The organism is Streptomyces sp. NPDC058240 (genome assembly GCF_042882135.1).
Classification (GTDB): domain Bacteria; phylum Actinomycetota; class Actinomycetes; order Streptomycetales; family Streptomycetaceae; genus Streptomyces.
On sequence record NZ_JBHVWT010000021.1, the window covers coordinates 1 to 54,931 of the forward strand.

The 54,931-nt window shown below is 69.6% G+C and carries 58 protein-coding genes and 2 pseudogenes; 38 read left to right on the plus strand and 22 right to left on the minus strand.

Annotated features, from left to right (window positions below):
* The first annotated feature begins 110 nt into the window (after positions 1–110).
* The 7 genes from ACFVX4_RS27050 (at position 111) to ACFVX4_RS27080 (ending at position 5,423) form a co-directional block, all read left to right on the plus strand.
* Positions 111–548, plus strand: a complete 438-nt coding sequence (locus ACFVX4_RS27050; protein WP_389981661.1) for a hypothetical protein — start codon at positions 111–113, stop codon at positions 546–548.
* A gap of 78 nt (positions 549–626) precedes the next feature.
* Positions 627–1,904: a hypothetical protein gene (locus ACFVX4_RS27055; RefSeq protein ID WP_389981663.1), complete on the plus strand. Its 1,278-nt coding sequence runs from the start codon at positions 627–629 to the stop codon at positions 1,902–1,904.
* The gene (locus ACFVX4_RS27060; protein ID WP_389981665.1) at positions 1,901–2,488 is read left to right on the plus strand and encodes a hypothetical protein; all 588 of its coding nucleotides are present in this window, start codon (positions 1,901–1,903) and stop codon (positions 2,486–2,488) included. The genes ACFVX4_RS27055 and ACFVX4_RS27060 overlap by 4 nt, the downstream gene beginning before the upstream one ends.
* The gene (locus ACFVX4_RS27065; protein ID WP_389981667.1) at positions 2,485–3,216 is read left to right on the plus strand and encodes an ATP-binding cassette domain-containing protein; all 732 of its coding nucleotides are present in this window, start codon (positions 2,485–2,487) and stop codon (positions 3,214–3,216) included. Before ACFVX4_RS27060 ends, ACFVX4_RS27065 begins: the two co-directional genes overlap by 4 nt.
* Positions 3,217–3,809: 593 nt before the next feature.
* Entirely contained in the window at positions 3,810–4,283 is a 474-nt protein-coding gene (locus ACFVX4_RS27070) for a YncE family protein (protein WP_389981669.1), read from the plus strand.
* 126 nt (positions 4,284–4,409) lie between these two features.
* A complete protein-coding gene (locus ACFVX4_RS27075; protein WP_389981671.1) occupies positions 4,410–5,003 on the plus strand; it encodes a hypothetical protein in 594 nt (197 codons plus the stop codon).
* A 24-nt stretch (positions 5,004–5,027) separates the two neighbouring features.
* A complete protein-coding gene (locus ACFVX4_RS27080; RefSeq protein WP_389981673.1) occupies positions 5,028–5,423 on the plus strand; it encodes a hypothetical protein in 396 nt (131 codons plus the stop codon).
* 52 nt (positions 5,424–5,475) lie between these two features.
* Here the strand turns inward: ACFVX4_RS27080 and ACFVX4_RS27085 are convergent, their stop codons facing one another.
* The 6 genes from ACFVX4_RS27085 to ACFVX4_RS27110 form a co-directional block, all read right to left on the minus strand.
* A complete protein-coding gene (locus tag ACFVX4_RS27085) occupies positions 5,476–6,066 on the minus strand; it encodes a hypothetical protein (protein WP_389981828.1) in 591 nt (196 codons plus the stop codon).
* A gap of 40 nt (positions 6,067–6,106) precedes the next feature.
* Positions 6,107–7,750, minus strand: a complete 1,644-nt coding sequence (locus tag ACFVX4_RS27090) for a substrate-binding domain-containing protein (RefSeq protein ID WP_389981675.1) — start codon at positions 7,748–7,750, stop codon at positions 6,107–6,109.
* Entirely contained in the window at positions 7,747–8,970 is a 1,224-nt protein-coding gene (locus ACFVX4_RS27095; RefSeq protein WP_389981677.1) for a toxic anion resistance protein, read from the minus strand. Before ACFVX4_RS27095 ends, ACFVX4_RS27090 begins: the two co-directional genes overlap by 4 nt.
* A gap of 28 nt (positions 8,971–8,998) precedes the next feature.
* Positions 8,999–10,102, minus strand: coding sequence for a hypothetical protein (locus ACFVX4_RS27100; RefSeq protein WP_389981679.1), 1,104 nt, complete (start codon positions 10,100–10,102; stop codon positions 8,999–9,001).
* 147 nt (positions 10,103–10,249) lie between these two features.
* Positions 10,250–10,654, minus strand: coding sequence for a hypothetical protein (locus ACFVX4_RS27105; RefSeq protein WP_389981681.1), 405 nt, complete (start codon positions 10,652–10,654; stop codon positions 10,250–10,252).
* A gap of 100 nt (positions 10,655–10,754) precedes the next feature.
* Positions 10,755–11,966 (minus strand): pyridoxal phosphate-dependent aminotransferase, encoded by a 1,212-nt coding sequence (locus tag ACFVX4_RS27110; RefSeq protein ID WP_266415026.1) that lies wholly within the window; start codon positions 11,964–11,966, stop codon positions 10,755–10,757.
* A 341-nt stretch (positions 11,967–12,307) separates the two neighbouring features.
* Here ACFVX4_RS27110 and ACFVX4_RS27115 point away from each other — a divergent pair, with 341 nt between their 5' ends.
* The 6 genes from ACFVX4_RS27115 to ACFVX4_RS27140 all read left to right on the plus strand — a co-directional run bounded on the left by ACFVX4_RS27115 (position 12,308) and on the right by ACFVX4_RS27140 (position 16,696).
* Positions 12,308–12,616: a helix-turn-helix domain-containing protein gene (locus ACFVX4_RS27115; protein WP_389981683.1), complete on the plus strand. Its 309-nt coding sequence runs from the start codon at positions 12,308–12,310 to the stop codon at positions 12,614–12,616.
* A gap of 123 nt (positions 12,617–12,739) precedes the next feature.
* Positions 12,740–13,069 carry a hypothetical protein gene (locus ACFVX4_RS27120; protein ID WP_389981685.1) on the plus strand — a complete coding sequence of 110 codons (330 nt, stop codon included), beginning with the start codon at positions 12,740–12,742 and terminating at the stop codon, positions 13,067–13,069.
* Between the two features lie 90 nt (positions 13,070–13,159).
* Positions 13,160–13,831 carry a class I SAM-dependent methyltransferase gene (locus ACFVX4_RS27125; protein WP_389981687.1) on the plus strand — a complete coding sequence of 224 codons (672 nt, stop codon included), beginning with the start codon at positions 13,160–13,162 and terminating at the stop codon, positions 13,829–13,831.
* A complete protein-coding gene (locus ACFVX4_RS27130) occupies positions 13,831–14,757 on the plus strand; it encodes a DUF3626 domain-containing protein (RefSeq protein ID WP_389981689.1) in 927 nt (308 codons plus the stop codon). Before ACFVX4_RS27125 ends, ACFVX4_RS27130 begins: the two co-directional genes overlap by 1 nt.
* 71 nt (positions 14,758–14,828) lie before the next feature.
* The gene (locus tag ACFVX4_RS27135; protein WP_389981691.1) at positions 14,829–15,695 is read left to right on the plus strand and encodes a GyrI-like domain-containing protein; all 867 of its coding nucleotides are present in this window, start codon (positions 14,829–14,831) and stop codon (positions 15,693–15,695) included.
* Positions 15,696–15,835: 140 nt separating this feature from the next.
* Positions 15,836–16,696: a serine protease gene (locus ACFVX4_RS27140; protein WP_389981693.1), complete on the plus strand. Its 861-nt coding sequence runs from the start codon at positions 15,836–15,838 to the stop codon at positions 16,694–16,696.
* Between the two features lie 117 nt (positions 16,697–16,813).
* Here ACFVX4_RS27140 and ACFVX4_RS27145 read toward each other — a convergent pair whose 3' ends face one another.
* Complete coding sequence (locus tag ACFVX4_RS27145; RefSeq protein WP_389981696.1) at positions 16,814–17,641, minus strand: TetR/AcrR family transcriptional regulator; 828 nt, start codon at positions 17,639–17,641, stop codon at positions 16,814–16,816.
* 84 nt (positions 17,642–17,725) lie between these two features.
* On the opposite strand from ACFVX4_RS27145, the gene ACFVX4_RS27150 reads away from it, so the two are divergent.
* A complete protein-coding gene (locus ACFVX4_RS27150; RefSeq protein WP_389981698.1) occupies positions 17,726–18,586 on the plus strand; it encodes a siderophore-interacting protein in 861 nt (286 codons plus the stop codon).
* A gap of 12 nt (positions 18,587–18,598) precedes the next feature.
* Here ACFVX4_RS27150 and ACFVX4_RS27155 read toward each other — a convergent pair whose 3' ends face one another.
* On the minus strand, positions 18,599–20,242 hold the full coding sequence (locus tag ACFVX4_RS27155; protein WP_389981700.1) for an amidohydrolase family protein: 1,644 nt from the start codon (positions 20,240–20,242) through the stop codon (positions 18,599–18,601).
* Between the two features lie 118 nt (positions 20,243–20,360).
* Positions 20,361–21,668 (minus strand): alanine racemase, encoded by a 1,308-nt coding sequence (locus ACFVX4_RS27160; protein WP_389981702.1) that lies wholly within the window; start codon positions 21,666–21,668, stop codon positions 20,361–20,363.
* Between the two features lie 156 nt (positions 21,669–21,824).
* On the opposite strand from ACFVX4_RS27160, the gene ACFVX4_RS27165 reads away from it, so the two are divergent.
* The 4 genes and pseudogenes from ACFVX4_RS27165 to ACFVX4_RS27180 form a co-directional block, all read left to right on the plus strand.
* Complete coding sequence (locus tag ACFVX4_RS27165) at positions 21,825–22,868, plus strand: sugar kinase (RefSeq protein ID WP_389981704.1); 1,044 nt, start codon at positions 21,825–21,827, stop codon at positions 22,866–22,868.
* Entirely contained in the window at positions 22,865–23,623 is a 759-nt protein-coding gene (locus tag ACFVX4_RS27170) for an IclR family transcriptional regulator (protein WP_266730054.1), read from the plus strand. The genes ACFVX4_RS27165 and ACFVX4_RS27170 overlap by 4 nt, the downstream gene beginning before the upstream one ends.
* Positions 23,624–23,629: 6 nt before the next feature.
* Positions 23,630–24,040, plus strand: a complete 411-nt coding sequence (locus ACFVX4_RS27175) for a RidA family protein (RefSeq protein WP_385335071.1) — start codon at positions 23,630–23,632, stop codon at positions 24,038–24,040.
* 72 nt (positions 24,041–24,112) lie between these two features.
* Positions 24,113–24,364: pseudogene (locus ACFVX4_RS27180) on the plus strand (GntP family permease); the annotation flags it as partial.
* Between the two features lie 44 nt (positions 24,365–24,408).
* On the opposite strand, the gene ACFVX4_RS27185 reads toward ACFVX4_RS27180, so the two are convergent.
* Together ACFVX4_RS27185 and ACFVX4_RS27190 are read right to left on the minus strand one after the other, a co-directional pair.
* Entirely contained in the window at positions 24,409–26,655 is a 2,247-nt protein-coding gene (locus tag ACFVX4_RS27185) for a serine/threonine-protein kinase (protein ID WP_389981707.1), read from the minus strand.
* Between the two features lie 227 nt (positions 26,656–26,882).
* On the minus strand, positions 26,883–28,619 hold the full coding sequence (locus ACFVX4_RS27190) for a chitinase (protein WP_389981709.1): 1,737 nt from the start codon (positions 28,617–28,619) through the stop codon (positions 26,883–26,885).
* A gap of 697 nt (positions 28,620–29,316) precedes the next feature.
* Here ACFVX4_RS27190 and ACFVX4_RS27195 point away from each other — a divergent pair.
* The 14 genes from ACFVX4_RS27195 (at position 29,317) to ACFVX4_RS27260 (ending at position 41,334) form a co-directional block, all read left to right on the plus strand.
* Positions 29,317–30,183 carry a hypothetical protein gene (locus tag ACFVX4_RS27195; protein ID WP_385335077.1) on the plus strand — a complete coding sequence of 289 codons (867 nt, stop codon included), beginning with the start codon at positions 29,317–29,319 and terminating at the stop codon, positions 30,181–30,183.
* Positions 30,184–30,258: 75 nt separating this feature from the next.
* Positions 30,259–30,966 (plus strand): Flp pilus assembly protein CpaB, encoded by a 708-nt coding sequence (cpaB, locus tag ACFVX4_RS27200; protein ID WP_389981711.1) that lies wholly within the window; start codon positions 30,259–30,261, stop codon positions 30,964–30,966.
* Positions 30,967–30,973: 7 nt separating this feature from the next.
* Entirely contained in the window at positions 30,974–32,251 is a 1,278-nt protein-coding gene (locus ACFVX4_RS27205; RefSeq protein ID WP_266414996.1) for an AAA family ATPase, read from the plus strand.
* Between the two features lie 122 nt (positions 32,252–32,373).
* Positions 32,374–32,766 carry a TadE family protein gene (locus tag ACFVX4_RS27210; RefSeq protein WP_389981713.1) on the plus strand — a complete coding sequence of 131 codons (393 nt, stop codon included), beginning with the start codon at positions 32,374–32,376 and terminating at the stop codon, positions 32,764–32,766.
* Positions 32,763–33,161 (plus strand): TadE family protein, encoded by a 399-nt coding sequence (locus ACFVX4_RS27215; protein ID WP_389981715.1) that lies wholly within the window; start codon positions 32,763–32,765, stop codon positions 33,159–33,161. The genes ACFVX4_RS27210 and ACFVX4_RS27215 overlap by 4 nt, the downstream gene beginning before the upstream one ends.
* A gap of 59 nt (positions 33,162–33,220) precedes the next feature.
* Positions 33,221–34,558 carry a CpaF family protein gene (locus ACFVX4_RS27220; RefSeq protein ID WP_266414990.1) on the plus strand — a complete coding sequence of 446 codons (1,338 nt, stop codon included), beginning with the start codon at positions 33,221–33,223 and terminating at the stop codon, positions 34,556–34,558.
* 9 nt (positions 34,559–34,567) lie between these two features.
* A complete protein-coding gene (locus tag ACFVX4_RS27225; protein WP_389981717.1) occupies positions 34,568–35,506 on the plus strand; it encodes a type II secretion system F family protein in 939 nt (312 codons plus the stop codon).
* Positions 35,507–35,520: 14 nt separating this feature from the next.
* Positions 35,521–36,405 (plus strand): DUF5936 domain-containing protein, encoded by an 885-nt coding sequence (locus ACFVX4_RS27230; protein WP_389981719.1) that lies wholly within the window; start codon positions 35,521–35,523, stop codon positions 36,403–36,405.
* 54 nt (positions 36,406–36,459) lie between these two features.
* On the plus strand, positions 36,460–37,764 hold the full coding sequence (locus tag ACFVX4_RS27235) for a sensor histidine kinase (protein ID WP_389981721.1): 1,305 nt from the start codon (positions 36,460–36,462) through the stop codon (positions 37,762–37,764).
* A gap of 80 nt (positions 37,765–37,844) precedes the next feature.
* Positions 37,845–38,945 carry a response regulator gene (locus tag ACFVX4_RS27240; protein ID WP_389981723.1) on the plus strand — a complete coding sequence of 367 codons (1,101 nt, stop codon included), beginning with the start codon at positions 37,845–37,847 and terminating at the stop codon, positions 38,943–38,945.
* A 245-nt stretch (positions 38,946–39,190) separates the two neighbouring features.
* Complete coding sequence (locus tag ACFVX4_RS27245) at positions 39,191–39,421, plus strand: hypothetical protein (RefSeq protein ID WP_389981725.1); 231 nt, start codon at positions 39,191–39,193, stop codon at positions 39,419–39,421.
* The gene (locus tag ACFVX4_RS27250) at positions 39,421–40,029 is read left to right on the plus strand and encodes a pilus assembly protein TadG-related protein (RefSeq protein ID WP_389981727.1); all 609 of its coding nucleotides are present in this window, start codon (positions 39,421–39,423) and stop codon (positions 40,027–40,029) included. The genes ACFVX4_RS27245 and ACFVX4_RS27250 overlap by 1 nt, the downstream gene beginning before the upstream one ends.
* Positions 40,030–40,060: 31 nt before the next feature.
* A complete protein-coding gene (locus ACFVX4_RS27255; protein WP_389981729.1) occupies positions 40,061–40,675 on the plus strand; it encodes a hypothetical protein in 615 nt (204 codons plus the stop codon).
* 8 nt (positions 40,676–40,683) lie between these two features.
* Complete coding sequence (locus tag ACFVX4_RS27260) at positions 40,684–41,334, plus strand: OmpA family protein (protein WP_389981830.1); 651 nt, start codon at positions 40,684–40,686, stop codon at positions 41,332–41,334.
* Between the two features lie 62 nt (positions 41,335–41,396).
* Here ACFVX4_RS27260 and ACFVX4_RS27265 read toward each other — a convergent pair whose 3' ends face one another.
* Together ACFVX4_RS27265 and ACFVX4_RS27270 are read right to left on the minus strand one after the other, a co-directional pair.
* Positions 41,397–41,588, minus strand: a complete 192-nt coding sequence (locus ACFVX4_RS27265; RefSeq protein WP_266414961.1) for a hypothetical protein — start codon at positions 41,586–41,588, stop codon at positions 41,397–41,399.
* A gap of 11 nt (positions 41,589–41,599) precedes the next feature.
* Positions 41,600–42,451, minus strand: a complete 852-nt coding sequence (locus ACFVX4_RS27270; protein WP_389981731.1) for a helix-turn-helix domain-containing protein — start codon at positions 42,449–42,451, stop codon at positions 41,600–41,602.
* Between the two features lie 318 nt (positions 42,452–42,769).
* On the opposite strand from ACFVX4_RS27270, the gene ACFVX4_RS27275 reads away from it, so the two are divergent.
* From ACFVX4_RS27275 to ACFVX4_RS27295, 5 genes are all read left to right on the plus strand, one after another.
* The gene (locus ACFVX4_RS27275; RefSeq protein ID WP_389981733.1) at positions 42,770–43,321 is read left to right on the plus strand and encodes an ATP-binding protein; all 552 of its coding nucleotides are present in this window, start codon (positions 42,770–42,772) and stop codon (positions 43,319–43,321) included.
* 509 nt (positions 43,322–43,830) lie between these two features.
* Complete coding sequence (locus ACFVX4_RS27280) at positions 43,831–44,163, plus strand: response regulator transcription factor (protein ID WP_389981735.1); 333 nt, start codon at positions 43,831–43,833, stop codon at positions 44,161–44,163.
* Positions 44,164–44,283: 120 nt separating this feature from the next.
* Complete coding sequence (locus tag ACFVX4_RS27285; RefSeq protein WP_385335111.1) at positions 44,284–44,727, plus strand: hypothetical protein; 444 nt, start codon at positions 44,284–44,286, stop codon at positions 44,725–44,727.
* A gap of 74 nt (positions 44,728–44,801) precedes the next feature.
* Positions 44,802–45,065, plus strand: coding sequence for a hypothetical protein (locus ACFVX4_RS27290; RefSeq protein WP_389981737.1), 264 nt, complete (start codon positions 44,802–44,804; stop codon positions 45,063–45,065).
* On the plus strand, positions 45,058–45,771 hold the full coding sequence (locus ACFVX4_RS27295; RefSeq protein WP_389981739.1) for an ATP-binding cassette domain-containing protein: 714 nt from the start codon (positions 45,058–45,060) through the stop codon (positions 45,769–45,771). The genes ACFVX4_RS27290 and ACFVX4_RS27295 overlap by 8 nt, the downstream gene beginning before the upstream one ends.
* Here ACFVX4_RS27295 and ACFVX4_RS27300 read toward each other — a convergent pair.
* The 8 genes and pseudogenes from ACFVX4_RS27300 to ACFVX4_RS27335 all read right to left on the minus strand — a co-directional run bounded on the left by ACFVX4_RS27300 (position 45,752) and on the right by ACFVX4_RS27335 (position 52,884).
* A complete protein-coding gene (locus ACFVX4_RS27300) occupies positions 45,752–46,162 on the minus strand; it encodes a VOC family protein (protein ID WP_389981741.1) in 411 nt (136 codons plus the stop codon). The two genes, ACFVX4_RS27295 and ACFVX4_RS27300, sit on opposite strands and share 20 nt — an antisense overlap.
* Positions 46,163–46,210: 48 nt before the next feature.
* Positions 46,211–46,603, minus strand: coding sequence for a helix-turn-helix domain-containing protein (locus ACFVX4_RS27305; RefSeq protein WP_389981743.1), 393 nt, complete (start codon positions 46,601–46,603; stop codon positions 46,211–46,213).
* A 29-nt stretch (positions 46,604–46,632) separates the two neighbouring features.
* The gene (locus tag ACFVX4_RS27310; RefSeq protein WP_389981745.1) at positions 46,633–47,181 is read right to left on the minus strand and encodes a hypothetical protein; all 549 of its coding nucleotides are present in this window, start codon (positions 47,179–47,181) and stop codon (positions 46,633–46,635) included.
* A 65-nt stretch (positions 47,182–47,246) separates the two neighbouring features.
* Positions 47,247–47,819 carry a dihydrofolate reductase family protein gene (locus ACFVX4_RS27315; RefSeq protein ID WP_266414945.1) on the minus strand — a complete coding sequence of 191 codons (573 nt, stop codon included), beginning with the start codon at positions 47,817–47,819 and terminating at the stop codon, positions 47,247–47,249.
* Positions 47,820–48,155: 336 nt separating this feature from the next.
* The gene (locus ACFVX4_RS27320; protein ID WP_389981747.1) at positions 48,156–49,394 is read right to left on the minus strand and encodes a serine hydrolase domain-containing protein; all 1,239 of its coding nucleotides are present in this window, start codon (positions 49,392–49,394) and stop codon (positions 48,156–48,158) included.
* Positions 49,395–49,496: 102 nt separating this feature from the next.
* The gene (locus tag ACFVX4_RS27325; protein WP_389981749.1) at positions 49,497–52,094 is read right to left on the minus strand and encodes an MFS transporter; all 2,598 of its coding nucleotides are present in this window, start codon (positions 52,092–52,094) and stop codon (positions 49,497–49,499) included.
* A gap of 98 nt (positions 52,095–52,192) precedes the next feature.
* Positions 52,193–52,391, minus strand: a pseudogene (locus ACFVX4_RS27330) (IS630 family transposase); the annotation flags it as partial.
* 160 nt (positions 52,392–52,551) lie between these two features.
* Positions 52,552–52,884 (minus strand): ArsR/SmtB family transcription factor, encoded by a 333-nt coding sequence (locus tag ACFVX4_RS27335; protein WP_389981751.1) that lies wholly within the window; start codon positions 52,882–52,884, stop codon positions 52,552–52,554.
* A gap of 121 nt (positions 52,885–53,005) precedes the next feature.
* Between ACFVX4_RS27335 and ACFVX4_RS27340 the strand changes: the two genes are divergently transcribed.
* Positions 53,006–54,208 carry an MFS transporter gene (locus tag ACFVX4_RS27340; RefSeq protein ID WP_389981753.1) on the plus strand — a complete coding sequence of 401 codons (1,203 nt, stop codon included), beginning with the start codon at positions 53,006–53,008 and terminating at the stop codon, positions 54,206–54,208.
* Between the two features lie 48 nt (positions 54,209–54,256).
* On the opposite strand, the gene ACFVX4_RS27345 is transcribed toward ACFVX4_RS27340, so the two are convergent.
* On the minus strand, positions 54,257–54,895 hold the full coding sequence (locus ACFVX4_RS27345; protein ID WP_389981832.1) for an HAD family hydrolase: 639 nt from the start codon (positions 54,893–54,895) through the stop codon (positions 54,257–54,259).
* Between the last annotated feature and the right edge of the window lie 36 nt (positions 54,896–54,931).

A 54,931-nucleotide genomic window follows, 5' to 3' on the forward strand; every position in this document is an offset into this window, starting at 1 on the left:
CCACCCCCCAGGTCATCCGTTCGACAGGGGGACACAGTCATGCCGGGCCCGGAGGCCAGCGGCCCTCTTGCAGGACCGCGAAAAACATAACGGGGATGTGGATGATTTGAATGTCGGGTAGATCTGTCCAGCGTGTTTCCGCGGTGCTCGGCGTCACGGCCGCTGCGCTACTCGCGATGGCTCCTGGTGCCTGGGCGAATTGGCAGAGCAGCATAACTTCTTGGACGGATGGTGGGACGTCCCGCAAGTGGGCCGACGAGAGCTACTCCGAAATCCGTTTCAAGGGGTGCACGGACCAGTACGCCACGACCCACAAGGTGGACGTCAAGCTCTGGGACTACGACGCCCTCTCGGCGAACGACTTCTACGGCGCCAAGACTTACACCAACTGTTTCAACGGCAGCACTTCGGTGAGCGCCGGTGAGTGGACGGGCCTGCCCGTGGAACAGGACTTCTTCTTCGAGACAGACAACATAGGCCAGGGCGGCAGTTGTTGTCTGCTGAACGTGAGCGTGGTCTACGTCGACACCACCAAGGCCGACGGCTGACCTTCGTGCTGAAGCGTGGTGCTCCCCATCGGGGGGCGCCACGCTTCGTCCGGTCCCGAACCTTCGACGAGGAACCTGTTGAAACCGCTCACCCGAATCCGGTCCAGCAGCGCGATGCGCGTCGCGCCAGTCGTGTTGCTGCTCATGTTCGCTTACTACTTCACCGACATCCGTGACGATCTGCGGCTCGATCCACTCGGGTACGCGCCCACTGTCGTCGACGCGGTGCAGCGTAATCTGCTGCCCGTGTCCTATGCGGTCGCCGCGGCGCTGGGCGCCTGGGAGGCGCGCAGGCTGGGCAGGGCGGACATCTGGCAGTGGGGGGCCGTGCGCTCCCGCTACACCATTGCCGCGCACAGCCTTGCCCCCGTGGTTGTGCTGGCCTGGCTGGCGACGCTCATGCCTACGGTATGGGCGCTGGTTCAGACAGGAACTCCCTTGAATCTATGGGGATTTGGGATCGTGGTGTTCGGCATGGTGCTCTGTGTGGCCCATGCCGTGATCGGGTTTGCCATGGGGGTCCGGGTGCGGCACATCGCCGTGGTCCCGGTGGTCGCCGTCGTCGACTTTCTGGCCGTCGGCTGGTCTGTGGCCCTGGAGTTGCCATGGCCTCGGCATCTCTCTGGCCTCTACACGGGCAAGCTGATGTTCGGTGAACTACCCACGGCGACCTCGATCGTAGCGCCCCTTCTGCTTGCCCTCGGGGTTGCCGCAGGGGTGGCTCTGCTCTGGTCGGGCACGCGTTGGCGCTGGCTGAGGACCTCGGTTGCGGGTGTGCTGGCGCTGGCAAGCGTCGGTGGCGCGTACTCCATGGTGAAGGACTGGAGCTATATCGCGCCCCGGAGCGTCGGCCACGGGGAAATGTCCTGTGCCGGCGAGGCCCCTAGTATCTGCACGCCGACGTTCTACGCCCAGGCGCTTCCCTCCCTGCGCAAGGACGTGGGCGGCGCCTTGCGCGCTCTCCGGGAGGCAGGGGTCGACGCCCGCCCCGTGTCGATGACCGACACTCTTGCCGCTATTCGATACCAGAAGCGGTCCACTGCCACCGCCTGGCAGCTCCCCCTGGCGGCCAGCCATGCCACCGGCACGACGCGCTATCACGTCGCCCGCGCGGCGGTCCGTTTCGACTGTGCGGAGCCTGCGACCGGTCGCGCCCGTCTCGTGTACTACTGGGTGTCCATGAGGGTGGGCCAGGGAGACGCATACCTCCAGCGTCTCGCCACCGAGCCGGACTTCACCGCGAAGCCCCGCAACCGACTGCAGTCGCGGGTAGGTGACGTTCTCGCCATGAGTCCCGAGCGGCAGACGAGCTGGTACCGGCAGACCCTGGCTTCGGCGTGCGAGAAGGCGACATGATGTGGTGGCTGAAGGCCCGCAGGGTCCATACCCACCTCCCGGTCGGATTTCTGCTGTTCGTCCTGCTTGCGGCAGTCATTCAGGATGGCCCGGTAGCCCTGCCCTCCCTCACTCTGAGCGGTTCGGAGGCGGTGCAGGGCATGATCTTCGTGCCGCTAATCCTGGCGGCGGTACTCTTCAACTGCCTGCAGTCCAGGCTTGGTGCGGCCGAGGATTCGGGCATCCGGGCGGTCCGTCTCTACGATGCTCTGCTCGCACTCGGCGTGGTTGCGCTCACAGTTGCGGCCGGCTCAGCCCTGGCCTCAGTGACCGGCTCCCACGCCGCTCGGAACCTGGACCGCAACACAGCCTTCCTGGTCGGGCTCACCCTGCTGTGCGGTGCACTGTTCGGAAGCTCCGCCGTCCTCATGCCCACCGTGTGGCCGCTGGTGGTCATCATGTTCGGGCTGCGCGGACCAGGCGATCCGTACCCGTGGACCGTGCTGCTCGAACCGCCTCACACCTGGTACGCCACCACCGGGGCCGCGCTGATGCTCGCCGTCGGCATCGCCGCCCATGTCTTCTTCCCGCGGAGGCCCGCATGACCGTCGTACTGGAATCCTGCACCTATGGCTACGGGCGTCGTCGGCGTCCCGTGCTCACCGATTTCGACTACCGGCTTCCGGACGGGCTGACGATTCTCCTCGGGCCCAATGGCGCAGGGAAGTCAACCTTGTTGAGACTCGCTGCCGCAGTCACCTCTCCCCGCAATGGGACGGTGACCTTCGGCAGCGTTTCCGCACGGTCGAAGGAGTACCGCCGCGCGGTGGCGTGGATGCCCCAGACCATCACCCCACTTCCCTCCCTCACGGCGCGGGAGTACGTCGCCTATGTGGGGTGGCTGAAGGGGATGGACCGGCACAGTGCGTGGAGTCAGGCTCCGCAGGCGCTGGCCCGGGTGGAGATGACCGAACTGTCGAAAGAGAGGACGGACAGGCTCTCCGGAGGTCAGTTGCGCAGGGTGGGGGTGGCCTGCGCTCTCGTCCATGAGGCGAAGGTGCTCCTGCTGGACGAGCCGACGGCGGGCATGGATCCGCGCCAGCGGCGCGTCTTCCGGGACTTGCTGGCGAGTCTCAGAGGGGACGTCAGGGTCCTGATGTCCACCCACGACGTGGCCGATCTTGCCGAGGAGGCGGACCACGTGTCGGTTCTGGCAGCTGGGCGACTTGTGCTCAGCGGGACGGCTGCGGAGTTCCTCGCCCACACCCCTCATGGGACCGCGGAAGGCAGGAGTGCCGAAGGCGCCTACACGGCGCTGCTGGAGTCGGTCTGACAACGGGATCCGCCGTGACGGAATGGCGCTGCGTGCCGTTGGTCGCAGCGCCATTCCGTGTGCCAGGGTGGGGACGCCCGCTGCCAAACCCCGCCCGGCCGAGGCGCGGCTGGTCGGAAACCGCGAGGAGCGCGACCAGGGGTCTGGTGCCCGGCGCGCGGATGCCCCTGTCAGGGCTGGCCATACCCGCTGACCGGCCGCTTTCAGCGGCATCGCCTCCTCTTGCACGGGGCCCCGGACATCCACCCTGACCTGTGGGGTCAACAGCCCGCCGCGGTACGGCCCCCGGAATCCCCTCACGATTCCGGGGGCCGCCTCTCTCCCGCCCCTTTCCCGTCCTTTCGCGGCGAACATCCGAAGATCACCCGAGGCTTGCGCACAGGACCTCCACAACGCTTCGATGTTTCTTCACGCCACCTCCGGCTCGGTCGGACGGAGGCCGACAGAGCCTGTGGGGGACTCAGCTGAGGAAGAACCGGCACCATCGACGTATCGCGGCGACACTGACCGCGCTGACACTCGGCACCGCGGGGCTCACCGCCCTCGCGCCACCCGCCGCCCTCGCGGCCGACGGCCCGGTGGTCGGTGACACCGTGGCCAAGCTGCCTATCCCGTCGTACTCGGCGATGGTCGTCGACTCGGTGCATGAGAGGGTCTGCATCACGGACGACCGCCGGAACCAGTACGGGAACCAGGTCCACGTCTACAACTTTCAGGGCCAGAAGGTGGGTTCGCTGCCCACCGGCTCCGCGCCGTCCGGGATGGCCCTGAGCGCGGACAACGGCACGCTCCACGTCTCGCAGTCCTCGGGCATCCTCGCGTTCGACACCGCGACGCAGGAGCGTACCGGTTTCACGTACACCGCGTACGACGTGCCCTGCCCGCGCGGCATCGCCTTCGCGGGCGGCAAGGAGTGGCACACCGAGACGCCGTACCTCACGACCGAATGCGACAATCGCCAGACCTGGCTGTACGGCACGGCGGGTGACCGGTCCACCAACGCCGGATGGAACGCGGCGGGCCGGCTGCGGCTGACGAGCGGCTCCGAAACCCCGACCGCATCGTGATGGCGCAGAGCCGCAGCACCGGCGAGGCCGACCCCTTCCATCACCACGCTCGACGCGAGCGGCGACACGCTCGTACGCGGGCCGGAGCGCCGCTTCGCGGACGCCGAGGGCCGGGGCGCGCTCGACATGAAGGACGTGGCGCAGTCCCCCGACGGCCGGCGGATCGCCGTCGCCGACGCCGCGTACGGCACCCGGCTGCTGGAGGCCGCCGACCTGTCCGACGCACCGGCCGGGTACCAGCCGCTCCCCGAGGGGGCCGCGGCGTCCACCGTCGCCTTCAACGGCGACGGCACCTACATAGCGCGGGGCGCCGCCGCGACCGGGAGCACGGCCGACCTGCTCGTGCAGCCGGCCGACCCGGCGGCCGGTACGGCCCCGCTGGAGTTCGCCTTCGAGGGCGCGCTCGACGGGGACCGGATCGCACCGCGCGGGCTCGGCTGGTCGAAGGACGGCTCGCGGCTGTTCGCCGTCACCGCCAACACCTCCGGCAACGAGTACTGGATGCATGTCATCCAGCCCCCGGCCGCCCAGTACGACTCCCGCTTCACCGGCGCGCTCTCCACTGCCCCGGGCCGGCCCGTCGTCGGCGAACCGGTCGGGATCAGGGGCCGGCTGGAGCTGGACGGGCCCGCGCCCGCCGAACCGGTCGGGGTGACGGTGGTACGGCACGACGCGAACGGCGACCGCAGGCTCGCCCCCGTCGAGGTCGACGCCGACTGATCGTTCACCGTCCTCGACGTCCCGTTGCTGATCGGCGACGCCACCTACACCGTCTCGTTCACCGGTGACCTCACCCACCGCCCGGCCGAGGACACCTCGCTCACCGTCGCGGTCGACAAGGCCCCGACCATCATCGCCCTCACCGCCCCGGCGGAGACGACGAAGAGCGCCGGGCTGACGATCACCGGCACCCTGACCGGCCAGGGGCGGGTGCTGCCCGCCGGGATCACCCTGTCCGTGGTGCGCACCGACCGGAAGGGCACCGGCACGCTGACCTCGGCCGCCGTCGCCGCCGACGGCACGTTCACCATCGACGACCTGCCCCGCGCCACCGGCCAGGTGACGTACCAGGTCGGCTGCGCCGGTGACGCCCTGCACAGCGGATCGACGGCGTCGGCGACGGTACGGGTACGCAGCTGACGGGAGTCGCCCGTAAACCCCTGGAACCGCGGCCCGCGGGCCGGAACGGGCACTACCCGTTCCGTCCCCGGTCCTCCAGATAGCGCGTATGGGTCTGCTGGCGCCGCGCCTCCGCCTCCCGCAGTGCCGTGGCCAGCGCCTCGACCTCCCGGTGCAACAGCGTCAGCTGCTGTTCCAGATGGCGCTCGGGCGGTTCCGTGCCCGGAACCATCCGCGTCCACGGGCGGATCCGTACGAACGCGTCGACCGACTCCAGGATGTCCTGGCGCACGGCACGTGCCAGGACGTGGATGCCCTCCGGGTCGGCGGCCAGGGACTCGGCCACCGGTCCGGGGGCGAGCAGCCCGTCGAGCAGGTCCGTCAGTTCGGTGAGCCGGCCGGACGCGGCGGGCGGCAGCTCGACCTCGTCCAGATACCCGCACAGCGCGCGGTAGTCGGTGCGCAGCGCGTCCAGCTGGGTCGACGGGTCGGGGAAGACCGGGACCGGCGGCCGTTCGGGCGGGGCGATCAGCGCGCCCGCGCCGTACAGCCCGAGGACCACCACCGGCCAGTACGCCCCCGCGAGCCCGGTGAAGGTGAGGGCGAGGCCGGCGATCCCGCAGGCGCTCCCGGTGAGGTTCTTCCGCGACTCGACATACGCCAGGACCCTGTTCGTGGGCCTGCCTCCCGGACCGCCGGGCGGTCTACTGGTATCCACGGATCTCCTCGAATGCGCCGTCCAGGGAGCCGGGGCCCTGCTCCTTCGTCGCGTCGAAGAGCCGGCCGCCGGTCAGTTCGGCGATCCGGTCCAGCTCCTGGCGGTCCGAGTCGCCGAAGACGACCGGGAAGACCGGTGTGACCCGCCGCGCGGCCGGGAGTGCGCGGTAGTAGGAGGCGAATCCGCCGGCCGTGTCGCCCGCCGTGTTCTCGCCGTCCGTCATCAGCACGATCGAGGTGAACGCGGACTCGGTGCCGTCGCCGATCTGCTCGTAGGCCGACTTCAGACTCGAATAGATCGCCGTCTCGCCACCGGCCGTCAGCGCGGCGGTGTCCGCCTTGATCGCCGCCAGGCCCCGCTGCGGATCGGCGGGGTCGACCGTGTGCGTACGGACCTGCTTCACCGACGAGCCGAACGGCAGCAGCGTGACCTCCTCCCGTTCCCGGAAGTCCCCGGTCAGCCCGGTCAGGGCCGCCTTCAGCGCCTTCAGCCGCTCCCCTGCCATCGAGCCGGAGGTGTCCAGCACGTACACGGTGCGTGAGGGCCGGCGGAGCTTGTTCTCGTAGCTGTGGAGCAGCCCGTCGGCGACGGATCGCGAGCCGGGGAACGGCAGTTCGCGGCGCGCGTCGGCGGCGAGCGGCACCGCGGGCCGTACCGAGGGCACGACCGGGCGGCGGAAGGTGTCCCGGGTCAGCTTCCGCTGGACGGCCGGGGTCCGGAAGTACTCCGTCAGCACGCGGACCGAGTCCTTGGCGTCCGGAGCGGCGGCGGTGAGCGCGCTGAGCGGGTAGTCGGCCGTCACCACCCCGTCGCGGGGGCGGATCACGGTCAGCCCGGAGTGGCTGTCGCGGTTCAGCGAGAGCAGCACCGACTCGTAGTTGATCAGCGCGTCGACGGTGCCGCGCCGGGCGTACGCGGTGGCCAGCCAGCCCGAGGAGCCGGAGGTCAGCCGCTGCCCCGCGAAGAACTCCGTCAGCTTTCCGCTCGCCCCGCGGACATCGGCGTCGGTCAGCGCGGACTGGGCGCCCGAGAGTGCGGAGGCGACCGAGACCAGCGCGGAGAAACCGGAGTTGGAACGGTCCGGATCGGTCATTCCGTACGTCAGCCGGCCCTCGGCGACCGCCCGGTGCACCTGCGACCAGGTCACGTCCGAAGGCTGCCAGCCCAGCCGCCGCACGGTCGCCGGGCGGACCCCGAGGGCGACCGGCGACGCCATCAGCGGAGTCTCCGAGGTGATGCGCCTCGCCGCGTCCGGGTGCAGCCGCAGATAGTCGTTCGACGACAGCCAGACCGCGTCGTAGGCTCCGTCCGCCTTCCCGGAGCCGAGCAGTTCGACGGCGTCCAGGGTGCCGGTCCAGGTGGGCCGCACGGTGATTCCGGTGGCCTCCCTGGCCTGTTCCAACAGGGGCTTCATATCGGCGAGTTCACTGGATGCCAGGACCCGCAGCGTGCCGGCCCGCGGTCTGCCGTCGTCCTTCTCCGGCCCGCCGGACGCCCCGCCGGACGAGCCGTCGTCCGACCCGGAGCAGCCGGCGAGCGGGGCGAGCACGGCGACGGCCAGCAGCGCGACGAGCGAACGGGCGACCCGGCGCCGCAGCCGTCTCAGCCGTCGCCGGGGGAGGCCCGTCATCCGAGCCCCCCGCCGTCGAGCGGGCCGGCCGACCGGCTGCGTTCCAAATGGGCACTGGCCTGCTGGAGTTCGGCGGTCAGCGACTCCACGGTCGTTGCCATCGACTCGGTGGCCTGCACCTTGTACGTGTCGATGGCGTCGAGGGTCCGGTAGATCTGCTGGAACGCGGTGCGCAGCGTCTCCGCGCCCACCGCCGGATCGGCCGCGATGCGCTGGATCTCGCCGCTCTGGCCGGCCAGCATCTCCGCGTTGCCGCGGATCAGGTCCTCGGTCGTGGAGCGCAGCACCTGCACCTGCTCGGTCACCTTGCGCTGGCTCTCCAGCGCCGAGGCGAGCATCACGGCGATCCGCAGGGCGGAGACGGTGGTGGTCGCGGCCCGGTCGACGCCCTTGATGAGCTCGTCGTTGTTGCGCCGTACGACATCCATCGCGAGGTACCCCTGCGCGCAGACCGCGAGCTGGGTCAGCAGGTCCTGGTGCTTCTGTCGCACGGGGAAGAGCACATCGGCCCGCAGCGCGTCCGCCTGCGCCGGGTCGGTGGCCGCGGCCTGCGCGATGCGCTGCTCGACGGCGCCGTCCAGCGCCTCGGTGAGCACGACGTACTCCTGGAGCTTGCCCATGGTCTCCCAGAGCCGGGTGCGCTCGGTGTGCAGGGCGGCGTTGTCGCGGCGCAACTCGTCCTGCCCGCCGCGCAGCGAGCCCACGATCCGGTTCAGGGTGGCCTGGGAGGAGGCGTACTTGGCGACGTGGTCGCGGAGCTTGTTGCCGCCGGGAAGCCTGGCCAGCAGCCGACGGGCACCGCGGCCCGGGGTGTCGCGCGGGTCGAGGTCCTCGACGGTGCGGCGCAGCTCGACCAGGGACGAGCCGACCCGGGTCTGCGCGTCCACGCCCCCTGACCCGGACCCGGCCAGCGAACGGACGGTGCGGTCCAGCATCCGGTTGGACTGCTGGGCGGCACTGCGGATGTCGCCCTGCCCGAGTGCGGCGATCTCCCCGATCCGGGTGGTGAATTCGGGCGACCGGGCATCGAGCCCGGCGAGGCCGCCGACGTACTCGGTGGCGCGGCGCGTCATCTCCGTCCGTACCGACTCGTCGACCGGTACGAGACCGGCGGCCTGCTCGGCACGGACCGGGGCGACCGGCTCCGGCGCGGTCAGGACGAGCGGCGGGGCGGAGTCGCCCGGCGGGGTGAGGGCGAGCGGTTGCGGCTCTTCGGTCATGGCTGGGGTCTCCAGGGAGCGTGTGTCGTCAGCCGCGGGTCCGCCGGGCCATCGCGCGCAGCACCGTGGCGGTGGGCACGGGCGCCTGGCGGACACCGGTCAGCTGTTGGTCGATGTAGTCGGTGTGGCCGGCGGTGGCCGCGGTGAACTCGGCCGCGGCGCCCTGGGGACGGAAGCCGTGCCGTACGACGAGCTTGCGCAACTCCGGGTCGGTGGAGAGCAGTTCGCCCAGCCGTCGGCCGGTCCCGGTCAGCGGCACGAGGGTGTGGTCGCTGGATACGGTGGTGTCGGGGTAGAGGAGGACCAGGTCCCCGGCGTCCTGCCGCTGCATCAGCAGCGAGGCGACCTGCGACTCGTACACCAGCACCAGCGGATTGCCGACCCCGCTGATGAAGTCCCGGAACGGGGCGTCGCTGCTGGTCTGCTGCGCCCCCTGCACCTGGATCAGTTTCCTCAGCAGCGGTGCGGTGCGGTCGATCGCGGCCTCGTCCGCGGCGACCCGGCCGCCGTCGGCCACGTACGAGGCGGCGGCGAGGTAGAGGGCGCCGGAGTTGGACGAGACGGGGTCGGTGCTGGTGATGAACACCGTTCCGGTCAACTCGGCGTGTTTTTCCGCCCCTTCGAGCTGCTGCCAGGTCCGGTCCGTGCGGGCGGCCCGGAGGTAGGGCCCCATGAGCAGCTTGCCGCTGGACTTTCCGCTCAGGGTCACGAGCCCGTTGTCCGCCAGGACCTGCGCGGCGGCGCGGTGCGCGACGACGACCAGCGGAGAGTAGAAGGGCCTGAGCGGGCCGCCCTTGACGGCGGAACCGCGTTGCAGTTCGTCGGCCGGGGCCTTCGAGCCGGGGAAGGCGAAGTCGTAACCCTTGAGGGGGAGTTGGTCCATGGCCCAGGACCCGGATGTCTCCGCCTTGACGGTGAGTCCCTTGGCGGCAAGGGCCTTCACCACGTCGGGATCGGCGAAGAACTCGGCCTTCTCCGAACCGATCACTCCACGCACGGTCTTCGTTGCCGTGCTCTTGTCCCTGCTGTCGCGGCCTGCTGCGACGGCCACTGCCACTCCGCCGATCAGCAGCACCGCCAGGACGATTCCCACGATGCGTCTCACACGCGAAGCCTGCTCGCGGAAACCCACATTCCAGGCGGAGTTGGGTGGACGGAAGGTTAAGCAATCATCCCAGTACGCAACGGAGGCGGAACGGGGACGGGAACGGCTGCCCGCGCGTTGCGGGGATGGGTGGCACCCGGCCCACGCGCTTCTGCGGCACGTGGACCGGGGCCGTCAGTGGGCGCCGACCAGCCGTGTCGGGGCGGCGGGGGCGGCGGCGAGCGCCGCGGTGTGGGCGTCCATGCGCTCGGCCGCGAGAATCGCGACGGCCGTGTCGGCACGGGACGCGGCCACCACCAGCGCGCGGCCCGCGAGGGCGTGGGCGCGGCGGTGCAGCGCCGGTGCGGGTGCGTCGGTCCGGCCGGCGTGCCGGGCGGGCGGCGCGCCGCGCAGCCTGGCGACCTGCTCGGCGATGCGGTCGCCCGCCTCGCCGGGGCCCAGCTCGTCGGTGACCGCGAGGAGTGCGGCCAGGTGCCCGGCGAGCTGGATGTCCAGCTCTTCCTCGCGGGAACGGTGCGGGAAGTCGTCGGCGTGGTCGGCCGGTGTGTGGACCGATTTGGTGCGGATCGGTTCGTACATGGATGGCCTCCTGGTGTTGCAGTGGAACCATCCTACCTTGGATTCAGTCTAAAGTTATCCGCAATCGATTCTGGTGTCCGTGAAATCGTCGGGACAGCCTCTAAGGCTGGCCGTACCCGTCCAGGAAGTGCGCGATCCGGCTCACCGCGTCCGTCAGGTCCTCGGTCGACGGCAGCGTCACGACCCGGAAGTGATCGGGCTCCGGCCAGTTGAATCCGGTACCGTGCACGACCATGATCTTCTCGGCCCGCAGCAGATCGAGCACCATCTGCCGGTCGTCCTTGATCTTGTAGACCTTGGGGTCGAGGCGCGGGAAGAGGTACAGCGCCCCCTTCGGCTTCACACAGGTCACGCCCGGAATCTGCGTCAACAGGTCGTACGCCGCATCGCGCTGCTCCAGGATCCGCCCGCCCGGCAGCACCAGGTCCTCGATCGACTGCCGCCCGCCCAGAGCGGTGGCCACGGCGTGCTGCGAGGGCATATTGGCGCACAGCCGCATATTGGCGAGGATCGTCAGCCCCTCGATGTACGAGGAGGCGTGCGCCTTCGGGCCGCAGACCGCCAGCCACCCCGACCGGTATCCGGCCACCCGGTAGTTCTTGGAGAGCCCGTTGAAGGTGAGCACCATCAGATCGGGCGCGATGGTCGCGGTCGGGGTGTGGGTCGCCCCGTCGTACAGGATCCGGTCGTAGATCTCGTCGGAGCAGACCACCAGATTGTGGCGCCGGGCGATTTCCGTCAGCCCGCGCAGCATCTCGTCGTCGTACACCGCACCCGTCGGGTTGTTCGGGTTGATGATCACGATGGCCTTGGTGCGGTCGGTGATCTTCCGCTCGATGTCGGCGAGGTCCGGCATCCAGTCGGCCTGCTCGTCGCACCGGTAGTGCACGGCCGTGCCGCCGGCCAGCGACACCGAAGCGGTCCACAACGGATAGTCCGGAGCCGGTACGAGGACCTCGTCGCCGTCGTCGAGCAGCGCCTGCATCGACATCTGGATCAGCTCCGAGACGCCGTTGCCCAGGTAGATGTCCTCGACGTCGAGCTCGATCCCCTTGGTCTGGTAGTGCTGCATCACCGCCCGCCGCGCGGACAGCAGCCCCTTCGCGTCGCCGTAGCCGTGCGCCCCGGAGAGGTTGCGCAGTATGTCCTCGAGAATCTCGGGCGGGCACTCGAACCCGAACGCGGCAGGGTTGCCGGTGTTCAGCTTGAGGATGCGGTGACCGGCTGCTTCCAGCCGCATCGCCTCCTCGAGCACGGGGCCCCGGATTTCGTAACAGACATTGGCGAGCTTCGTGGACTGGATGACCTGCATGTCTGGGAGCTTACGACCGCACCCCGCGCGCTGCCCGGCCTTTCCCTTCCGGTTGCACCACCCGGGTGCCTTCCCCGTCTTCCATCGCCATGCCCCCACCGCCCGGCGCCGTGGGAACGCCGGGCGGGGACGGCGACGGGGCTTCGAATGCGGTGGAACAGGGGCGTGACGGACACGGACGGGTGAGATGCGCCACGACGCGGGAGGCGTTCGGGGCGTGCGGGCGTGACGTATGGGCTCGTCGTTCGGTTGACCGTCGTACGAGCGATCCGTGCGACTTCGAAAGTCTGCGAAAGCACGCATCATGAAGCGGTGTCCGCGACGTATGAGAGAAAAGCGTGATGGCCGGACAGCACAGCCGCTGGATTGCCTCGGGCGTCCGGACGGAGGATCCGGAACGGATTGCCATTCGAGAGGCCCTGGCCTTCGGTAAGGCTCTCTATGACCGCCGCACCGCGCTTGGGCTCAGCGCGACCGAGCTGGCCGGACGTACCGGCATGGAGGAGGGCGACATCGAGTGCATCGAGGAGGGCGGTACAGAGCCGACGATCGAACTCCTCAGGAGCCTTGCGGCCGCCCTGGATGCCGATGTGCGCCTCACGCCCGGCCATGACCTCGGCTCTCTCTGGTTCGAAGCTCACGCGGCTTGACCGAGGGATATGCGGGTGCGGAAGGCGGAACAGAGGGGTCCTCGGGACCCAGGTGCCTCCTGCGTACCTCAGATGTGGCTCAACTCGGGCGAGAAAGCGACTCTCCCGGGGGACCATGACCGCATGATCGGAAACGGGAAGCAGGACATGGCCGTGCTCGTGGTGCGCGACGCGGAAGCCATCGGCGCGGCGCTGCGGCAGGCGCTGGAGACCGCAGGCGCGGAGGAACGCCCCGGCCTGGAACGGGCCCTCGCCGTGGTCGCCGACGCGGCCGGCGCACCCGACGCCGAGATGCGGGGCCGCTGGGCGGGGCGCCGGATCCGGGCGGGCGGCCACCAGGGTCCGCTCGACGCGGTCGCGGCGGTCAAGGCACTGCGCAGGGCCGAGCCGGGCCTGAGCCTGCGCCAGGCGGTGCAGCTGTCGAGGGAAGCGGCCGCGACGGAGGCCGCTTAGCCCTGTGGCGGCCGCAACCGTCGTACGGGTGCGACGGGCCCGGCAGAACTCGCGTGACGTGCCCGGTGACCCGGTCGTAGGGTCCCCGCCATGGACTGGCAGGCGTGGCACGACGCGTACGACACCCCCGATTCATGGTTGGCGCGGCGGCTGCGGGCCGTCCAGGACCGGATCCGGGACGCCCTGGACACCGCACCCCCCGGCCCGCTGCGCGCGATCAGTGTGTGCGCCGGTCAGGGCCGCGACCTCATCGACGTACTGGCGGACCACTCCCGGCGCGACGACGTCCGGGCCCGACTGGTGGAGCTGGACCCCGGGAACACCGCAGCGGCCCGGGATTCGGCCCGCAGGGCCGGGCTGACACGGGTGGAGGTGGTGACGGGCGACGCCTCGCTCACCGATCACTATCTCGATCCGGCACCGGCCGATCTCGTGCTGGTCTGCGGTGTGTTCGGCAATGTCGTCGATGCCGACATCGAGCGCACCATCGACATCTGCACCCGGCTGTGCGGGCCCGGCGGCACCGTCGTCTGGACCCGCAACCGCGCCGCGCCCGACCGGGTGCCGCTGGTCTGCGACTGGTTCGAGGAGCGCGGCTTCGAGCGCCGGTGGCTGTCCGAGCCGGACGCGGGGTACGGCGTCGGCGCACACCGCTTCACCGGTGAGCCGCGCGAACTCGCCCCGGGGCACCGGATGTTCGACTTCGTCGGCTACGACGTCCTGAAGGCGGCGCGGGCGGACACCCGGACCGTGAGGCCCTGATGCCCCGCACCGCACCGCCGCACGACGACCCGCCGCGGTCTCCGGCCCCGGCCGCGTATCCGTCCCCGTATCCGTCCCCGTCTGCGACCCCGTCCCCTCAGGACCGGGCCCTCGGCCATGTCGCGTCCCTCTCGTCGGGGAGGCCGCTCGACACCTCGCTGCGGCTGACGCTGAACTTCCACCCCGACCGCGAGGCGGCGGGCCGGCCCGTCCTGGTCGCCCTGGCGCAGGACGGCGTCTACCACTCGCAGTTCGTGACGGGCACCGGCAACGGCGGTCTCACGGCGTACCCGGGCGGGGACAGATGGCGTTGGGAGAGCCGGATCTTCGACGGGGCCTACGACGGGGTGCCGGGCGAACAGCGGCCGGTCTACGGGGCGTTGGACTTCCGTGCCGCCGCCGTCGGGGCTGCTCCCAGATTCGGCTCCGCGCATTTCCGGCTGACCGCGGACACCCTCCCGCGTGCCACGTTCTGCTATCCGGACAGTGCGGCCGAGCCGGTGGACTTCGGCGTCGCGTCCGGCATGCATCTCATCGAGCTGGCCGAGGCCGACGACCGGGACGCGCTCGACGACTACATCGAGGCGCAGATCCACGGCCCGGTCGTCCTCGACCGCCATGTGGAGGCCCTGGTGCTCGATCCCTGCTACCGGTCCACCCCGGTCGAGGAGGCGGCCAGCCGGCTTCCCTGCCGCACGGAGTGGCACGCGGGATTCCGGCTGACCGTCGAGCAGTTGCGGCGCCACCCCGACTACCGGGGAGCGGAGTTCGTCGACCTCGGCGCCGAGATCGCCGAGAACGGGGTCCTCGACCCGCGGATCATCGGTGACGCGGCCCGCTCCGGCCGCCACGACCTCCAGTCGCTGAAGAAGGTCTGGCACTGTCTGGTCCGCTTCGGCGCGCCGCCGCGACCGACCCGACCGTAGCGGGCACGGAGTGTCGGGTGGACCGGGGCGCATTCTTCCTAATGTGAGTGTCCGTGAGGGAAGGAGACCGGGTGCTGGAGAAGCTGAACCAGGCCATGGAGTACATCGAGTGCCGTCTCGATCAGGAGATCGAGACGGCCGCGCTGGCCCGGATCGCCATGACGTCGGAGTACCACTTCCGGCGGATGTTCTCCGCGCTGGCCGGGATGCCGCTGTCGGAGTACGTACGGCGCAGGCGGCTGACGCTCGCGGGTGCCGAGGTGCTGAACGGGGAGCGGACGCTGCTGGAGGTCGCCGTGCGCTACGGCTACTCCTCGGGCGAGGCGTTCGCTCGGGCGTTCCGTGCCATGCACGGTGTCGGTCCGGGCGAGGCCCGGCGGGCCGGTGCGGTTCTGCGGTCCCAGCCCCGGATGTCCTTCCGTCTCGTGGTCGAAGGCAGCAGCAGTATGGAATACCGGATCGTGGCCAAGGACGAGTTCCGGGTGGTCGGCAGGAAGGCGCGGGTTCCCCTCGTGCACGAGGGGGCCAACCCGGCCATCGCCGAGTTCGTCCGGGGCATCGACAAGGAGACCGTGGGGCGCATCGCGGCGCTGTCCGATCAGCGGCCTGAGGGCATCGTCCAGGTGAGCGACAACCTCGCGGAGAGCCGTGCGGAGGGGACCGAGCTCGACTATTACCACGCCGTGGTGACCGGTGCGGACGCGCCCGACGACCTGGACGTGCTGGTGGTCGCGGCGGGCACCTGGGCCGTCTTCGAGAACTCCGGGCCCTTCCCCGAGGCGCTCCAGTACCTGTGGCGGGACGTGTTCACCCAGTGGTTCCCGTCCAATCCGTACCGGAGCAGGCCCGGTCCCGAGATCCTGCGCGTCGGGCCGTCGCCGGTCGCGGGGGAGGCCTCGGCCGAGCTGTGGATCCCGGTGGAGCCGGTCGCCGCCTGACGGGCCCTGGGCCTGATGGCTTGAAACCGCCCCTTGTGGGGGCCCCTTCAGTGCGCCAACATGCACATGTCAATCCGAAGGGAACTTCGGTGGGCGGGGGCCATCAGGACCCTGCCCAGGTCACTTGAGGGGACCCCCACATGAAGAAGCCTCTCGTCGGTGCGCTGTTCGCTGTCCTGCTCCTCGGGGCAGGTGTCGCGCCCGCAACCGCGTCAACCGGCCACGAAGCGGCGTCGCCCACCGCGGTCAAGGAGAAGGTCCGGCCCAAGGCGGTCAACTTCGCCGGGACCGTGGCGCTCAGCAACTGTTCCGGCTCCGTCGTCCGCACTCCCGACTCCCAGCCCGGCGACCACGCGCTCGTGCTCTCCAACGGGCACTGCATGGAGTCGGGATTCCCGGGCCCCGGTGAAGTCGTGTTCGACCAGCCGTCCACCCGCAGCTTCACCCTGCTGAACGCCTCGGGCAGCGGTGTCGGAACCCTGCGGGCGAGCAAGATCGCGTACGGGACGATGACCGACACCGACATATCGGTGTACGAACTCACCAGCACCTACGCCCAGATCGAGAGCAGCTACGGCATCAAGGCGCTGGAGCTCAACACCGCGCACCCGGTCCAGGGCACCGCGATCACGGTCGTGTCCGGCTACTGGAAGCGCACGTACGCCTGCAACGTCGACGGCTTCGTCTACCGCCTCAAGGAAGGGGAGTGGACCTGGAAGGACTCGGTCCGCTACACCTCCGCCTGCCAGACCATCGGCGGTACGTCCGGCTCCCCGGTGATCGACAACGCGACCGGCAAGGTCGTCGCCGTCAACAACACCGGCAACGAGGACGGTCAGGAGTGCACGGACAACAACCCGTGCGAGGTCGACGAGAGCGGCAATGTGACGGTGCGTGAGGGCATCAACTACGCCCAGGAGACGTACGGCATCGTGCCGTGCATCGGCACCGGCAACAAGTTCGACCTCGACCGTGCGGGGTGTGCACTGCCCAAGCCGTGATCTCGTGAACCCGTCGCCGCCGCGATGCCCTCCACCGGGTGCCGTGGCGGCGATTCACGGTTCACGGTTCGCAATTCGCCGTCCGCAGTACACAATTCATGGTTCGCGATGGGCGGTTCATGGCGCCGTCGTGCGCCGGACCGCCGCCTCGATCCCGTCGAGCAGCACCCCGAGCCCGACATCGAACGTCTCCCGCGCCTCCCGCTCCGGATACGGCACCGCCTCCTCGCCGGACGCCGGCGCCGGGGCCGGTGGCTGCGGGGCGGACCCGGTCTCCATCGCGGTCAGGCTCGGATAGCGGTCCGCGAAGTCGGGGGCCACCTCACGCAGCAGCGCCGAGCGGGCGAACCACCACTCCTCGTCCGACTCGCCCGTCACCGCCGCTGCCTGCCGCGCCTCGGCGACCGTCCCGGCGCAGCCGCGGACGAAGTGGGACAGCGTGCCGACCAGCCGCCGCAGCACCTGCGCTTCGAGCCCGGTCGCGTTCAGCAGACGCACCAGGGTGTCCAGCCCTGCGTACTCGTGCGGGCCGAGGACCGGGCGGGCCTGGGAGACCTGGAGCACCCAGGGGTGGCGGAGGTGGAATTCGAGCCTGTCCCGCGCCCAGTCGGTCAGCCCCGTACGCCAGTTGCCGGTGTCGTCGTACTCCGTGGGCAGCTCGGCGTGGACCGCGTCGTACATCAGGTCCAGCAACTCGCTCTTGCTGGGAACGTAGGTGTAGAGCGCCATCGCGGTACGGCCGAGCCGCTCGCCCACCGCGCGCATCGACAGCGCGGCCATGCCGTTCTCGTCCGCGACGGTGATCGCGGCGGTCACGATCGCGTCGACGCTCAGCCCCGGCCTGGGGCCGGGGCCGGGGCGCCGGCCGCGCTGCTCCGGACGGTCGGCGCGCCACAGCAGGGACATCGAACGACGGGCGTCGCCCTGTCCGGCAAAGACCACCACTTGCGACTCCTTACGCCGTAAAGTAACTTCGCCCGGGTAATTCCTTACGACGTAAACTATCAGTCGGAGAGGGCGGGAGCCGCGATGGGGCAGGCGTTGACCGTTTCGTATGTGCGGGTCGTCGGCGTGGAGCGGGTCACTCCGCGGACGGCGCGCGTCACCTTCACCGGGGATGCGCTGGCGGAGCTCATGGAGGACCGGCCCGACCAGCAGATGAAGCTCTGCTTCCCGAGGGAGGGGCAGGGCGTGCCCCGGCTGCCGGAGCCGGACGCCGACGACACGTACGGCATGCGGTGGTACGAGGCGTACCTCGCGATCCCCGAGCCGGAGCGGCCGTTGCTGCGGAGCTTCACCGTTCGTGGGTACGACCGTCGACTGGACGTGATGGCGGTCGACTTCGTGCTTCATGGCGACGATGGCCCCGCCACCCGCTGGGGCCGGGACGCGCGCCTGGGCGATGTGCTCGGCATGGTCGGCCCGTCTTCGCTGTACGCCCGGCCGCTGCCCGCCGCCGACTGGCTGCTGCTGGCCGGCGACGAGACGGCGCTCCCCGCGATCGGGACCCTGCTGGAGTCCCTGCCGGCCGGGGCGCGGGCGCTCGTCTGGGCCGAGGTCGCCGACGCGGCGGAGGAGCAGCCGCTCGGCTCGCCCGGCGACGTGACCGTCCACTGGGTGCACCGGGACCGGGGCGGGTCGTTGCCGGACGCGGTGCGGGCGGCCCGGCTGCCCGCCGGGTCCGGGGCCGCGTGGCTGGCCGGTGAGGCGGGGACGGTACGGGCCCTGCGCCGCCATCTGGTCGAGGAGCGCGGGCTGCCCCGGGTGGCCGTGCAGTTCAGCGGCTACTGGCGGCGCAGCCTCACCCAGGACGACGCCCCGACCGAGGAGGACCTGGCCTGGGCGAAGGAGCAGACGGGGGAGCAGGCGGGGGAGCAGGCGGGGGAGTGAGGGCGAAATGCCTCACCGGGCGACGCCCTGCCGGGTCGTCCGGCTCCCCGCTCCGCGGACGGCCCGGCCCGCCAGCACCTGGGTGCGGCGGCCGTCCTCGATGACGGACCGGCCGTCGATCAGTACGTGCGGGATGCCGACCGGCAGCGTGCGCGGCTCCTCGAACGTGGAGCCCGCCGCCACCGTCCGCGGGTCGAAGAGGACCAGGTCGGCGCGGTAGCCCTCGCGGACGTACCCGCGGTCGGCCAGGCGCAGTCGCCGGGCCGGGCGCGAGGTGAGGTGGGCGACGCACTCCTCCAGCGACAGGATGCCCAACTCCCGTACGTACCTGCCGAGATACTGCGGGAACGTGCCGTAGGCGCGCGGGTGCGGCTTGTCGCCCTGGAGGATGCCGTCGCTGCCCCCGGTGTGCACCCGGTGGCGCATGATCTGCCGCACGTTCTCCTCGTGGCCCACGTGCTGGAGGATCGTCGGGCCGAGCCGGTCCTCGACGAGCAGTCTGCGTGCGGTCACCCAGGGCGCCTCACCGCGCAGCCGGGCGGATTCGGCCACCGTGCGTCCGACGTGGTCGCCGAGCGCGGGCACGCCGACGCCCGAGATCTCGATCGTGTCCCACTCGATCGGCACGCCGTGGCAGCCGTCCGAGCCCAGCACCTCCATGTGGTGCCGGATCCGTTCCGCCGTCGCGTCGTCCGCGAGCCGGGTGAGCACCGACTCGGGCCCGCCCTCGCTCGCCCAGCTCGGCAGCATCGCGACGAGGGTCGTGCAGCCGGGGGTGTACGGGTAGGTGTCGAGGGAGATGTCGGCGCCCGCGTCGAGGGCGTGGTCGAGCAGGGCGAGCAGTTCGGGGGCCCGGCCCTTGTTCACGCCGAAGTTCATGGTGGTGTGGGCGAGATGGAGGGCGCAGCCCGCGTTCCTGGTGAGCTGCACCATCTCCTCGTACGCGCCGAGCGCGCCCGCCCCGTACGAGCGGTGGTGCGGGCAGTAGTAGCCGTCGTACTCGGCCACCACCCGGCACAGTTCGGTGAGTTCGGCTTCGTTCGCGTACATGCCGGGGGTGTACGTGAGGCCGGAGGACATGCCGACCGCGCCCTCCGCCATGCCCCGGGCGACGAGTTCCTTCATCCGGGTCAGCTCGGCCCCGGTGGCGGGGCGGTCCTCCCAGCCCACCGCGTACATCCGGACCGTGCCCTGCGGGATGAGGTAGGCGGCGTTGACCGCGATGCCCCGGCCGTCGAAGTTGCGGTCCAGGCGGTCCAGGTACTCGCCGACCGTGCGCCAGTCGAAGTCGATGTCGTCGCCGTTGCCGTTCCAGCCGGTGATGGAACGGCGTACCTCGGCGAGCGTCCGGTCGTCGACCGGGGCGTACGACAGACCGTCCTGGCCCAGGACTTCGAGGGTGACGCCCTGCGCGGCCTTGGCGCTGTGGTCGGGGTCGCGGAGCAGCGCGAGATCGCTGTGCGCGTGCATGTCGATGAAGCCGGGCGAGAGGACGAGCCCGTCGGCGTCGAGGACACGGCGGCCGGAGGGGCGCGGCCCGGCGGCGTGTTCGGGGTGGATCTGGGCGATCCGGCCGTCCCGGATGCCCACGTCGGCACGGCGGCCGGGGGCACCGGTGCCGTTGACGACGTGGGCGTTACGGATGACCAGGTCCATGGGGGCTCCCAGATCAAGCCCCTCCGGCGATCGAGGAGCGGGGGTCCGGGGGCGGAGCCCCCGGTTACGGGAAGGGGCGGGCAGGGGAGCGGCCCCGCAGGGCAGCCCCCCGCAGGGATCAGAAGAACGTGCGGATGTAGTCCGTGACCGTGCCGTCCGCCGTGACCAGCGGAATCAACTGCCACTTGTCGAAGCTCGTGCACGGATGCGACAGGCCCATCCCCACCCAGTCACCCACCTCCAGCTCGGCGCCCGGCTCCGTACGCACCCACGCGTGCTGGTCCGACAGACCACTGACCGAGACACCCGCAGCAGGCCGGACCGCGCCGTCCCGGCCGGACCGCACGACCTGCGCCTCGGGAAGGTCGAGGTCGTACGCCGCGTCCCGCTTGCCCGCGTTGAGGAACGCCTGCTCGGCCGTCGGGCGCGACACGACCTGCGCCCAGAGCCGGAAGGCGGGCTGCAGCACCCCCTCCTCCGGCACCCGGTTGAACGGGGTCAGATGGCGGTAGTGGCCGTCGTCGTGCGAGACATAGGCCCCCGAGCGCAGCAGCTTCAGCACCGGTGCGGAGAGCTCCGGGATCTCCGCGAAGACGTCCGCCACCGCGTCGAACCACGCGCTGCCGCCCGCGCTGATCACGATCTCCCCGCCGGCCGCCGCGAAGCGCCCCGCGCGGTCGAAGTCGACGGCCAGCGCGACGAGCCGGCGCACCCAGTCCCGTACCCGCTCGCCGGACGCGTCCGGCACCTCGCCCTCGTATCCGGCCACGCCCACCAGACGCAGGGTCCCGGTCGCCGCCACCGCGTCGGCCACCGCCGCGCACTCGGCCTCGGTACGGACGCCGGTGCGCGCACCCTCGCCCGCGCCCAGTTCCACGACGATGTCGACGGCGCGGGAGGCGCCCGCCGCGCGCAGCGCCTCGTCCATCAGCTCCACGCCGCGCACCGAGTCGACGTAACAGATGAAGCGGAACTCCGGGTCGGAGTCCAGCTCGCCGGAGAGCCAGCGCAGGGCCGCGGCGTCGACGAGCTCGTTGGCGAGGAAGATCCGCCGGATTCCGTACGCCCGGTAGACCCGCGCCTGGTGCGGCACGGCCGCGGTGATGCCCCAGGCGCCGTGCTCCAGCTGGCGGGCGAAGAGCTGCGGGGACATGGAGGTCTTGCCGTGCGGGGCGAACGCGAGCCCGTGGCGCTCCGCGTACGTCTCCAGGAGGGCGAGGTTGTGCTCGACCGACTCGGCGGACAGGGCGAGCACCGGGGTGGTGAAGCCGCCCGTGAAGAGGTTGCGCCGCTCGGCGGCGAGGGCGCCGACGGTCAGGCCCTCCGCATCGGGCGGGAGTGCCTTGAAGCGGTGGTCGACCAGTTCGTCGGCGAGTCCGGACACAGGACGGTCGGCGGCCAAGGGGGCCTCCTCGATCGAAGTCATCGTTGCATCATATGCAACACCCATTGCGTATATCGCTTAACGCTGTCTAACATCCGAGCCGATGCCGGGTCAATGGTGAGTGCCCGCGCCGCACCCCGAACCACTGCCCGCCGCACCGCCCCACCACTGAACCGCCGAACCCGCGAGGAGCCCCGAGTGCCCGGAACCCCGGCCAGGACCGCCGAAGCCGCCACGGCCGCCGAAGTCGTGTGCCTCGGCGAGTCCATGGTGACGTTCCTGCCGTCGCAGCCCGGACGCCTCGCCGACGTACCTTCCTTCGGCCGCGGCATCGGCGGCGCCGAGTCCAATGTCGCCTGCGCGCTGGCCGCCGCCGGGCACCGGGCGGCCTGGGTCAGCCGGGTCGGCGCGGACGGGTTCGGCGACCATCTCGTCGAGGCGATCACCGGATACGGGGTCGACACCTCCGGTGTGCGGCGCGATCCGTCGCGGCCCACCGGGATCTACTTCCGCACCGCGACCGACCGGGCCGCCGATGTGCACGAGGTCGCCTACTACCGGGCCGGGTCCGCCGCGTCCGCGATGTCCCCGCGGAACATCCCGTACGAGACGCTGCCCGCGGCCCGGGTCCTGCACCTGTCCGGCATCACCGCGGCGCTCTCCGCCGACTGCCTGGCCCTGCTCCACGACCTGACCGCGCCCCGGCCCGGCCGCCCGCCGATCTCCTTCGACGTCAACCACCGGCCGGGTCTGTGGCGCGACGCCGACGCGTCCCCCGAGGTGCTCCTCGACCTGGCCCGCCGCAGCGACCTGGTCTTCGTCGGCGAGGACGAGGCGGAGGAGGCGTGGGGGGTGACGGGCGCGGAGGCGATCCGCACGGCGTTGCCGGAGCCGTCCGTCCTGGTCGTGAAGCGGGGATCCGACGGGGCGACGGTCTTCTCGGGCGCCGGAGACGTCACCACCGTCCCCGCCCTCCGCGTGGACGTCGTCGCACCCGTCGGCGCCGGCGACGCCTTCGCCGCCGGGTTCCTCTCCGCCACCCTCCGCGACCTCCCCGTACGCGACCGGGTCCGGCACGGCCACCTCATGGCCGCCGCCGTCCTCACCGTGCCCGGCGACCTCACCGCCCCGCCGGCCCGCGCGCACGCCGACGCCCTTGCCGCCCTGGACGACGAGGCCTGGGGGAGACTTCGTCTCGGCCCCGGGTGGACGGGGGACGACCAGGAGGTACGTACGACATGAGTCAGACCGTCGACCGGGCGCTGAGCATCCTGCCGCTGCTCGCCCAGGGGCCCGCCGACCTCGGCCAGGTCGCCGAGCGGCTCGGTGTCCACAAGTCCACGGCGCTGCGCCTGCTCCGTACGCTCCACGAGCACGGACTCGTCTACCGCCAGCAGGACCAGCGCTACCGCCTCGGCGCCCGCCTCTTCGCCCTCGCGCAGGAGGCCGTCGAGAACCTCGACGTACGGGAGATCGCCCACCCCCACCTCGTCGAACTCAACGAGAGCTGCGGTCACACCGTGCATCTCGCGGTGTACGAGGAGCAGGAAGTCCTCTACATCGACAAGGTCGAGAGCCGCTACCCGGTCAGGATGTACTCGCGGATCGGCAAGCCCGTCGCGATCACCGTCGCCGCCGTCGCGAAGCTGCTCCTCGCCGACCTCACCGAGCCCGAGCGGCGCGCCATCGCCGAGAAGCTCGACTACCCCATGTACACGTCCCGTTCGACCCCGAACGCCGGTGCCTTCCTCAAGGAGCTCGCCGTCGTCCGCGAACAGGGCTGGGCCACCGACCTCGGCGGCCACGAGGAGTCCATCAACTGCGTCGGCGCCCCCATCCGGGGGGCGGACGGGCGGGTCGTGGCCGCGATGTCGGTCTCCGCGCCCAATGTCGTCGTCACGGCCGAGGAACTCCTCACCCTGCTCCCGCTGGTGCGCCGCACCGCCGACTCCATCAGCCGGGAGTACTCCGGCACCACCCGACCCAAGAAAGCCTGAACAGCCATGACCGAGAAGATCGCCCTCACCCCGAGCACCCACACCACGCCCCCCGCGAAGTTCTCGCACGGGGTGAAGAAGGGGAACATCCTCCAGGTCGCCGGCCAGGTCGGCTTCCTGCCCGCGGTCGAGGGCCAGGCCCCGACCCCCGCCGGTCCGACGCTGCGCGAGCAGACCCTCCAGACCTTCGCCAACGTCAAGGCGATCCTGGAGGAGGGCGGCGCGAGCTGGGACGACGTGATGATGATGCGCGTCTACCTCACGGACGTGGACCACTTCGCCGAGATGAACGAGATCTACAACGCCTACTTCGGCGAGCAGGACCTCAAGGCCGCCCCCGCCGCCCGCACGACGGTCTACGTCGGCCTCCCCAAGGGCCTGCTCATCGAGATCGACGCGCTCGCGGTCCTCGGCTGAACCAGCTGATCCACTTGCCGCAGCTGTTCCGCGCACACGGCACGGCATGGCGCTCCGCTTTGCAGGAGCGCCGTGCCGCGCTCCCCCATCGTCGTCCCGCTGGTCGAGGGCCAGGACCTCTCGCAGGCCCATCTGGCCCTGATCATCATGGCGATCTCGGCCGGCTCGATCTTCGCCTCGCACGTGAACGACGGCGGATTCTGGATCACGTCGAAGTACTTCGGCATCTCCGAACGCGACACCCTGAAGTCCTGGACGGTCCTGGAGACGGTCCTGTCGGTCGCGGGGTTCGCGGTGGCGGCGCTGCTCAGCCTGGTGATCTAGGGTCTCCCGTCCGGATCGTGCCGGAGGCGCCGCACCGGGCCGGTTCAGGCCCCCGACGCGCAGATGATGCTCCGGCCGTTGTTCACCGGCCAGTACCAGAACCGCTCTCCGCGCCCGGCCGGACAGGTCCAGTTCGTGCCCGCCGCGGGCGCCTTGTAGTGGGCGGTGATCCGGAGGATCGACTGGCCGGCCCGGGGCACGGTCGCGGCGTTGCAGTCCCACACCACCGTCAGATCGGCGTTGGTGGCGCCTTTGACCTGTGCGGGGAAGCACTGGCCCACCTGATACACCCGGTCGAGGCAGAGCGTCCTCTCGACGCCGTCCGCACCGGATTTGCGCCACCAGGTGAAGCCCGGTCCGCTGTCGCAGGAGCCGGAGGCTCCGGCGGTGGTGCTGACGCGATTGACATGCATGTAGGCGTTCGACGCCCGGCAGCCCACCCGGTCCGGACTGCCGGCGCTCATGTTGCCGTGCCCGTCGTTGTACACGTCGAGACAGTCACCGGCGCGTACCGCCGCGAACGCCAGGTCGGTGGCGTCCGGGGTGGGAGTCGGAGTGGGGGTGGGTGACGACTCCTCGGTGCCGCTGCCGGAGTCGTCGGTGCTGCCGCCGCTGCTGCCGGAACCGCTGTCGCCGTAGTCGTCGGAGTCGGTGCCGCTGCCGTCCGTATGGGTGTCGAGGCCGCTGCCGGAGGTGACGGCGCCGGCACTGGTGGTGCCGGAGGAGGACGCCCCGCTGCCGCTCCCCTTCCCCGCCTCCCAGGGCTGCCAGACCACCAGGGCGACGACGACGGCCACGGCGATCAGCCAGCCCCAGTTCGAGGAGCCGCCCGAGGGAGAGGCAGACGGGGGCGTCGCGCGCGTCGTGCCCGGGGTGGGCGAGGCGGTGGTGGACGAGGCCGCACGCGCCCGAGCGGCACGGGCCGCCTGCTCGGTGCGCTGCCTTTCGGCCCGCTCCCGCCTGGCCCGCTCCTGCGCGGCCCGTTCCCGCCTGGCCCGCTCCTGCGCGGCCCGCTCCCGTTCGACGCGCTCGGCCTCCAGCCGGGCCGTCTCCGCCCGCTGCCGTTCCGCCCGCTCCCGTTCCGTACGCCTGGCCTCCTGGCGGGCCGCCTCCGCGCGTTCCCGTTCCGCCCGTTCCCGTTCGACGCGTTCGGCCTGGTCGCGCTCCGCCTGTTCCCGTTCGGCCTGCTCCGCCCGCTGCCGCTCCGCCAGCTCCGCGAGCACCGCCAGGTCCTGCCTCGCACGTTCGCGGCGGGCGCGGTCACGGGCCGCGCGGGCCGCGCGCTCCGGCGGGTAGACCAGTGTCGGGGGCGGGGGCGGCACCACCCTCGTGCGGTGGTCGACGGTCGGGGCCACCGGGTGCGCATGGCGGTCGTTCGCGAGTTCCAGGCCCTGTGTCGCGTACGCGCCGATCAGCGCCGTCCACCGCGGCGGTAGCCACCGGGTGCCGCTGTGCGTAGCAGGCAGGCCGGCCTGGTCCTCGCGGAACCGGGCGAGCAGCTCCGCGGGCTCGGGGCGCCGGGCCGGGTCGACGGCCAGGCAGGGCCGGATCGTCGCGACGAGCTCCTTCGGCAGGCCGTCGAGGTCGAGCTCGCCGCGCTGGACGCGGGCCAGCAGCCGCAGCGTGTCGCCGTCCGCGCGGTAGGGCGCCCGCCCGGTGGCGAGCAGGAACAGCGTGGCACCCAGGGAGTAGACGTCGGATGCGGCGGTCGACGCCTCGCCACGGGCCTGTTCGGGGGAGGTGAAGGCGATCGTGCCGAGTGTGAGACCGGTGAGCGTGAGGTCACTGGCGTGCGAGATGCCGAAGTCGATGACCCGGGGGCCCTCCAGCGGCAGCAGCACGTTCTGCGGCTTCACATCGCGATGGACGATGCCCACCTCGTGCAGGGTGACCAGTGCCTCCGCGGTCCCGGCCGCGATCCACCGTACGGCCGAGGCGGGTAGCACCCCGCAGTTGCGCACGAGTTCGGAGAGCGGCGGTGCGGCGATGTAGTCGATGGCCATCCACGGCCGCTCGGCGTCGGGGTCGGCGTCCCGTACGCGCGCCGTGTACGCGCTGTCGACCCGTTGCGCGAGCGACACCTCGCGGGCGAAGCGCCGCCGGTCGATCTCGCTGACGGTCCCCTCGGCCAGCAGCGTCTTCACGGCGACGAGCCCCCGCCCGCCGCGCTCGCCGCCGCGGGCCAGATAGATCCGCCCCATGCCGCCGGACGCCAGGCGTCCGATCAGCCGGTACGGCCCGAGCACCGCCGGATCGTCCCCGCCCAGCGTCTGAATCCGCGCCCCGGCCATGTCCCTCCCCCTGTCGCACCGCCACCGCGCCCCACAACGGTGCCATGAACACGCCCAAACAGCCATGGAAGTTTCGCGGTCCCGGACAGGCTGTTGCGGGTCCGGGACAGAGCCGGGACGGCCGCCGGACCCGGAACGTGCAGCAGCGCCGCCGGGGGAGCGGCGGCGCTGCTGGTCACTGATGCCGGCCGGTGGTCACGGCAGGCCGTGCGTGTGCGGACCGGTGGTTACGGCAGGCCGTGCACGTGCGGGCCCACCGCGTTCGACCAGGCGTTGCCCGACTTGGCGTCCCAGTTGGTCGACCAGGTCATCGCGCCGCGGATGCCCGGGTACGTCTTCGCGGGCTTGAACGTGCCGCAGTTGGTACCGGAGGCCAGACAGTCCAGGGCCGCGTTCACGACCGACGGCGGTACGTAGCCGCTGCCCGCGCCGCTCGTGGAGGCGGGCACACCGAGGCCGACCTGGGACGGGGCGAGGCCGCCCTCCAGCTGGATGCAGGCGAGCGCGGTGAGGAAGTCCACCGAGCCCTGCGAGTAGACCTTGCCGTCGCAGCCGAGCATCGAACCGCTGTTGTAGTACTGCATGTTGACGACGGTCAGGATGTCCTTGATGCCGAGGGCCGTCTTGAAGTACTCGCCCCCGGTGGACTGCATGTCGATGGTCTGCGGGGCCATCGTGATGACGAGACCGGAGCCCGCCTTCTGCGACAGCGAGCGCAGTGCCTTCGTCATGTACGTGGAGTTGAGGCCGTTCTCCAGGTCGATGTCGACACCGTTGAAGCCGTACTCCTGGATGAGCGAGTAGACCGAGTTGGCGAAGTTGGTCGCGGAGGCGTCGCTGTTGACCGAGACGGATCCCTTCTCGCCGCCGACCGAGATGATGACGTTCTTCCCGGCCGCCTGCTTCGCCTTGATGTCGGCCTTGAACTGGTCGACGGTGTAGCCGTTCAGGCCCGCCGAGTCCAGGTTGAAGGTGACGGCGCCCGGCGTGCTCGTGGCGTCGGCGAAGGAGACCGCGATGATGTCGTAGTTCACGGGCACGTCGCTGAGCTTCTGCACGGTCGCGCCGTTGTTGAAGTTCTGCCAGTAGCCGGTCACCGCGTGCTTGGGGACGGAGGTGCCGGGGTTGGGGTTGCCGCCGCCCTCCTTGGCCGTACGGCCGCTGACCGTCGTCGACTTGACGGACTCACCGGCCGCGTTGGTGGCGGTCACCGCGAACTGGTACGCCGTGTCGGCGGCCAGCCCCGTGACCGTCGCCGAGCTCCCGGTGGTCGTGGTCGCCTTCTGGCCGTCCCGGTAGACGGTGTAGCCGGTCGCGCCGGACACCGCGTTCCAGGACAGGGCCACGGAGGAAGAGGTGGTCGTGCCCACCGCGAGCCCGGCCGGGGCGGACGGGACGGTCGGCTCCGGGTCGGTGCCGCCCCCGCCGTCGGGGCCGTTGACCGAGACGTCGTCCACCAGATAGGCGGCCTGCCCGTACCAGCCGTGCGTGTAGACCTCGACCGAGGTGGTGTTCGGGCCGGTCTTGAAGCTGGTGGTGAGCTGGGTCCAGTTGCCGGAGCCGGGCGACCAGGTCGACACATCGGTGGTTCCGGTACCGCTCGCGCCGAGGTACGCGTACCCGCCCTGCACCCAGGAGCTGAGCGTGTACGTCGAATCGGGCTTCACGGCCACGGTCTGGGCGCACCGCGCGGTGTCCTGGCCGGACGGCGTGGCCTTGAGAGCGGCGGTGCCACCGTGCACGGGGGAGGAGACGGTGCCGCCGCTGCCGCCGGTACAGGTCCAGTTGGCGAGGCCGGACTCGAAGCCCGCGTTCTTGGCGACGTTGATATCGGCGGCCTGGGCGCTTCCGGCGAGACCCGTGGCGGTCAGCGCGCCGGCCGCGAGGACGGCCACGGCGGCGCCGAGCCGGACCCGGCCGCGGCGCCCGTGGATTCTGTGGCCGCTGAGGGGGGAACGTTCCACTTGCTGCCTCCGTGGGGGAGTTGGGGATGCCTGCCGGGCATACCCGGGACGAGCCGGCGGGGTGGACCGGCGGTACTCCGGGCCGTCCGGGAGGTGACGGGGAGAAGAAGGGGATGTGGAGTTGAGGAACGGTGGCCACCGCTGGCCGATAAACTGGTCCAGACCAATCGAGTTGTCAAGACCTCTGGCAACGAGACCTGCGGCTATCGAGTTCACCGAGTCGGTCCGTACTCGCTCCGCTTCCACCCCGCGAAGCCCTCCGCGGGACCCCGAAGTCCAGGCGGCGCGCCTGTGAATTGACGTTTTGTTGACCTCTCGGGGTCGCGTGCGGGTGATGTCGCGGGAGTGCTCGGACAGTGACGGACCGGCCCTCCGCGGGGGTCGGTGCGGGAGGTTCCGCATCCGTGCTGACGTGCGGAGATGAATTCCCGGCCCCAGGTGACGGGAAGGTGGACCGGTAACCCTCCGCAGTTGTACAGAAGTTGACGATTTTCGATTTGATCCGATTTAGCACGCCGGTGTTACGCGGGCGCCTCGCACACGTTGTCGGACTGGCCTCCGAAAAGTGTTCTCTGCCAGGTAGGACGTGGATAAAGTGCTGAGGCAGAACCGCGGAGCAGGAGCGATTGCGGCCGACGTCATGACCGGCGTCCGGCCGGAAGCCGAAACGGGGAACAGCGTGCCGACCGCAATAGCAGTGACCAGTGCTGACTTGGTACTACCTCCGACCGATCAGCAGACACCGACAGCCGCCCTGCTGCAGGCGCCCGATGCCCAGGCGCTGGAGATGGCCATCGGTGACATGCATGTGCTGCTCGAACAGCACGGCTATGTCGTGGCCGTCTACCCGACCGGCATCTCGCCCGCCCACGAGCGTCGGCTCTACTCCGTGCGCTCGGTCCTGGAGAGCGACCGCATCGCCCTGGTGAAGGTGGATCTCCCGCCGCTGGGTGTCGCCGTACTCGTCAGGCAGTTGCGCCAGTTGTCCATCTGTGACTTCAGCCCCGGAGTGGTCGCCTCCGCCGCCCGGCTGCTGACGCACTACATCCACGCCGGCGCCCTGCTCCACTCCGTCACCAAGTTCGACCGGGTCCCGGTCGACCTCAGGACCCATGCGAAGTCCTGGGTGCCCGGCTCCCAGTTCGCCGTGGTCGCGGGACCCGAGCCGCAGCTCGTCAGGGTCGGCCCCAAGGCCGACCCGCCGACCGGGCCGGAATTCGCCACCCACCTGATGACCGCCAAAGGGCAGTCGCAGTCGGAGTGGGTGAAGGAGACCCTCGCGCCCGCGTGGCAGGTCCAGTCCATTCACGAGTCCGCACTCCCGTCCGAATCCCCGGCATGGTGGGGAACCGGAAAACTGGTGGAATTCGCCGCCTACCTGCCAGACATCTCCGTCCTGTACCAATTGGTGTCCTCCGTACGCCGTGAGAACTGCCACTGGTGCCGAATGGAACTCATCGGTGATCGCTGCGGGTTCTGCTCCTCCCCGCTACCCGCGGCCGAGAACCGAATGCACTCCGCCGGTGTCCTCAGCCACGAAGCGCTCGCACCACCGCAGTCCTAGCGCTTCCGCTTTCCTCCGTAGACGCCCTTCTGTCCGCTGCCCCACGCATCCGAATCGAACGAGGTTGTCCGGCCCATGAACTCCCGTCAGCGCCGCGGCGTGATACTCCTGCTTTTGTCGGTTCTGTGCGCCTTCGGCGCCTTCGCCGGCGTGCTCTCGGTGATCAGCGATGTCAACTCCAAGGTCGGGCCCGAGGTTTCGGCCTACCAGCTGAGGTCCGACGTGGCGCCCTATACCGCGCTGTCCTCCGGGCAGTTCGAGAAGATCTCGATGCCCAAGCGCTGGCTCTCCCACAACGCGGTCACCGATCTCTCCGAGGTGAACGGCAAGATCGCCGTCACCCAGCTGCGCAAAGGCTCGCTGCTCCAGTCCGACATGATGCAGCGCCGCCCCGAACTGCAGCCCGGGGAGCAGGAGATCGCCATCATGATCGACGCCGCGACCGGCGTCGCGGGCAAGATCACCCCCGGCGCCACCGTCAACATCTACGCCACCTTCCCCGGTGAACGCGACGGCGACCCGTCCCAGTCGAAGGTCATCGTCTCCAACGCCAAGGTCCTGGACGTCGGCAAGCTGACCGCCCTGGAGCCCAACCAGGACGGCAAGTCCAACATGGGCACCGAGGCCGTCCCGATCACCTTCGCGCTCAACACGCTCGACACCCAGCGCATCGCCTACGCCGAGTCCTTCGCGGAGCACGTACGCCTCGCGCTGCTCGCCTCCGGCAGCGACAGCACCATCCGTCCGGGCGACCGCACCTACACGCTCGACAAGGACAAGTGAGGATCGAATGACCACGAGGATCCTCCCGGCCGTCGGTGACGTCGACGCGGCCAGATCCGTCACCACCCTGCTCAGCCAGCTCCCCGACGCCGAGCCGGCCGCTCCGGTCACCGACTCGACCCAGCTCATCGACACCCTCGCCCGGCTCGCGGGCGAATCGCTCGACGATCTGCCCGAGGTCGTGCTGGTCCACGAGCGGATCGGGCCGGTGCCGGCCCTGGAACTGATCCGGGAGGTCTCCCTGCGCTTCCCCGCCATCGGGGTCGTGCTGATCACCGCCGATGTCACCCCCGGCCTGTTCGCGTCCGCGATGGAATCGGGTGCGCGAGGCGTCGTCACCCTCCCCCTCAGCTACGAAGAACTGGCCAGCAGGGTTCAATCCGCGGCCCAATGGTCCGTCGGCGTCCGCCGCCACCTGACCACCGGCGCCGATGTCTTCACCGGCCCCGGCGGTACGGTCATCACCGTCAGCGGCGCGAAGGGCGGCGTCGGGACCACCGTCGCCGCCGTACAGATCGCCCTGGCGGCCCAGACGTCCGGGCGCAACGTCGCCCTGGTCGACCTGGACCTCCAGGCCGGTGACATCGGCTCGTACCTCGATGTGCAGTTCCGGCGTTCCATCGTCGACCTGTCGACGATCACCGACATATCGCCGCGCGTCCTGTCCGACGCCGTGTTCAGCCACGGCACCGGCCTGGCGCTGCTCCTGGCACCCAGCGAGGGCGAGAGCGCCGAGGAGGTCAGCGACCGCTCGGCCCGGCAGATCGTCAGCGCCCTGCGCTCGCGCTACGAGGTCGTGGTGATCGACTGCGGCAGCCAGCTCCAGGGCGCCAGCGCGGCGGCCATCGAGATGGCCGACACGGCACTGCTGGTCACCACACCCGATGTGATCGCGGTGCGCGGTGCGAAGCGGGTCGTACGGATGTGGGAACGGCTCCAGATCCGCAAGGCCGAGGACACGGTCACCCTTGTCAACCGCTTCATCCGCAACACCGAGATCCAGCCGCAGCTGATCGAGAAGATCACCGGAACCACGACGGCCAACACCGCCGTTCCCGCGAACTTCAAGGAGCTCCAGAGCGTCGTCGACGCGGGCCGGCTGCACGAACTCGACTCCAAGAGCACCGTCAAACAGGCCCTCTGGGCCCTTGCGGGCGAGCTCGGCATCGTCAAGGTTCCTGAGAAGGCGGAAAAGAACGGCGCGAAGAGCGGCGCGAAGTTCAAGAACGACCGAGGCTCGATCGGGCGCCGACGCGACCGTGACGGCGACTCCCGGAACCGTTGACGACCTAGGGGGCAAGTTGACCAATGGCACTTACCGAGACGAAAGACACGGAGATACGGGGAAGGCGTTGTGGTGACGCCGCCCCGGCGGGTCCGCCCGAGCGGGGCCTGACACAGGGACGGATGCGCGCCCGGCTGCTCGGCCGGGGGCGTGACCGCGGTCAGACCGCGATCGAGTTCCTGGGCGTCACGCCGCTGATCATCCTGTTGTGCGTGGCGCTCTGGCAGTGCGCGCTGATCGGCTACACGTTCTCCCTGGCGGGGAACTCGGCGGACGAGGCCGCGCACACGGGGGCCATCTCGGAGGGCTCGCGGGGCCACGCCTGCCGGGAAGCGGCCGAGAAGAACCTGCCGAAGGTGTGGCGGGAGGCGATGAAGCGGACGAAGTGCGATGACTCGTCCGGGCTGTACAAGGCCACGGTGAAGCTGCGGGTGCCGGTCCTGGTGCCCGGAGTCTTCAACCTGCCGATGACCATCGAGGGCAACGCCGCGTCGCCGCTGGAGGCCGAGCGATGAGCATGCGCACGCACACACCGGGCCGGAGGACCGCCGCGTCCCGCCGTGACCGCGGGCAGGTCGCCATCGAGTACATGGGCTTCATCCCGCTGATGCTTCTGGTGGGTCTCTTCGCGATCCAGTTGGGGGTCGCCGCGTACGCCGCCAGTCAGGCGGGCACCGGCGCCCGCACAGCGGCGCGTTCCGCCAGCCAGGACGTGCCGCGCGGGGACTCCGAGCGGGCGGGGCGCGAGGCGATGAGTGACTGGCTCGGCAGCGACAAGAACTCGAGGTTCAGCCGACACGGCGGGACCGGGAAAGTGACGTACACCACTCGCGTGAGGATCCCCTCCGTTGTGCCCGGGATCGACGACTGGGGTTGGGCCAAGCGCAGTTCCACCATGCCGCGAGGGTGAGCGGGGCCCGCATCGCACGACCGGAGCACCACAAGCACGTCTGAGCGAGGAGTTACGCAATGAGTCTGCGGGCACGCATGACCGCCCCCGAGAAGAACGGCGGGGCGCGGGAAGACAGCCACATGGTGGCGTCCTACCGCGCCAAGCTGCTCGAAGAGATCGACCTGGCCGAGATGTCCTCGCTCGCCGCCGCAGACCGGCGGGCCCGGCTGGAGCGCGTACTCAGTCACATCATCAGCCGTGAGGGCCCGGTCCTCTCGACCGTCGAACGCACCCAGCTGATCCGCCGGGTCGTCGACGAGGCCCTCGGCCTCGGCATCCTGGAACCGCTGCTCGAAGACGCGTCCATCACCGAAATCATGGTGAACGGGCCGGACCAGATCTTCGTCGAGCGCAGTGGCAAGGTCGAGAAACTGCCCATGCGTTTCAGTTCGCACGAGCAGCTGATGCAGACCATCGAGCGCATCGTGTCGACGGTCAACCGTCGTGTGGATGAGCAGAACCCCATGGTCGACGCGCGTCTACCCAGTGGTGAGCGTGTCAACGTGATCATCCCGCCGCTGTCGCTGACCGGTGCGACGCTCACCATCCGACGGTTCCCGAGGGCCTTCACGCTCCAGGAAATGATCAACGTCGGCTCGCTCGACGAGCAGATGCTGATCCTCCTGGCCGGACTCGTGCAGGCCAAACTCAACGTCATCGTTTCCGGTGCCACCGGTACCGGGAAGACGACGCTCCTCAACGCGCTCTCCGGCCTCATCCCCGACAGTGAGCGCATCGTCACCATCGAGGACTCAGCCGAGCTCCAGCTCCAGCAGAGCCACGTCATCCGGCTGGAGTCCCGGCCGGCGAACGTGGAGGGGAAGGGCCAGATCACCATCCGTGACCTGGTCCGCAACTCCCTGCGTATGCGTCCCGACCGCATCGTCGTCGGGGAGGTCCGTGGTGGCGAATCGCTCGACATGCTCCAGGCGATGTCGACCGGTCACGACGGCTCGCTCGCCACCGTGCACGCCAACAACGCAGAGGACGCGCTCATGCGTCTGCAGACCCTGGCCTCGATGTCCGAGATCAAGATCCCGTTCGAGGCGCTGCACGACCAGATCAACAGCGCCGTCGACGTCATCGTCCAGCTCACTCGGCACGCCGACGGTTCCCGCAAGATCACCGAGATCGCCGTTCTCGACTCGCACGGCAGGGACCCCTACCGCATCGTGTCCGTTGCCCGGTTCGACGCCCAGCCCATGGACGCCGAAGGACGGATCCACGGCGAGTTCAAGTACCTCCCGATCCCGCGCAAGATCGCCGAGCGTCTCTACATGGCCAGCCAGCCCGTCCCGCAGGCCTTCGGGGTCGCCGAATCCGCCGAACAGCTCGCCACCCGAGAGGCCAACTAGGTACGTGCCATGACGAATCTTCCTCTTCTCAGCATCGGTGCCACGCTGCTCTGCGGCGTCACGGGCGTCATGGGCCTGCACGCCTACTCCGGCGGCAAGGCCGACCGGGACGCCATGGTGGACCGCCTGTCGTACACCGGTCACATCCCCGAGACCGGGCGGCACCGCCGGTTCCGCGGCCTCGACGCCAGGCTGCGCAGGACCGGCCTCGGGCGGAAGCTCGAACTGAAGCTGGCCGCCACCGGCCTCGACATCACCCCGGGTGAGTTCTTCGTCTGCGCGCTCGCAGCGATGGCCGGGCTCTGGATGATCGCCTCGTCGATACTCGCGAGCTTCTTCGGCCCGGTCGCCGCCCTGATCGGCCTCTGGGGCACCAACGCCTTCCTGAACTGGGAGCGGACCAAGCGCACCGAACGCTTCATCAACCAGCTTCCCGAGCTCGCCCGCATCCTCGCCAACGCCACCCAGGCCGGCCTCGCGCTGCGCACCTCCATCAGCATGGCGGCGGACGAGATGGAGGACCCGGCGGGCGAGGAACTGGCCAGGGTCTCCCGGCGCCTCGCCGTCGGTGAGCCTCTCGACGACGCGCTGAGCGAGCTGACCGACCGGCTCCCCTCCCGCGAACTCGTCGTCCTCGTGACCACTCTCGTCCTGTCCAACCGGGCCGGCGGTACGGTTGTCAGCTCCCTGCGCAACCTCACCGAGACGCTGGAGGAGCGCAAGGAGACCCGGCGCGAAGTCAAGACCCAGCTGTCCCAGGTCACCGTCACCGCCTACGCCGTCCCCATCTTCGGCCTGGGCGCCATGCTCCTGATGAACGCCGTCATGCCCGGAGCCCTCGACCGCATGACCGGCGCCTTCATCGGCCAGGTCGCGGTGGTCATCGCCATCACCCTCTACGCGATCGGATTCATCGTGATCCGCCGTCTGTCCCGGATCGACGTCTGATGGGCGGGGCGCACATGGACCTCCTGCTCGCGGGCGGCATGGCTCTGGCCGTGTACGGCGTCATCGCCGGTATCCGCATGTACCGGGCCGACGCGAAGCTCCCCGGTGACCTGGCCATCGCTCTGGAGGTCGGCGCGACCCGCACCAGCGCGGTCGGCTCCGGCATCGACCGGCTGGGCATGCGCTGGGCCCCCGCGGTCCTGCGGATGATGGGCCCGAAGGCCGTCAGCAAGAAGCGCCGCCAGATCGACATGGCGGGTAACCCGGGCGGTCTGACCCTCGACCGCTACGCTGCCCGCCGCGCCGTCTACGGTGGCCTCGGCGCGTTCGGCGCGTTCACGATGATCATGCGCGGCCAGATCTTCCTCTCCCTGGTGCTGATCGCCTTCGGCCTCTTTTGGGTCGAGGTCGGGCTCTGGTCAGCCGTACGCGTCCGCCGCGACCACATCGACCGGACGCTCCCGGACTTCCTCGACGTGCTCGCCGTCGTCGTGTCGGCGGGACTCGGCTTCCGCCAGGCTCTGGGGCGCGTCGCCGAGAAGTACGAGGGTCCCTGGGCCGACGAACTCCGCATCACACTGCGCCAGATGGATATGGGCGTCAGCCGCCGTGAGGCGTTCGAGCAGCTGCGCAAGCGCAATGACTCGGAGCAGGTGGCGATGTTCGTGACCACGCTGCAACAGGGTGAGGAGCTCGGCGCACCGATCGTCGAGACGCTGATCCAGATCGCCAACGACATGCGGCGCACCGACGCCCAGAACGCCCGCCGGAAGGCGGCCAGGGCCGTCCCCAAGGCCACCTTCGCCGTCACCACCTTCCTTCTTCCCGGAACGCTGGTACTGCTGACCGTTGGCTTCGTCTACGGAGCCAACGTCGACTTCAGCTTCCTCACGGGCTGATGACGTGAACGACGCGGACGGCGGGCAGGACGGGAAGAAGGAGGTGAGAGGCTCATGTCTTTCCAACTCGGCGGCATCCAGACCGGACTGAACGCGGAGGTGCGCCGGGCCATCACCGATCCCGGATCACGCCCGGCGTTCGCGATCCAGCTCAACGCCCTCCAGGCGATGTGTCGGCAGGTCTTCGGCTTCCGGCTCGCGATGATCGCCATAGCCACACCGTTCGCGATCAGTCATACCGCTGCGGGCCCGGCGTCCTGGCTGATCGGCTCGGCCATCCTCGTCACCTTCATGGGCTCGTACGTGCTGTTCCGCGACTGGGAACGCTTCGGCCCCGTTCTCCTGCGCCACCCCTGGCTGCTCGGCATAGACGCTTTCTTCGGCGCCCTGCTGCTGATCACCGCAAGCCCTGAGTCCACCTTGGCCTACGTCACCGTCTGCACCCCGTTGCTGGCCGGTCTCGTCTACGGCTGGCGCGGTGCGGCGGTCTTCGCCGCACTCCAGATCGTCATCGTCCTCGGGGTGTACGGAACCGACCCGAAACTGCAGCCCGCCGATGCCACGGCGCTCCTGCTCCCCGGTTTCTGCATGATCGCGGGCGCCGTCGGCGTCACCCTGCGCAATCTGCTCCTCCGCTTCGGGACGGCCAGCCAGGCGCTCACCGAGACCAGAGCCCGCCTTGCCGTGAACGAGGCCGTGGAGGGCGAACGCACCCGGCTCGCCCGGGAGATGCACGACTCGGTCGCCAAGACCCTGCACGGACTGGCCCTGGCCGCCGACGGCCTGGCCGCCTCGTCCGACCGCATGGACCCGCTCGCCGTGAAGCACCAGGCCGAACTGGTCGCCAGGGCCGCCCGCCGTGCCGCGGCGGAATCCCGGGAACTCCTCTCCGACCTGCGCCGCGAGTCCGGTCTCGATGGTGGCGTCGACTTCGTCCGCGAGCTCCGTGCCCGTGCCGACGACTTCACCCGACGCCAGGGTCTGACGGCCACCTTCCGGCTCCTCAGCGAGAAGCCGATCCCGCACGTCCCGCAGGTTGTCGCGCGTCAGCTGCTCATGGTCGCCTCCGAAGCGATGGAGAACGCCCACCGCCACGCACATCCCACCTACCTCGTCGTACTCGCCGGAGTGCAGGGCGGTGTCCTGCGCCTCAGCGTGTATGACGACGGGCGCGGCCTGCCCCCGGGCACGACACTCGACGATCTCCGGAAGGCCGGGCACTTCGGCCTCGTCGGCATGGTCGAACGCGCCGCATCCATCGGCGCACGCATCCGTATCGGAAAGGGCCAGGCGACCAAAGGCACCGAAGTGCGCCTGGAACTTCCGATCGCCGCTCTCGAAGTCCCCGCAACTGGATAGCAACTCAGCTGAATAGCAATCGAACCGAACAGTTCCCACTCCACCCTCACCCCCCATGACACCCTGAGAGGAGGTCGCAGATGCCGGACGATCTCTCCCGCGCGTCGGGCCAGAACCGGACAGCGCAGAGCCATGCCTCCCCGCACACGTCCTCGCACGTCACCCCGCTCGACCCGGAGCCCAGCTCGTATGCGCTCCCCACCCCCGTCCCCCAGCAGTCCGCGGCATCCGAGTCCATGCCTCCCTTCCCCGCGCCGCCCATACCCGTTCCTGGTGCTCTGCGGGTCGTCGTCGCCGACGACAACCCGGTGGTCCGGGCCGGTCTGGGCGTCCTGCTCTCCGGCCGCGACGACATCGAGGTCGTCGCGGAGGCCGCGGACGGCCGCCAAGCCTACGATATGGCCGTACTGCACCGACCGGACGTCGTCCTGCTGGATGTGCGTATGCCCGGCGTCGACGGCATCTCCGCCCTGCCCCACCTCGTCCGGGTCGCCCCCGTCATGATGCTGACGTACAGCCGCGAGAGCGAGATCGTCCACGAGGCCCTGCGCTTGGGCGCGGGCGGCTATCTGGTCCACGGCGAATTCACGGCCGACCAGCTGGTGCAGGCTGTACGCGACACGAAGGACGGTCGGGCCCACTTCACGGCCACCGCGGCCAACGCCCTTCTGGCCCACATGCGCCAGGGCCCCGGACCACAGGGACGAGTACTCCCGGAGGGACTCGGCGCGGCCCTGACCACGGGCGTTCCCTACCCGGGGGCCGGCTACGACGGTCACGCCCCGAATTCCGCCCAGCAACACGGTGCGCCTGCACATATGACCAAGCCGGAACCGGCCCCACCAGCGGCGCGACCGGTCCGATCCGCACAGGGTCTTTCGCATCTGCAACCGGCTGTGGCACAGTCTTCCATGACCGAGGGGCCGGGTGCGGCCCCCAACAGGCAGAAGTACGGGCTGAGTTCACGGGAGGTGGAGGTCATGGAGCTGATCGCGTCCGGCATGAGCAATCAGCAGATCGCCGCCACCTGCTTCATCAGCGAGAAGACGGTCAAGAACCACATCAACCGCATCTTCACCAAGCTGCACAGCGCCAGCCGCAGCGAGGCCATCGCACGCTGGCTCGGCACGGCGTACACGGCGGGACCAGGGGTGCGCGGGGCCGGTGGGCACCATGGTTGAGCGGAAGAGCGGGCCGAGGCGGATGCGTGCGGGGCGTGGGGCCCTGCGCGCACCGGCGCCGCAGGCCCAACTGATGCTTTGGGCCCGGGAATGGGCCCTGGGGCCCTCCGGCCGGCAGGGCGTGCCGCCGTATGTTTCTCACGTCGCCAGCGGTACCGGCCAGGAGGAAGCCGGTACTGCGGGCGGCGCCAACGAAACGTGCGAGTCGGCCGGCTACCGGTCGGCCGAACCCGGAGGGGAACCCCATGTCGGACATCACCCTGAAGACCGCCGTCCGCGTCCAGGGCTGGGCCAACACGGCTGTGAGCCGAATCCAGAAGCGCTACGAGAACATGGACCGCGGCCAGACGGCGTTCGAGTACCTGGGCATCATCCTGGTGGTCGTGGCGATTATCGGTGCGATCGTGGCCACGGGTATCGGCAGCGCGATCAGCGAGAAGATCAAGGGCCTTGTAAGCAGCATCAAGACCCAGTAATGCGCCATCGCCTCCGCACCGATGCAGGGCAGGCCTTCCCCATCTACATAGTGATGGTGGCGGGCCTGCTCTTCCTCGCGTTCGCATTCTTTGCCGTCGGCAAGGCCGCGGCCTTGCGCAATGGAGCCCAGGGGGCCGCAGACGCCGCGGCCCTGGCTGCCGCCCAGCAGACTCGTGAACAGTTCGGGGCACCGTTCTACGCTTCGCTGCCCGGGAAGATGCTGGATCCGTTTCTGAATGCCCACCCCGTTCTGGGCTGCCCTGCGGCCTACGGACTGGCCTCGGCGAACCGGGCACGCGTCACGGTCTGTGAGCCGATGCCTGGCGGCCTTCGGGACCGGATCAGGGTTGAGGTCGAGGGCCGTGACCCGGTGGACTCACCGGTGGTCCCGGACACGGAGAAGACGTTCCCGGAGACCGAGGCCACAGCCGTTATCGAGTTCCGCTGTCCCGACTGGGAGTCCGTGGACTTTAACGACGACGGCGTCCAGGACATGTACTTCTTCTCATGCAGGGGCGGCGAGATGCTTGAGATCGAGCCGGCCAGTCCACCGCCCTGGTCCAAGGTGAGCAAGATTCTCTACGACGTGCACCTGGTCGACAATTGACGGCGAACGACGAGTAAAGGAATCAGAACTCATGAGCATTCGGTGCTCCACCAAGTCTCGACGGGCGGTGGCAGCAGTTTCTCTGGCGGCTGCTCTGGCCCTGGCCGTCACGGGCTGCGGCACTGACGGTGGTGGCGAGAAGACGAACGATGCAGGTTCGTCGCCGTCCTCCGCGCCTTCGAAGTCTTCCGAGGAGGACAAGGGGGCGAAGCAGGAGGACACTGCTGCCGGGGACAACGTGGACCCGAATGTGAAGCTCGCCGAGGTCAGGGGAGACGGACTGACCCTCGTGATCAATCAGGTGAAGCGTGACTCCGGAGGGTTCGTCACGGTTCAGGGCGAGCTCAAGAACGTGAGCGACCGGACGCGGAACTCCAGTGGTTGGGAGGGCGCGGAAACCAGTATCGTCAACGCAAACCCGAACTCTGTTGCCGGTGCCACGCTGGTGGATAAGGCTAGTAAGAAGCGCTACTACGTTCTCCGGGATACGGAGAACCGTTGCCTGTGCACCACCGGCATCTCCCCGCTGGCGCCGTCGGCGTCGACCCCGATCTTCATGCAGTTCCCGGCACCTCCAAGCACGACGGCGGAGGTCGACTTCACCCTGCCGACGTTCGCGACGACATCCCTGAAGATCTCGGGGTGACGGCCGACATGACCTACAACCGGATCCGGCCGAAGCCGTTCGGCGCTGCCGGCCTCTCTGTTGCGGCAGCCTTGGTCGTTGCGAGCATCACCTTGTTCGGGGCGACCCCGGCGTTCGCCGACGACGGTCCGAGCGTGCCCCCGGGCACCGAAGCGACGTCGGTGCCCCCGGTCAAGCTGGACCCCAAGGACCCCGACCTGAAGATGCCCGAGGGCGGCACACTCGCCCCCGCCAAGGTTCTCGACATCGTCCAGGTGGTCGAGGACATGGGCGGCGAGGAGCGACGCGAGGACAGCAACGCGAACATCAAGTTCGCGCTCCAGGCCGAGGTCCTCTTCGGCAAGGACAGCGCCAAGCTGAGCTCCGCGGCCAACTCCCGCATCGCCGCCATCGCCGCCGAGATCAAGAAGCAGAACGCCACCAAGGTGCGCGTCTTCGGCTTCACCGACAACCTCGGTTCTTCGGCCCACGGCGACGTGCTGTCCAAGCAGCGCGCCAACGCCGTGCAGGCGGTGCTGGTGAAGGATCTCGGATCGACCGTCACCTTCGAGATCCGCGGGTACGGCGAGCAGTACCCGATTGCCGACAACAGCACGGAAGAAGGTCGCAAGAAGAACCGCCGCGTGGAGGTTTCCTTCCCGCGCGGCACGTCTTCCTGAGAACCGCGCCACCGCAAGGGCCCGGCACCGCGAGCACATCGCGGCGCCGGGCCCTTTCGCGCTTACAGCAGGTGGTCGGCCTTGCCGGCCTTGATGTCGCGGATCATCTGCTGGAGCGCTTCGCGGCTGTCGGTGAGGAAGTGCTCCTCCGCGCCGCTGACGGCGATGTAGCTGTTGCCCCGTTCATCGGTGCCTATCCGGTAGCAGGAGTTCCCTTCGCCGCAGAACGAGTCTTCCCAGTTGACGTCCGACATCGGTCATCCCCTCAGAGTTGGCGTGCGATGTTGTGGATGAAGACCCGCGACTTGTCCGGTGACAGTGCGATGCCTTCCATCCAGTCCAAGTGAGCCCGGTATTTGGCCAGTTGAACGTCCGAGTGGACGAAGACGGGCCCGTGAGAGTTGTCGATCTGCACGGTGTCGAGCTGAGGTACAGGCCCCTCTGCGTACAGGACGGTCTGTCCGGCACCGGGGAAGGCGCCCGCTTCGAAGGGGATGACCAGCAAGGTGATGTTCGACTGCTCGGACTTCTTCAACAAGCGGTCCAGCTGGGCGCGTGCCACGGCACGACCGCCGAACTGCATCCGGAGTGCGGCCTCGTGGACGATGCCTGTGTATGGAGGCGGGGCGTCCCCGTCCAGGACCTCCTGCCGTTCCACGCGATGTGCCAGCCTCAGTGCTACCTCTCGCTCCGGTAGCTGCGGGATTACCACGCGGAAGAGGGACAGGGCGTGGTCCGAGGTCTGGAGGAGCCCCGGGATGTGCACGGAGTACGCAGCCCGCATGCGTACTGCGTGCATCTCCAGTTCGGCGATGTCGAGCAGTCCCTGGGGAAGCGAACCTCGATATCTATCCCACCAGTTGCGTCCGCCTGACTGAGCCATCTCGACCAGCGCATCGACGTATTTCTCGTCGGTGCAGTCGCAGTTGCAGGCCAGAGTGCGCAGTCGATCGGGGCTGATGGGACGGGTGCCTGCCTCGATGTTCGAGATCTTGCCCCGGTCCACGCCGAGCAGGCCGGCCGCGAACTCGGCGGAGACGTCGGCCGATGTACGCATCCTCCGCAGCTCGGCGCCGAGCCGCTTCTGACGTTCGGTAGGAGACGTCCTTGCTGCCATGCCGTTCCTTTCCGCATACGGTCACCGGCAGTCTGCCGCGTGTGCGTATCACTCGGCCACGAAAGGGTTCATTCTCCAATGCCGGAGGGTAATTTTGCCCTTCAGGCGCTACGTTAGGTCACGCACCGCTCACTCAGTGAAGACGAGCCGGAAGTGCATCACGCGGTCCTGCCCGCAACCTCCTGCCCTGGGAGGGGCGGTCCCGCGTCAGGGAGATAGGCCACTGCTCGTCCACAACACAACAGCGTGAGCCATCCGTGCGCGCCCATGCGAAAGAGAGACACCGCCAACTCGCCACCCGCATCAGGGGAGTCAGCCATGCACTCATCTCCGATCACCGCACTCTGTCCGGCCGCCGCCGCCGACGCACGTATGCCGGTCCCGTTTACGTATCCGTATCCGCATCCCACCCCGCAATCGAACCCGCAGCAGCACCCCCAGCCCTACCTGCGCTCCAAGGGCAGTCCCGGGCGCGGGCTCTCGTTGAGTTTCACGCTCCCCGGTGACGTCCGCAGCGCGTTCATCGGCCGTACGGTGGTCGCCGCCGCGCTGGAGGCGCATGGGCTCACCCCGTACGTCTGGCCGGCCACGCACGTCGTGGACGAGCTGGTCGCGGTCACTGTCAGAATGAGCCCGGGAAAGGAGCTCTACGTATCCCTGCGTCAACGGGACGACGCAGTCCGTCTCCTCGTCTGGGACCAGCACCCGCACCACACCGCACCCGACCTGGCCACGCTCTGCGAGAAGCGGCGTCGGCGGGCGCTCTGGCTACTGTCGGCCGTGGTGGACGACTGGGGTGGGGAGTGGGGCGTCAGTGAGGCATCTTCGCCGCGTGCAGGCATCAAGTCCTGGGTGATGCTGCCGCGCTGACGGCCACGGGGTGGTCGGGGGAGCGGATGGGAGGCCGTCCACCGATCCGGCGGCAGGGGCTCACCGGTATTGCCGTCGCCGACCGTGTGTGGCTGCGGGGCTTCTGTGTGACTGGCTCCGCCGTCGGAGCCGGGTTGTTCCTCTCGGTGGCGGTGGCGGTGGCGGTCGGCGGGGCACGCGCGTTGTACGCCTGCCGGCTCGCCCGCAGTGGCTGCCTCGGGGGCACCGGGCGAAGGCGGGCAGCCGCTGACCGGCAGGTCCCGGCTTCCGCCTCAGGCGGAACGCCGCCGATCTATTTGCTGCAAAGCAGTGAAGGAGTCTCAGGGTGGGTGAAATTTGGCCAATATTTTAGACACCCTCCCTTTGTTTGCTGACTAGTGGGCGCCGGAGGCGCGGCAGGCGTCGGATATGTCCCCTGTGGTTTGACATTCTCCTTTCCCGGTGCGAACAGATGGATTACGGTGGGCGGGGCGCCGCTCGTGGCGCTCCATGGGGGAGGTGTATCTGCTTTGACCACGCAGGATGCCCTGGAAACGGGTATAGATCCGCACATCACTGCAAGAGCAAACGTTGGTTCCGTGCCCGGTGATCCGGCGGGAGCATCGCTGTTGACTGGCCGTGAGCGCCAGGTTCTCGTGTTGATAGGAGGAGCTGCCGGGAATCGAGCGATTGCCCGGCGCCTCGGTATTGCGGAGCGTACTGTAAAAGCCCATTTGAGCAGCGTCATGGGGAAACTCGGCGTGTCTTCGCGGCTGGAAGCGGCATTGTTCGCCTATGCCCATCACGAGCTGATCTGCCCTGCAGGGCAATGCCCTTTGGGTCACCTCCCCAAGGTCCAATAGTGGGAAATGCAGAGAGCGTTGGAGACTCCATCTCGCCGGCCGGAAATTCCGGCCAGGGCATGGTGCTTCGCGTGATGCTCTCTGAATCACCGTGCCTCCTGGCGAGCAGGAGGAGTACTGATGCACAACAAGATGCGCACGGCCGCTGCCGCACTCACTGTGGTATTCGCGCTCGGTGCTGCGGCCCCGGCTGCATCGGCGGCGGACGCCAATCGTTCCAGGGGCGTGTCTTCCGCTCCAGCTGTACGGGCAGTGCAAGTTGGCGTCGCACTGCCCGCCGGCGCGTCGAGTGTCGGCTCGTCGGTTGATGCCGGTTCGACATCCCCTGGTACGCAGAGCGATGTCGGAGCGAAGCGCATCGGCGGCGCAGCCAAGAAGCTGGTCAACAAGATAGTCAAGAGCAAGTACGGAAAGGCTGCGATCAAGGCCGCGAAGAAGGGGCGCAAGGCCTTCAAGAAGTGGGTTGACAGTCTGTCCAATTGGAACCCGCTGAAGTGGGCCATCAAGGCTGCGCCTGCTTACGTGATAGACGAGGTTATCTCGTACTTGATCAGCAACTTCTAGTAAAGCCGTAGGTGGATCGTGTCCCCCTTCCGGGAGGGAGGGGGACACGATCTCATTGATCCAGGAGGATTTCGTTGTCGGAACGTCAGGAAGCGATCGAGCGCAACCTGTGGGCTACACCGGCACTTTTTGTGTTTGTGGCATGGGTGCTGTTCAAGGTGGATACCAGTCCATTGATGCAGAAAGTCGCCTGGATTGTTTATCTGGCTGGCTGGATTCCGGTTCTAGGGATGCTTGGCCGGGTCATCGCGCAGCGCAGAAATCCTGGGATCGGTGCGGTCTTCGGCTGCGGAATTATCTTGATCATGGGTGTTGTGTTCTGGGCAAACCATGGCTGATGCCTTGGCCTTGGTGAAAATGGTTTCTGCTGCGCGGACGGACCGGGAACCGCTTGTGCAGGCAACGGACCTACGACGCACCTATGGCGACAAAGCGGTTGTGGACGGTGTGTCGCTGTCATTGGCCGCCGGCACGGTCTCCGGTTTTCTCGGTGCGAACGGGGCCGGTAAGACGACGGTCATTCGCGTCATGCTGGGCCTCATCCGAGGTGAGGGCCGGACCACCTACCTCGGGCGGCCGCTCGCTGAGTGGCGTTCCCCCGCAACGGTGGTGGGGGCGGTGCTGGGTGGTGTCGCGGGGCATCCCAAGCGCCGGGTCGGAGCGCATCTGCGGATGGTCGCGGCAGGTGTGGGTGCGCCGGACAGCCGGGTAGACGAGTTGTTGGACAAGGTCGGACTCACGGCCACGGCCGGAGCGCGGCTCGGTATCTCCTCAGAGCTGGCTCGCGATGGCATGGATGAAGCCCCGCGACTTGCTCGGTGGCAGTGCGATCTCTTCCACCCATTCAAAGCGAGCGCGATATTTGGCAACGTATCCCTGCGCCACCGGGACGACGCGGTCCGCCTGCTCGTCCCGGACCAGCACCCGCATCACAACGATTGCTACCTGGCCACGCTCTGCGATACACGCAAGCGGGGGCCGGTGCGTTCTCGCTCCGGCCCCCGCTGCGCGATCGGGAATGTGCTCAGGTCTTCGGCTGGGTGAAGCGAATGCGGTTGCCGAAGGGGTCGCGCAGGCCGCAGTCGGTTCCGTACGGGCGGTCGGTGGGCTCCTCGGTGAACTCGACGCCCCGGGCCAGCAGCGTCTCGTACGTCTTGCGGCAGTCGTCCGTGGTGAGGATGAGCCAGCCGCCCATCGCGCCCTTGGTCACCAACTCGCGTACCTGCTGGGCCGTTTCGTCGGACATGGCCGGGGCGCCCGGCTTCTCCAGCATGATCTCGCGCTCGGGGTGGCCGGGGACGCTGACGGTCAGCCAGCGCATGAAGCCCATGTCCACATCGGCGTTGACCTCCAGGCCGAGCTTGCCGACGTAGAAGTCGAGGGCCTCGTCCTGGTCGAGGACGTATATCTGTGAGTGCGTGATGGCGTTGAACATGTGCATCACGCTACGGGGCACGCTCGAAAAGAACTTATCCAAAACTGCTCAGCTGCTCGGGCGCGTCCAGGTCATGGTGAAACACGTCGGGACGCCCGTGGGGGTCGCTTCCTTGCGGTACGTCCTGGGCGAGCGGCCGACGATGTCGTGGAACGTACGGCTGAAGGTACCCGGGCTGCCGAAGCCCACCTCGTAGCAGATGTCGGTCACGCTGCGGTCGGTCTCCCGCAGCAGGAACATCGCGCGCTCGACCCGGCGGCGTTGCAGGTAGCGGTGGGGTGTCTCGCCGAACGTGGCCCGGAACGTACGGGTGAAGTGTGCCTGGGACACATGCGCGATCCGGGCCAGGGCCGGGACGTCCAGCGGCTGCGCATAGGCGCGGTCCATCGCGTCCCGCGCCCGGAGCATGCGGCGGTTGGTCTCCTCCACGGCGCGGTTCACGGAGCTATGACACCACACGGCATCTGCATCTACAGGCCGGTGTCTTCCTGGCGGGCCCGTGCCCACTGTTCCTCGAAGTCGCTGCGGCTGATCTCCTGGCCCGGCAGCGCCGGGTCGAAGAGGTCCACGACCGGCGGGTTGAACGGCCAGTCGTCGGGGCCGCTGCGCAGGGCCGTACCGTCCTCGGCCACCTCCACCTGGCGAAAGCGGCGCCCGTCGGGTCCGACCTCCACCAGCTGGTCGACCGGTTCGCCGTCCTCGTCGTCGCCACGAAGACGCAGGTGGACGATGTCCCTGCCGGCCAGCGCGCCGAAGCCCGCACGGCCGCGCTGGGCGGCGCGCTCGGCGTGCAGGTCGTCCAGCCCCGGAGGCATTCGGGGTGCGTCGATGTCGACCTCCTCCAGCCCCTCGTCCTCGAACCGGGCCAGGGTCTCCGCGTCGGTGACGACCTCGACCCAGGCGAACGCTTCGAGCACCTCCCGTGCGGACCGTGCACGGACCCACCACCACGAGCCGCCCATGCCGTAGTCGTGCAGAACGAGGAAGGGCTGCTTGTGCGCGACGCCTGTACCGGCCATGGAGGGTGATCCTAGCGAGGCCCGACGCGGCCCGGCCCGGCACGGTGCGGGGCCGGGCGGAGGCGTCAGCGGACGACGTCGAAGACGTTCTTCTGCAGGCCGTTGGAGTACGCCTCGTGCTCGACGAGCTTCAGCTTCTGGGTGTCCTTGTCCGCGTCGCTGAACAGGCGCTTGCCCGCGCCGAGGAGGAGGGGGAAGACCAGGAGGTGGTAGCGGTCGATCAGGCCGGCGTCGGAGAGGGCGCGGTTGAGGGTGGCGCTGCCGTGGATGATGATCGGGCCGCCGTCGGTCTCCTTCAGGGCGGCGATCTCGTCGAGCGAGCGCAGGATCGTGGTCTCGCCCCAGTTCTGGACCAGGTCGTCCTCGGTGAGGGTGGTGGAGACGACGTACTTCGGCATCACCTTGTAGTCGGCGAAGTCCGCCATGTCCGGCCAGACCGGGCTGAAAGCTTCGTAGCTGACCCGGCCCATCATCATCGCGGCGGCCTCCTGCTGCTCGCGGCCCTTGATCTCGAAGGCCTCCGGGACGAACTCGATGTCCTTGAAGGTCCACCCCGCGTTCCGGTAGCCGGACTCCCCGCCCGGGGCCTCCACCACTCCGTCGAGTGAGATGAAGGCGGTGCTGATCAGGGTGCGCATCTGAGGTCTCCCAAGGTCACGTGGCTGGTTAGCAGCAGTTCGGTCGGTGCCTGCTTCGCCCGGATTTGCGGCTGCGGTGCACCAACTATCTACTACTGACTGACCGCTGATCATGGAGAAACTCATCGGTCGACGCTCATTCATCCGGCGGCGTCGACCATCGGGATCATCTCGGGGAGCCACGCACGTGCCCGAGGTGTCGACGTGGCTGACGTCACCCTCGCAGGTTGGGGACGTCGTCGGGATCGCCGTAGAAGGGTCCGGTGGGCTGCGCCAGTGCGCCGCTACGGCGAGTTGACGGCTTCCCGCATCAGAGAGGGGGTCCGGCGCGCTCGGTCAGTCCTCGGCTCCGGGGAGAGCGGCGAACGAATCGGGGAGGGAGCCGGGGGGAGAGGTCGGGGGCCGTCGCGTCGAGAGCGGCGCCTTGCCGCAGAACTCCGCCTCGATCACATCGACGTAGAGCGAGCCGTCCAGCCAGTCACCGTTGACGTTGAACGTCAGCTGGTGCTTCCCGTCCTGCGTGCCGACCATCGCGGACAGGGAGCCGTTCGTACGGCCGCTCTTGCCCACCACCTTCACGCCGCAGGACAGCTCCGCGAACTCGACCCCGAGTCCGTACCCGGTCCCGTCGCCCGCCGGTACCTCGGCGAGCATTTCCTTCATCTGTGCGGAGGGCAGCAACTTGCCGCGTATAAGGGCACGTTGGAAGCGGTTGAGGTCGCCGGTGGTGGAGATGATGTCGCCGGACGCGCCCAGCCACGTCATGTTCTGCTCGGTGGCGTCGTGGATCTCGGCGTCGGGGGCGTCCTGGTGGAAGCGGGAGTAGCCGACGGGGTGCGGGTCCGGCAGTTGTGGCGCCGTGCCGGGGAACGACGTCCCGCGCAGTTTCAGCGGCCGGATGATGCGGCGGGCGGCCTCCTGCGCGTACGTATGGCCCGTCGCCTTCTCGATGACCATTCCGGCTATCACGAAGTTGGTGTTCGAGTACAACGGCGCCTTCTCCGGATCGGGCCGCGGCGGGTACTTCAGCGCGATGGCCACGAGTTCCTCGGGCGTGTGGGTGTCGTACCGGTGCTCCGGGAAGCCGGGGCCGGCGGCGTCGTGCACGAACTCGGGGTCCGAGGTGTGGTTGGCGATGCCGCTGGTGTGGTTGAGCAGCTGGCGCAGGGTGATCCTGCTTCCGTCGTACCCGTTGCCCCGCACCAGGCCGGGGAGCCATGTCTCGACCGAGTCGTCCAGGCTCAGCTTCCCCTCCGCCTCCAGCTGGAGCAGGACTGTCGCGATGAACGTCTTGGTGATACTGGCCCCGCGGAAGTGGTCGCCGGGCGAACGCTCGCGGCCGGTGGCGGTGTCGGCGTGACCGGCCGCTCCGTACCAACTGCTCCTGCCGTCCAGTGCCTTGGCGGCGACTCCGGGTTGTCCGCCCTTCTCGACCACATCCCGCAGTGCGGCCCGGGTCGCGTCGTGGCTCTGCGGTGGCTGTACAGCGTGTGCGGGCGGGGTGAATGCGGATGCTCCCACGGCCGCGGTCACCGCCAGAGCGAGTAAGGAGATACGTGTAGCCCGTTGCCTCATGCGTCTTGCCTCCAGGTCACTGAGGGGGCAGGTGCTGTCCCCTCGGTGCCAGTGACGCTCGACGTGGGCCCCGGGGTTGATCGTTGGGGTGGCCCGCCGGGGTCACCGCTTGGGAGCCCTGGCCGTGATCAGCAGCCCGGCGAGCAGGCTCGCGAACAGTGTGAGGCCGACCGTCCACCAGAGGGCGACGGAGTACCCGCCCACGACCGCTTTGTTGACCTGCTCCAGAGTGCCGGAGAACGATTCCGGCAGGTTCTGCCTGCTGAGCGGGAAACCGGCCTTGGCCGCATTGACCAGAGGAGCGGGAATCCCCGACTCGCCGGACAGCCGTGCGGAGATCGCCGAGGCGAGGACGGTGCCGAACAGGGGCCAGGCGGCCCAGGTGCCCAGATTCTGGGCTGCGAGGACCATCGCCGAGGTCCCGCCGGAGTCCTGCGGGGCGATTCCGCCGGTCGCGGTGGTGAAGAGCGGCGTGAGGGCCAGGCCGGCACCGAAGCCGATGAGCAGCGTGCCCGGCAGCACCTGGGCGGTGTACGCGCTGTCGGCATCGATCCCGGTCAGGATCGCCAGGCCGACCGCCGTCAGCAGCAGTCCCGGCACGATCAGATTGCGGGGCGCCAGCCGGTGGCACAGACGCCCGGAGACCTGGGTGGCGGCGAGGACGGCCGCGCCGGCCATGGGCAGCAGGGCCATACCGCTCCGGGCCATGGGGTAGTCGAGGACGCCCTGGAAATACCTGGTCAGGATCAGGAACGTGACGAGCAGGCCCAGGCCGAGGAAGGCCAGGGTGAGGAGGGAGCCCACCCGGTTGCGGTCCTTGAGGACATGCGCCGGGACGAGCGGGCTGGGCGAACCGGCCTGCCGCGACACGAAGGCCACCAGCAGGAGGGCGCCGCCCACGAGGAGGATCAGGGTCAGGGGGGTGGTCCAGCCCGCCGTACCGGCCGTGCTGCCGTCGTAGACCACCTCGGCCCTGTCGAAGCCGAAGGCGAGCGCGGTGAGCCCGCCGGTGCCGAGCAGCAGACCCGGTACGTCGGGGCGGGCAGGGATGCGGACCGGGTGGGGGTCGTGCACCAGGGGAGCCGCGCAGATCGCCAGGAGCAGAGCGAGCCCGGCAGCGGCGTACATGCTCAGGCGCCAGCTCAGGCTCTCGACCATCCATGCGCTCGCGAACATGCCGAACGCCAGGCCACCGCCGGCGACCGCGGCGTAGATCCCGAAGGCCCTGCCGCGCTCCTTCGGATCGCTGAAGCCGGCGGACACCAGGGCCAGCGCGGACGACGAGAGCAGTGCGGCGGACATGCCCTGCAGGGCGCTGGCGAGGATGAGCAGGCCGGAGGAGGGGGCCAGGCCCGCGATCACGAAGGCTGCCGCGAAACCGGCCGAGCCGATGATGAACACCCGTTTGCGGCCGGCGAGATCGGAGAGGTGCCCGCCGAGCAGCAGCAGCACGCCGAAGCCCAGCGTGTAGGCGGTGGAGAACAGGCGCATGTCGTCGGAGGAGGCGCCCAGGTCGGTGTAGACGGCCGGCAGCGCGGTGTTCGTGATCGACGTACCGATCAGCACCAGCAGTTGCGCCAGCGCGGCCATCCCCAGCCCCCACCACCGCATGGGGTGCGGAGCCTGGACGCCGGCCGGGAATGACGGCACCGGTGGGCCGGCGGGCGGTCCGAACCCCGCGGACGGGTGGCGGTCCGCCGGTGTCGTCGGGGTGTACGCGGGCTGCGGCGGGAGCGGCCGGGGCCGGTCGGCAGGCTGCGACTGGGCCGGGATGCGCGGATCCGGCTGCGTGGTCCTGGTCTCCGGGGCGAAGTCGAGCAACTGGGCCGCGTGGCGCCCGAGTTGGGCGAGCACCGACCCGGGCAGCCACTCGCCGTCCGGGTCGGCGGCCGTGCGCGCGGCCACGTCGGCGGGCGTGGGCCGCTGCGCCGGGTCCTTGTGCAGACATGCGCGTACGAGGTCGACGAGCGACTCCGGTACGCCGGTCAGGTCCGCTTCCTCCTCCGCGATCCGGAAGAGGTGCGCGTTCAGCCCGGTCTCCGTGGCGCCGAAGAGGAGGCGGCCGGTGGCGGCGTAGACGAGGACCGCGCCGAGGCAGAACACATCGCTGGACGGGGTGAGTTCGAGACCGCGCACCTGCTCGGGCGACATGAAGCCGGGGGAGCCGATCAGCATCCCGGTGCGGGTGTGCAGGCTGTCTCCGGCGAGGCTGTCCATGGCCCGCGCGATACCGAAGTCGATGACGCGCGGCCCGTCCACCGTCACCAGCACGTTGGACGGCTTCAGGTCGCGGTGGATCAGGCCCGCGCCGTGCACCGATTGCAGGGCCGCGGCCAGGCGGTTGGCGAGGGTGCGCACCGAGTGCTCGGGGAGCGGTCCGAAGTCCTTGGAGACCACGGTGGTGAGATCGGGCCCGGGGATGTACTGGGTCGCCACCCAGGGCACCTGCGCCTCGGTGTCGGCGTCGAGCACGGCCGCCGTCCACGTCCCGCCCACCCGCCGGGCGGCCGCCACCTCACGAGCGAACCGCTTGCGGAATTCGGGGTGCTGGGCGTGTTCGGCCTGCACCACCTTCACGGCCACGGTCCGTCCGGCTTCCGAACGGCCGAGGTACACCAGGCCCATGCCGCCCGCACCCAGACGGGCTATCAGGCGGTACGGGCCGATGTGTATGGGATCTTCGGCGATCAACTGGTCCACGGCAATAAGATAGTTGAGGTATCCAACGCGTGGTAGCGAGTCGCGGTGAACGATCGGTGTGTGCCTGCGGGGCGACGCACCTGGCGGACGCCCTGCCCGAGCCGTGGCTTCTTGGGCGCGTGGTCGGGATCACGGGAGGGTTGCCAGGTCTTCGGGCGTTGAAGGAGACGCCTTCCTCGCGGAGCAGGATGCGCAGGCCCTCGTGGCTGATGTCGTCGACCACCCCTCGGCGACCAGGAAGCCCGCCGGCTCGGTCGGGCTCCAGGTCGAGAACGGCAGGTCGTGCTCGGCCGGCCTGGGTTGCGTAGTTGAGCCGATCGCTCTGCTCGGCACCGAATGGTCACTCCTGTCGCCGCGTCCGCCCGCTTTTCGGCCTGGTTGACACCGGCTTCGAAGATCGGCGCTGCCGAGTACACCCTTTGGCGCTTCCTGTGGGCCGAGGTGGATGCCTGGCGTGTCAGCCTCCTGCGGCGGGGCGCGGGTGGCGAGCCCCGTTCAGTACGGATTCGAGCAGGCCGGGGAACAGTGCGTCCAGGTCGTCGCGACGCAGCCGCACCAGCCGGGAGCGGCCCTTGACGGTGGTCCAGGTGACGCCCGCCTCGCGCAGCACTCGGTAGTGGTGGGACAGCGTCGTCTGGTGGACGTCCAGGTCGCCGCCGATGGCATTGCAGCTCTCCTCGCCGGTGGCGGCGAGCCGTTGGACGATCTCCAGCCGCACCGGGTCGGCCAGCGCGCGCAGCACCTCCACCATCCGGATCGCCTCGGTCGCCGGCTGGGATACCTCGCGCATCGTTTCTCTCCGTCCGTGACGGGGCCAGCCTATCCACTCATTGATACATGGACAAGCATCCATGTATTGCTTACAGTGCCGACCATCTGCCTCCGCATGCTCCGGAAGGGCGGCACGATCCATGCTCAGACGACTTCTCCCCTTGGCCGCGGCGACGTTCGCCGTCGGCACCGACAGCTATGTCATCGCGGGCCTGCTCCCCTCCATCGCCGCCGACCTGGAGGTCTCCACTCCGGCGGCCGGTCAGCTGGTGACGGTCTTCGCCCTGACGATGGCGTTGTCCGCGCCGATCATGGGGGCCCTCACCAGTGCCCTGGACCGGCGTTCGGCACTGCTGATCGCCTTGACCGTGTTCGTGGTCGGCAACGTCGTCACTGCGTTAGGAACCAGCTACGGGGTGGTGATGGCCGCCCGCATCGCCACCGCCGTGGGAGCGGGAATCATCAACTCCGCCGCCTCCAGCACCGCGGCGGCCATCGCACCGCCGGAACGCCGTGGCCGGGCCCTGGCCTTCGTCCTGGGCGGCCTGACGTTGGCGACCGCGCTGGGACTGCCTCTCGGCACTCTGATCGGCCGCACCGACTGGCACATCACCCTGTGGGCCGTCGCCGGGATCGGCCTGCTGGCGGCCGTCGGTATCGCCGCCGGCCTCCCCGGGGTGAGGCTTCCCACCGCCTCGCTGCCCGACCGTCTGCGCCCCCTAAAGCAGGGCCGCGTACTGGCGCTGCTGGCGGTCACCTCACTCGCCTTCCTCGGCACCTACACCCTCTACACCTACATCAGCCCGACCCTGCGGGACGCCACCGGTGGCAACGAATCGCTCCTGACCCTGATCCTGCTGGCCTGGGGCGTCGGCATCCTGGCCGGGAACATCACCGCCGGGCGCCTGGTCGACCGCCACGACTCCGCGCGCGTCCTCACCGGCGCCCTCACCCTCGCAACTCTCGCCCTGGTGCTGACCCCGTTGGCGACCCGAGCCCTCGCCTCCACCCTGGCCTGGGCCGTGGTCTGGGGTGTGGCCGTCGGCGTCATCGTCGTCCCCCAGCAGCACCGGCTCATCTCGCTCAGCCCCGCCGCCGCGCCGGTCCTGCTCGGCCTCAACTCCTCCGCGCTCTACATCGGGATCGCCCTCGGCGGCGGACTCGGCGGACTGGCGCAGGAGTGGCTCGGGCTCGCCCCGGCCGAACTGGGGCCGGTGGCCGCCGGCATCACAGCTCTGACCCTCTTCTGGCACCTGGGAACCACGCGCCGCCCCGCCGCGCCCGCCCCCGCCCCCGCAACACCGGAACCGGCCTCGGTCAATCCGGAGAAATCCGAGGCGTGACCCGCCGTCCCACATCACTGCGTGCACGGCCCGCGACACCACAGCCTCTCAGCCCTCCTGCGGTCCAGCTTCCACGTAGCGGCGCAGGTCCGCCGCGTCGATTCCGGCGAGGCTGTCGGCGAAGATCCGTCGCGGCGAGGGCGGTACGGGAAGCAGGGACGGCACCACGAGGAGTGCGCAGCCCGCCGCCTCGGCCGAGGCGGCGCCGTCCGGTGAGTCCTCGACGGCGACACACGCCGCCGGGGGCACCCCGAAACGCTCCGCCGCGGCCCGGTAGGGGTCCGGGTGGGGCTTGGTGCGTACGGTGTCGTCGGCCGAGAGGGTGAACGCGAACGGCACATGCGCCAGCGCTCCCCGGGCCACCGAGTCGACCACCGTTCTCGGGGAGGCGCTCACCAGGGCGAAGGGGACGCCCTGGTCCTCCAGCTGCGACAACAGCCGCTGGGCGCCGGGGCGCAGGGGCGCGCCCTCGTCGACCCGGCGGAAGAACTCGTCACCGAGCTCCGCCGCCACGCGTTCCATGTCGTTCCGGCCCGTGACCCGTACCAGGTGCGCCGCGGTGTCCCGGACGGCCCGGCCGACGACCTCGGGAGCGTCGGCGTCGGTGAGGCGGTGGCCGATTCGGGCCGCCACCTCCTGTGTCACCTGCCACCACAGCCCCTCGGTGTCCACCAGGGTGCCGTCCATGTCGAACAGGACGGCGGCCAGGGCGGGCCGCGGGCC

Coding starts and splice junctions, on each gene's coding strand:
- ACFVX4_RS27050 (WP_389981661.1), top strand. CDS start 111: ATGTCGGGTAGATCTGTCCAGCGTGTTTCCGCGGTGCTCGGCGTCACG.
- ACFVX4_RS27060 (WP_389981665.1), top strand. CDS start 1,901: ATGATGTGGTGGCTGAAGGCCCGCAGGGTCCATACCCACCTCCCGGTC.
- ACFVX4_RS27065 (WP_389981667.1), top strand. CDS start 2,485: ATGACCGTCGTACTGGAATCCTGCACCTATGGCTACGGGCGTCGTCGG.
- ACFVX4_RS27075 (WP_389981671.1), top strand. CDS start 4,410: ATGAAGGACGTGGCGCAGTCCCCCGACGGCCGGCGGATCGCCGTCGCC.
- ACFVX4_RS27090 (WP_389981675.1), bottom strand. CDS start 7,750: ATGACGGGCCTCCCCCGGCGACGGCTGAGACGGCTGCGGCGCCGGGTC.
- ACFVX4_RS27095 (WP_389981677.1), bottom strand. CDS start 8,970: ATGACCGAAGAGCCGCAACCGCTCGCCCTCACCCCGCCGGGCGACTCC.
- ACFVX4_RS27105 (WP_389981681.1), bottom strand. CDS start 10,654: ATGTACGAACCGATCCGCACCAAATCGGTCCACACACCGGCCGACCAC.
- ACFVX4_RS27110 (WP_266415026.1), bottom strand. CDS start 11,966: ATGCAGGTCATCCAGTCCACGAAGCTCGCCAATGTCTGTTACGAAATC.
- ACFVX4_RS27115 (WP_389981683.1), top strand. CDS start 12,308: ATGGCCGGACAGCACAGCCGCTGGATTGCCTCGGGCGTCCGGACGGAG.
- ACFVX4_RS27120 (WP_389981685.1), top strand. CDS start 12,740: ATGATCGGAAACGGGAAGCAGGACATGGCCGTGCTCGTGGTGCGCGAC.
- ACFVX4_RS27125 (WP_389981687.1), top strand. CDS start 13,160: ATGGACTGGCAGGCGTGGCACGACGCGTACGACACCCCCGATTCATGG.
- ACFVX4_RS27130 (WP_389981689.1), top strand. CDS start 13,831: ATGCCCCGCACCGCACCGCCGCACGACGACCCGCCGCGGTCTCCGGCC.
- ACFVX4_RS27140 (WP_389981693.1), top strand. CDS start 15,836: ATGAAGAAGCCTCTCGTCGGTGCGCTGTTCGCTGTCCTGCTCCTCGGG.
- ACFVX4_RS27150 (WP_389981698.1), top strand. CDS start 17,726: ATGGGGCAGGCGTTGACCGTTTCGTATGTGCGGGTCGTCGGCGTGGAG.
- ACFVX4_RS27155 (WP_389981700.1), bottom strand. CDS start 20,242: ATGGACCTGGTCATCCGTAACGCCCACGTCGTCAACGGCACCGGTGCC.
- ACFVX4_RS27160 (WP_389981702.1), bottom strand. CDS start 21,668: ATGACTTCGATCGAGGAGGCCCCCTTGGCCGCCGACCGTCCTGTGTCC.
- ACFVX4_RS27170 (WP_266730054.1), top strand. CDS start 22,865: ATGAGTCAGACCGTCGACCGGGCGCTGAGCATCCTGCCGCTGCTCGCC.
- ACFVX4_RS27175 (WP_385335071.1), top strand. CDS start 23,630: ATGACCGAGAAGATCGCCCTCACCCCGAGCACCCACACCACGCCCCCC.
- ACFVX4_RS27185 (WP_389981707.1), bottom strand. CDS start 26,655: ATGGCCGGGGCGCGGATTCAGACGCTGGGCGGGGACGATCCGGCGGTG.
- cpaB (WP_389981711.1), top strand. CDS start 30,259: ATGAACTCCCGTCAGCGCCGCGGCGTGATACTCCTGCTTTTGTCGGTT.
- ACFVX4_RS27205 (WP_266414996.1), top strand. CDS start 30,974: ATGACCACGAGGATCCTCCCGGCCGTCGGTGACGTCGACGCGGCCAGA.
- ACFVX4_RS27210 (WP_389981713.1), top strand. CDS start 32,374: ATGCGCGCCCGGCTGCTCGGCCGGGGGCGTGACCGCGGTCAGACCGCG.
- ACFVX4_RS27215 (WP_389981715.1), top strand. CDS start 32,763: ATGAGCATGCGCACGCACACACCGGGCCGGAGGACCGCCGCGTCCCGC.
- ACFVX4_RS27220 (WP_266414990.1), top strand. CDS start 33,221: ATGAGTCTGCGGGCACGCATGACCGCCCCCGAGAAGAACGGCGGGGCG.
- ACFVX4_RS27225 (WP_389981717.1), top strand. CDS start 34,568: ATGACGAATCTTCCTCTTCTCAGCATCGGTGCCACGCTGCTCTGCGGC.
- ACFVX4_RS27230 (WP_389981719.1), top strand. CDS start 35,521: ATGGACCTCCTGCTCGCGGGCGGCATGGCTCTGGCCGTGTACGGCGTC.
- ACFVX4_RS27235 (WP_389981721.1), top strand. CDS start 36,460: ATGTCTTTCCAACTCGGCGGCATCCAGACCGGACTGAACGCGGAGGTG.
- ACFVX4_RS27240 (WP_389981723.1), top strand. CDS start 37,845: ATGCCGGACGATCTCTCCCGCGCGTCGGGCCAGAACCGGACAGCGCAG.
- ACFVX4_RS27245 (WP_389981725.1), top strand. CDS start 39,191: ATGTCGGACATCACCCTGAAGACCGCCGTCCGCGTCCAGGGCTGGGCC.
- ACFVX4_RS27250 (WP_389981727.1), top strand. CDS start 39,421: ATGCGCCATCGCCTCCGCACCGATGCAGGGCAGGCCTTCCCCATCTAC.
- ACFVX4_RS27255 (WP_389981729.1), top strand. CDS start 40,061: ATGAGCATTCGGTGCTCCACCAAGTCTCGACGGGCGGTGGCAGCAGTT.
- ACFVX4_RS27260 (WP_389981830.1), top strand. CDS start 40,684: ATGACCTACAACCGGATCCGGCCGAAGCCGTTCGGCGCTGCCGGCCTC.
- ACFVX4_RS27265 (WP_266414961.1), bottom strand. CDS start 41,588: ATGTCGGACGTCAACTGGGAAGACTCGTTCTGCGGCGAAGGGAACTCC.
- ACFVX4_RS27270 (WP_389981731.1), bottom strand. CDS start 42,451: ATGGCAGCAAGGACGTCTCCTACCGAACGTCAGAAGCGGCTCGGCGCC.
- ACFVX4_RS27275 (WP_389981733.1), top strand. CDS start 42,770: ATGCACTCATCTCCGATCACCGCACTCTGTCCGGCCGCCGCCGCCGAC.
- ACFVX4_RS27285 (WP_385335111.1), top strand. CDS start 44,284: ATGCACAACAAGATGCGCACGGCCGCTGCCGCACTCACTGTGGTATTC.
- ACFVX4_RS27295 (WP_389981739.1), top strand. CDS start 45,058: ATGGCTGATGCCTTGGCCTTGGTGAAAATGGTTTCTGCTGCGCGGACG.
- ACFVX4_RS27300 (WP_389981741.1), bottom strand. CDS start 46,162: ATGTTCAACGCCATCACGCACTCACAGATATACGTCCTCGACCAGGAC.
- ACFVX4_RS27310 (WP_389981745.1), bottom strand. CDS start 47,181: ATGGCCGGTACAGGCGTCGCGCACAAGCAGCCCTTCCTCGTTCTGCAC.
- ACFVX4_RS27315 (WP_266414945.1), bottom strand. CDS start 47,819: ATGCGCACCCTGATCAGCACCGCCTTCATCTCACTCGACGGAGTGGTG.
- ACFVX4_RS27320 (WP_389981747.1), bottom strand. CDS start 49,394: ATGAGGCAACGGGCTACACGTATCTCCTTACTCGCTCTGGCGGTGACC.
- ACFVX4_RS27335 (WP_389981751.1), bottom strand. CDS start 52,884: ATGCGCGAGGTATCCCAGCCGGCGACCGAGGCGATCCGGATGGTGGAG.
- ACFVX4_RS27340 (WP_389981753.1), top strand. CDS start 53,006: ATGCTCAGACGACTTCTCCCCTTGGCCGCGGCGACGTTCGCCGTCGGC.
- ACFVX4_RS27345 (WP_389981832.1), bottom strand. CDS start 54,895: ATGGACGGCACCCTGGTGGACACCGAGGGGCTGTGGTGGCAGGTGACA.